Genomic DNA, 57671 nt, shown 5'->3' with positions numbered 1-57671 from the left:
GGCCATTAGGAGATGTTTTACCAATGCGCACAGGGTCATCGACCGCTTCCATGTTCAAAAACTTGCTTATGATGCTGTACAGGAATGCAGAATCAAATACCGTTGGGAAGCTCTGGATGCAGAAAATGAAGCGATTAAGCAAGCAAAGAGAGCTAAAACCATCTTCCGCGGGGAGGTGCTTTCCAACGGAGATACGCTAAAGCAATTGCTGGCCAGAAGCAGGTATTTGCTGTTCAAGCACCACAGCAAGTGGACTCAGGTTCAGAAAAATCGGGCTGAACTACTATTTGAGCGGTATCCCGAGTTAAAAAAGGCTTATAAACTATCCCTTAGATTAGGCGAAATCTTTAAGGTATGTAAAAGCAAGGAGCAGGCATTTAAAAGACTGGCATTGTGGTATAATGATGTGGAAGATTCCGCAATAGAATCATTCAGAACAGTATCCAGATCCATACAGGCTCATTATTTATCTATTCTGAATTTCTTTACTAATAGATCAACGAATGCTTCAGCTGAGTCATTCAATGCCAAGGTTAAAGCTTTCAGAGCAACTTCCAGAGGGGTAAGAGATGTCAAATTCTTTCTATTCAGACTTTCTAAAATATATGCTTAAAGTTTCATGCCCCCAAGAATTCCGCTCCTTGATCCTCCTTGAGTCTGTTTCTAAATTTGAATTTGCATCCGATTGAGGCAACGCCTGATTGTCGAATTCTTCTCTAGTCATATTGTATCAATGGCTTGTAGAACAAATTTATCAATTTAAGAAATGATTTCAATTTTAATAAAACCAGAAAAAAAACTAGAATTCGAATCCACATTTGTTCGAAATTTGAAAGAAACCCTGTAGCTGTCTATAGGATATTTAATCTTCATTCTTCAGAAATTTTTGAAAAACTGCTTGTTTTAATCAATTCGCCCATAAAATGGGTCGAATTAAGCACTGTCACTGACCACGTGCTGTGTAAAGCCTTTAAGCAACTCCACTACACTATTGTCTAGGAAGGCGATGTCAAGCTCTTTTGTCAGATTTTTCTAATTTATGGCAAGTTTATAGGGTTGACTGTTTGTTGCCCTATGATTAATTTCATTAATCGCTCTATTCCCGTTCTTATCGCATAGAAGGATTGATAGTAGTGCGCTTGATTTTTATAATTTTACTAATGGCCTCTAATCCGGTTGTGGGCAGTTCTGAAATAATTTCAGTCTGGCGGTTAATGATGTTGAATTTTTCACTTGTAGAGCGTTGCATAAGGATTAGTTATTAAACATATAATATAAATTTATTTCGAAGTATATTCGTAATTCTGTCTTTGACTCATTGTATTGTTGATATAACAAAGGATAAACGAATATTAATCGTTTATCTTGTTAATATTTTGCATATTTAAATGTTTTATGTAGTTTTGATATAAGATAAACGAAATTAAATCGTTTATCTTGTTGATATTTTACAATGGATATTCAAGCAGCACTAAGAGAGCTATCTAACCAACCGCTGACCCACCAGCTCCTGGCCGGCCTTTTAAAAGACTATAAACGACCAAATGATAAGATATTGTCTTTAAAAGCCGATGGCCTGATCGAACCGGTCAAAAAAGGACTTTATATAGCAGGTAGATCCCTTGGCACCGAACGACCTGAAAGCGCATTGCTTGCCAACCATATACTCGGACCAAGCTACCTTTCAATGGAAAGTGCGCTCGCCCATTACGGGCTAATTCCAGAAAAGGTTTTTGCGGTCACTTCAATGACTACAAAAGCCTCTAGGAAATTTCAGACCAACATTGGACTATATACCTATACGAACCTGCCATTGCCTTATTACGCATTCGGTCTTGCTACCGTGAGCCTATCTAAAGACCAACAGGCTATAATGGCAATCCAAGAAAAGGCACTATGCGATAAAATAGCTACAACAGCGGGCATAACCTTAAGAAGCCAGTCTTCTGCAAGAGACTATGTTTTTGGAAACCTGAGAATGGAGGAAGAAGATCTAGCTAAGTTTGATCTAAACGCGATGTTAAGCTGGCTGGAAAATGCACCCAAAAGGGAAAGCCTGGAAATGTTAATCAAAATGATCGAAAAAATATGATAAAGGAATGGCTTGAAGATTATCATCCCGCAAACAGGGAGGAAGCTAAAGATGCATTGAGGGAAATCATGCAGGAGATCACACTGGCAGGGCTTAACCGTGCCGGTTTTTTTGAAAAGGCGGCATTTTATGGTGGAACTGCGCTCAGGATATTCTACGGGCTGGACCGCTTTTCAGAGGACCTGGATTTTTCGTTGCTTGCCATTGATCAGGATTTTTCGCTGGAAAAATACCAAGATGCTATCATAAATGAGTTCGCCGCCCTAGGGATGCAGGTATCTATTTCGGAAAAACAGAAGATAGCGAAGAGCAACATCAACTCAGCCTTTCTAAAGTCGGAAACCATTTGGAAAGAACTTGTGTTGGAGGGTGTCATCCCACAGAACGGACTTAAGGAAGTAGCCAGCATCAAGATCAAGATAGAAGTGGATAAAGAGCCGCCCTTGGGGTTTTCTACTGAGGAAAAGTTATTGCTCAAGCCTTTTTCGTTTTACGTGAAGTGCCTGTCGCTTCCCGACCTTTTTGCCGGCAAGATGCATGCATTGCTTTTTCGCAAGTGGGGCACGAATGTAAAGGGGCGGGACTGGTATGATATGGAATGGTACATCAAAAAAGGATATCCTCTCAATCTCGATCATTTCTTGCTAAGGGCGATAGATAGCGGTGACTGGAAAAAAGAGACCATCAACGAAGAAGAGTTCAGGAAATTATTGAGCGAAAAGATCGAAAGTGTTAAAATGGACTTTGTCAAAGCAGACATCTCCAGATTTATAAAGGATCCAAAGGGACTTGAAATATGGTCCCCAAGTTATTTCCACGACCTGAGTGCAAAACTAAAAATCAATACATCAAGTTAAGCTCTAGACCTTGTGGCTTTGGAAAAATTAAAACCAGAAGCCATGTATTTAAAAGGACCTACTAAATTTGTTAATAATTAAAAGCCGTTACAAATATTTAACGGGATTTCTTTGATAGTTTGTAACCAATTGGTTAAGGTATAGTTAGAGTTGGGTATCCTCCGTCTGTTAATCAGAGGGTCGCTGGTTCGAGCCCAGCAGAGGGAATGTTTGTGAATTTCGATTTTTGGATTTTTTTGATTGTAGTTTTTTGTATTCTTTTGACTTTCAGTATTTTAATGTTCGTCCTGTTTTTTAGGTAAATTTACCTTTTGCAGAACATTAAGCGGAGACTCTTGAACTATTCTTGGCATTTTTATATCTGATTTTACAATTTCTGTTATAAGCTGAGTTATTGAATCAATAAACTATGCATCCTTACCAGCTTTGACTTCTATTTATTTTTGTGTTATTTTTCTTAATGCCCATCTCATTTTTCTATCTAATTAGTTCTTTTGTAATAATAAACATTGCTTAGTCTGGTAGCTTTACCGTTAACAGCTCGTTTAAACTCTTTTTTGAAGATTAAATAGAGGTAACTCGTTGATGTAGTATGGAGTAAATAGGTCTTGATTCTTGTTTTTTTAAAATAAATCTAATCATAAATCTGATTTTCCTTTAAATTGTAGTGTGTGTGCTTGTAAATTTAATACTAAATGGCTTTTAATGTCTGTAGAAGTGTTGTAAAATTATTTATTTGGCTATAAATATTGGAAAAATCCGATTATAAATTATAATTATTTGTTATTTATTGTTTTTTATCAAAAAAAAGTAATAAAATAGCCTATTGTTAAGAATAATTTAGGAGATAGGCGTATGATTAACCTTAAAAGCTATCAAAATGTATCGGATACATGGGATGAAATGTATATTTCGGATAACAATCTTAGAGGTCAGTATCAGGATATTATCAATTATCTGAAAAATGAATCAATTAATGACCTCAACAAAAAAGAAGAACTGGCAAAACGTTTATTCATGAGCCAGGGAATTACTTTCACTGTTTATGATAGTGGTGAGGGCATTGAGAAAATTTTTCCTTTTGACATTATTCCCCGCGTCATCACTTCTTCCGAATGGTCATTCATAGAGAAAGGGATTAAACAGCGGCTCAAGGCGCTAAATCTGTTCCTTAAAGATGTGTATAGCAATCAGTTTATCATCAAGGATAAAGTAATCCCATCGGCCCTGATTTATTCCTGTCCACATTTTCTGCGGGAAATGCATCAGCTTAACGTTCCACATGATATTTATATTCATATCGCTGGAATTGATCTGATCCGGGATAATGATGGGACGTTTTATGTGCTGGAGGACAACCTCAGAACTCCATCAGGGGTAAGTTATATGCTGGAAAACAGGGAAATTACCAAGCGCTTGTTTCCGGATCTGATCCCGCAATGTAAAGTTCGTAGCGTTACTGAGTACCCATCCATTTTATACAAAAACTTGCTTGCATTATCTCCGCGTGCAGTTTCCAATCCAACTATAGTATTGTTAAGTCCCGGCATGTATAACTCTGCCTATTATGAACACACTACCCTGGCAAGGTTAATGGGGGTGGAACTGGTCGAGGGCCGGGACCTGCTCGTCCGTGATCAGAAGGTTTTCATGAAAACTACCACTGGGCTGCAGCAGGTAGATGTCATTTACCGCAGAGTAGATGACGATTATATTGATCCGCTGGTTTTTAATCCAAATAGTGTTTTGGGTGTTGCAGGGTTAATGAGTGCTTATCGTAAGGGTAATGTAGCTATAATTAATGCCGTGGGAAATGGAGTTGCGGACGACAAGGCTGTTTACAGCTATGTCCCTGATATGATCAGGTACTATTTAAATGAGGAGCCGTTGTTGAAAAACGTTCCGACCTATAGCCTGGGTAATACTGATGAGAAGGAATATGTTTTTCAGAATATGCATAAAATGGTCATTAAAAAAACCAATGAAAGTGGCGGATATGGAATGTTAATGGGGCATGCTGCCTCTCAGCAGGAAATGGAGGCATATAAAAAGGAAATACTAAAAGATCCCAGGAATTTTATTGCGCAACCCACCATTAGCTTGTCAACTGCTCCATGCTATATGGATGGGGTTTTACAACCAAGGCGGGTAGATTTAAGGCCTTATGCGTTGTATGGTCCTGAAGGCATATCCATAGTTCCGGGAGGACTGACCAGGGTTGCCTTAAAAGAAGGCTCGCTGGTCGTGAACAGCTCACAAGGTGGTGGCAGTAAAGACACCTGGGTTTTATCATCTTAAATTATACGCGTTATGTTAAGCAGAGTAGCATCAAGTTTATATTGGCTAAGCAGGTATGTGGAGCGCAGTGATGGCATTTTAAGAATGCTTAAGATAAATTATGCCTCATCACAAGATACTATACACGAGTTCACATGGAACCCGGTAATACGGATTTCATCAGGTGGAAATGAAGAAGAAATTTCAACAATGAAAAACGACAGTCGTGCTGTGGTGGAATACCTGCTCTTTAATCGGGACAATCCAAATTCTATTATCAACATGATTACCTTGGCAAGGGAAAATGCAAGAAGTGTCCAGGAACATATTGCCAAAGATCTATGGCAATGTTTAAATGAATATTACCATACTGTCAAAGATCCAAAACTGTTGTGGTATGTACAGAAAGATGACCCCATAACGGCACTTGATATCCTGATAAAACAAGTTATGCTTTATTATGGCACTGCTGAAAGTACCTTAGAGCGCGGTGAAATCAGGAGTTTTATGAATATCGGGAAATACCTGGAACGAAGTATTCAGTCTATCGATATTCTGGATATCAAATTTATATCTATTTCCAATGATCCCGATCTGCTTACTGATGCATCTTACTGGAAGCACCTGTTGCTGTCGTTGGGAGGTTACGAACTTTATCTTAAGTCGTATAGGGAAGGTTTTGATGCTGAAAATGTGCTCGAACTGGTCATGTTAAACAAAGACTTTCCCAGGTCGGCTATTTATTCAGTAAACAATATACAGCGGTATTTTGAACGATTGAAAAGTGAAAAAAACCTGGAGCATTACAATAACCTTTCCTTTAATATAGGCAGGTTACACAGTAACATCACCTACAGTTCTGTTTACAGCATGAAAGAAGAAGACTTGCATACCTATCTTGTAAAGGTCAGAAATGAACTTTTTGGTATAGGAAGCCTATTAGATGAATATTATTTTGCCAGTTATTAACTTTTAAACAAAATTAAGATGCCAATTTTTAAAATAAAACACATCACCAATTATAAATATGAATCTGCTGTTCGTGACAGTGCTAATCAGATCATCCTGTTCCCAATTAAAGATGAATATCAAAAGGTAATCAAGCACGACCTCAACATTTCAGGAAGCCCGGATGTGGATATCTTTATAGATTATTACGGGAATGAGGTGGGTATTTTTACTCAAAGCGAACCACATAACCAACTGAAAATATTTTCTAAGATTTCTGTGGAGACTATTCCAAGACCGCTGCCCCAGGATGATATTTTTGCCAGTGAACAGTGGAATACCCTTGATATGATCAAATATGATGTTCCCTTCGTTGACTACCTTAAACAGGAATATTTTGAAAATGCGGATGTCCTTAAACAAACTGCAATGACGCTCAGGGATGAAAATGACACCCCTTATCAAATGGCAGTAAAATTCTGTAACTATGTATTTAAGCACTTTGAATATATTAAAGGTTTGACAACTGTTGATACCACGATTGACGAGATTTTAAGATTAAAGGCTGGTGTTTGCCAGGATTTTGCTCATATCCTAACTACAATGCTCCGATTTGTACAAGTTCCTGCACGTTATGTAAGTGGGTACATTTGTCCTAACAGAGATGGTATGCGGGGAGAGGGCGCAACCCATGCCTGGGCGGAGGCATATCTTCCTGGATATGGTTGGCTAGGACTGGACCCTACTAATAATTGTATTGCTAACGATAACCATGTCCGATTGGCAGTAGGAAGGAACTTCTGTGATTGTTCGCCTGTTAAAGGGGTTTTTAAAGGTACATCAGGACATGTTCTAGAAGTAACCGTTTCTGTGGGACATGATGATGATGAAAACATGGAAATTGAAGGGTACTTTCAACCAAAAGAAGTCAACTACAATAAATCGATTGCCAATCAACCTATAAAGAATAGTTATCAGCGCTATATGGATACGGTCATTCAACAACAGCAGCAACAGCAATAATAAAATTCTAACTCAAATGATTTATCCATGTTTTATTTTTTAAGCTTAGTAAATATAAGAATATCCATTTTTATCTGAGTACGAAAAAATGGTCTAAAGGCAACTCACATAAAAGACCGTTACGAATACGTGACGGAGCAAAATTTTGAATCGCAAAAAAAAGTGATTATACTGCTTCTGTAAGTCAGAAACGAAGATTTTTGTCCTTTTTAGCACGGGTAAAGTCGAAGACTCCGCACACCATTTGTATATACAAGAGAATTGGCCACTGAGTATGCTCCAAAGTGGCCAGTTTTCAAGCTTAAATCTATTCGCTTGACTGATTTACAAGGTTTTTAAAGAATTTGTGATGTTGGGGAAGTCCTGTGTCAAGACAGGGAGTGAACGCCGTATGCCGGTGCTTGTCGTGCCTTTTAAGAAAGAATGTTTTATAACTGCCATTTTACTTCAAATTGTTGTTAAAGAATGTTTCCAGCTTGGCGAAAGGAATAATATCAACCTTGTCGTATAAATCTACATGTACGGCATTAGGGATAATCATTAATTCCTTTGGCTTTACAGCTGCTTTGAAAGCAGCTTCACTGAAATACCCTTGTAGAAATCTGCACCTTTACTGTTTTTGAACATTTGCAGACGGTTATCCCGTCTGATAAATGCGCATTCTCCCGCCTTTATAATGGTCTTTTTATTTCTGTCAACAATAACGTGTTCGCCCGAATAGATATAAACCAAAACGTGTTCGGGTTTGGAGTGTATACAGTGTGTGCCATATTCGGAAAAACACGAAAGGAATATACCCGAATAGCTTAATGTGTCGTATTTATCTTCTTGCTTTAAATTCATATCCTGCTGATATTATGACGTGCAAATTTAGAAATTTTGTGCCTGCTTTACTTTTCTAATAGGGCCATTTTGTTTTTCTTTAAGGCTCAATATGTGATGGAAAAGTAGTCAATAACTATCAACAACTATAGGGCTGTATTAGGAATAATTTCTCATAGGGAATATTTTGTTTCTTGCTATGAATTTTTGACAGTTAAAAACTGAATATTTTTCAGTGATCTTGTAATTTTTTCAGTCTCATTAATCAAAAATTCATTTGGCATTTATGTTGTGTTATTATGGGCGAACGAAAGTTCAAAGAGTTTAATTAATTATAAGTTTTAATCATTAAATCAAATTAAGGAGGAAAAACCCATGACGTTGGTTAAATTTAATCCAGAAAACAAGAGAAATTCATTAATACCAGGCTTTAATGATGTTTTTGATTCCATCTTCAATGACACTTTCTTTGCGGATCGCATGGTAGCGCGTGTACCAGCCGCAAACATCAGTGAAAGTGCTGATTACTATCATGTTGAATTAGCGGCTCCGGGACTTAAAAAAGAAGATTTCAAGCTCAACCTTGAAATGAATGTATTGAGTATTTCTGTGGAGCAACGAACAGACGACAAACAAGAGGAAAGGAATTACGCCAAACGTGAGTACAGCTATAGTTCTTTTGTACGTTCTTTCACCTTACCTGAAAGTGCCGATGAAAACGGCATTCAGGCAACTTATAATGATGGTGTTTTAGCGATCAATATTCCAAAAAGAGAAGAAGCAAAAACAGTAAGCCGTCAAATAGAAATTAAATAATTTCTTCAAAGATGAATTTCGAGAGCTACCTAGATGGTAGCTCTTTTTTTAATCTATTGTTATGGAAACTTCATTTGAAATTTCATTAAATATGAAGACCATTAAGGGCTTGGAGACTTATGCAAGCTTCTATTTAGGGTCTAATGAAAAATTCGCCAGAGGGCTTTTTAATTTGATGCAGGGAGAAAGAGAAATAAAGGCAAATTCGGTAATTAGCATGGATTTGACCAAGAAGCAAAAAGGCATTTCCTATCCAATATCTATTTTACATTGTAATTGGGAGCACCTGGCTTTTAATACAAAAATAATTACCAAAGAAGTATTCAAGGAACTAAATTTGGAATATAGAGGGGCATAAATATCTAACTGTTCCTTGAAAAGGGAATATTTTTGATATTTTCAGTTTTAGCCTTATTATTTAATCTAATCTTGCTAAATTAAGTCATTAAAAGAAGAATAAATTGAACGGTAAACGTACTAAACACGTAGAATTAATTACAGCACTTGAACTTGCAGAAGCAAGAAGCGCAATGCTTGCCGCTATCGTTGATTCTTCTTATGATGCAATTATCAGTAAAGATTTGACAGGCATTGTGACCAGCTGGAACCACTCGGCGCAGCATATCTTTGGATATTCGCCAGATGAAATGATTGGTCAATCGATCATGAAATTAATTCCCGAAGAACGAAAGGAAGAAGAAACTCAAATTTTAGCTCACCTTAGGAATGGAAACCGTATTGAAAATTTTGAGACCAGGCGAGTAACTAAGTCTGGTCATCTGATCGACGTTTCCTTGACAATTTCTCCAGTTAGAGATTTGAATGGAAGAATAATAGGAGTTTCGAAAATTGCAAGAGATATTACCGATAAAAAACAGGAAGAAGAGCGGAAGAAAAATTTTGTTACCATTTTAAGCCATGAACTTAAAACCCCTATAACTTCAATGCATGCGTATATACAATTGGGATTGGCTCGTAGTTTGAAAATAGAAGATCAAACTCTTTCCAATTTATTGGAGCGGGCGAAGTCTCAGACAATTAAAATGACATCTATGATTAATGACTTTCTAGACCTTTCCAGGGTAGAAGAAAATCGGATGTTTATTGATATTAAGCCTTTTTCATTGAATGAATTACTGCTTGAATTAATTGATGAAAGTCAGACAGTTGCTCCAAAATTTTATATTGAAGTTAATTGTCCGCCACTTATAAATGTATTGGCGGACAAAGATAAAATAGGGTGTGTCCTGACAAATTTAGTAGGTAACGCAATTAAATATTCAAAAGACAGTACTACAATAAAAATTAATTGCAGTATTATTGGAAACACTGTTAAGATAGATGTTGTAGACCAAGGGATAGGAATAAGTCCAGAGAATCAAAAAAAACTATTTAAGCGTTTTTTTCGAGTTAATGATACTTCAGACAATAAAGTTAACGGTTTGGGCATAGGATTATATTTGGCCGCAGAAATAATCAAACTCCATGAAGGTGAGATAAAGGTAAATAGCCGACTAGGAAAGGGATCTGAATTTTCTTTTACCTTGCCATTAATTCCAAAATGAGACTTAGAAGCTGATTGTGACGATTTATAAATGGTAAAGCCAAATTTCCATTTTTCCAATACGAAACTTCCTAAATACTGATTACAATGGTTTATATGGTATGTAAATGCATGTTCAACTATTATTCACCTAGTTCAAGTCAGTAATAAATGCAATTTTTAATTCGGAATCCAAAGGTTTGGAAATTTGGTTTTTCAAAAAAATGTTTACGGATATTTCAAAGAGAGTTTTATGCTAGTACCGTGATGTAGTTTAGATGTTATCTTAATTTTAATGTCAAAATAATCAGCGATACTTTTTACGATTGACATCCCCAATCTGTGTCGCCCACTACCTTCATGGTGAGAAAAACGGTCAAATATTGTGTCGAGCGCTTCTTTAGGGATACCTTTTCCGGTATCAATTATCGAAATTTGATAAAGATTCTCTAAATATTCGTCCCTTATTTCAATGCTTCCTCCTGCTTTATTGTAACGTATGGCATTGTTGATGAGGTTGTAAAATAAGTGAAAGATTAATTCCTGGTTCATATATCAGCCAATTTAGCTAATGAAGCTATTATTTGGTTCGAGAATTGCCCAGCAGAGGGAGCAGAATTGAAGGGGGTTCTTCACATTGGGACACCCCCTTTTCGTTTTTAAAGTATTCGCCTTACCTTTGATATTGATCCTTTTAATTATTTGAGAGTAAGTTGTTTAAGCGATCGAACATGCTAAACCAGCTTTGGTATGCGCCAGTTTTTTTCGCTTCTGATTCTGCAACAGTTTGATGCAAGGTAAGTTTTGTTTGTTCACCAATTGTTTCAAAAGTGATTGTGGTAATGATTGCTGGCGGCCAATCTTTAGATTTTCCAGCTTCAGTAGCACTTACCGGTATTCCGGCTTCATTAGTAAGCTCCATTGTAAAAACTAGCTTTTCAGGGATATTTACTTCCTGATATACGCCCATAATCCAGCAATCTCCATTTATAGGATCGTGAATCACAGAATGGAACCTTCCGCCAACTTTAACATCTATAGATTTAAAGTCTATAGTACATCCGTCTGGAGCATACCAGTGTTTCAAATGTTCAGGATTTGTCCATGCGTTAAAAACCATTTCACGCGGTGCATCAAATAGATGCTTGATCAATAGATCATCTTTATTAGTTCTCATTTTTCCTTGGATTTTTGATGTTGTAAGTATTTGTCTAATTTTTCAAAACGTTGATTCCATAATTTTCTGGATTGATCAATCCAGGTTACTACTTCATCCAGGCGTTCCAATTGGACTTCGCAGAATCTTTCCCTCCCGCTTTGCTTAATCACTAATAAGCCGCATTCCTCAAGAATTTTCACATGTAGTGAGATCGCCTGCCTGGTCGTGTCAAATTTTTCGGCAATGGAGTTAACATTGTACGATTGACCCGCTATCAGATTAATAATTTCTCTTCTGGTTGGATCAGCTATGGCTTGATATACATCTCTTCTGATTTTCATAAGCGCAAGTATTTGCTTGCAAATATACTGGCAAGCATTTGCTTGCGCAAATAAAATTTAAAAAAGTTAGCCGCTTATTCACAGTTGCAAGAAAATAAAAGGTTAAAGTAAAATTAAATTGTGCTTCTAATATTGTAGGATATAATTAAAATCCCTAATATTGCATTCCCAAAATAAACGAGGCATAAGATATACCACCGGTATTTTTGGAAGACCAGACTCCTTCTTAGCTCAGCTGGTTAGAGCATCTGACTGTTAATCAGAGGGTCGCTGGTTCGAGCCCAGCAGAGGGAGCCAACTAAATCGCATGCCCGCGATTATTTAAAAGGCCATTTCTGCAAAGGAATGGCCTTTTTTATTGCATGTGGAAGTATTCCTCCCCCAAAAACAAGTATATATCAATATAGGTAGTGAAACAGTTCAACAGCAGTTATTGCTGAACTTCACATAAAAACCGTCACTGAAACCGTCACTGAGAATTTTACTTTGATCAAAAGTCAGAGGGTCGTACGTAGGACTTCCGGTAATCCATTAACCGTTAAAAGACCAATAGAAATGGCAACAGTAGAAGCAAAAATTTTTGCTCACCACGTCAGAAATGACGGAACCTATAGTGTAAAGATCAGGGTGTATCACAAAAGTGTTAAGAAATTTATAGAGACAACACACTACCTGACCGGTCGTCAGATAAAAAAGCACCCCAAATCTGAAAATGAATTTTTGATCAAAGACCCATTTATTAATAGGAAGGTCAATGCCATTCTTGACGATTATCGCATTAAGATCATTAACTGGGGATTATTCCGTATGTGGCCACCTCTTTCGCGGAACGTGGTTCTCCGTCACTTTTGGTGAATTATGCTGATTTTGCAAGTACCATTTTCCTTAGCAGCTGAAACCCTGCCTTGCCGTACATCTTTCTTTTAATTGTTTTAATACGATTGACCTGCCCTTCAACCTGCCCATTACTTATATTGGTTATCACTGCGTTATTTACTGCATCATAGTCTTTTAAAAGGTTTTTTGCAAAATTGTTCAAACCGCAATCAGATTCAAACACCTCTTCAATCCAGGTTTTCAGCGTGCCATCCTTTTTAGTCTTAAATAGGTTTTTAAAGCCTTTAACTAACTTTTCCATTTTCTTCATTTGTGGGTATTTTTCAAATAGAAGCTTTAGAAAATCTTTGTCATCAGCTCTTTTTAGTTCGCAGGGCTCCCTGTATAGCATAAGTGATAATCTGGTGGGAGACCAAGTTTTTACCAGTATTGGACCTGTGGATTTCGGTCTAAGAGCTGGTTGCGTATTCTTAAGCTCATTCATTTTATTGCAAAACTGGGTGTACTTCCCATTAAAACCCATCTCAACAATCGTTTTATGCAATTCCCGGTAAGTTTTTACTCTATTTTCTTCCTGCATCAAAAAATCAATAAAGGCGTCCAGATTAGTCGTGGTATGTGCCTGTCTTTTAACCAGCTGTTCCATCATCGTGTATTTTCTCACGGTTGTACGGGTTAATTTTACAGTCTTGGCAATCTGTCTTATACTGTTACCCTTACTATAAAGATCTTTGACTTTTTCGAACTTGTGTAGCTTGTCAATACTGATATTGGCAGTTGTTAAAGTATCTTCTGTAATCTGTAGCATATTTTGAACTGCTGATTCGGTCTCAATGGCCTTAGCAGGCTGATTTTTCGGCTGATTATGCTGATTATAAAGTGTAAATGCCTCCCTGAGTTCTTTTCCCTTCGATTGAAATATCCTTTTAGTCGCATCCCCGAGATTCATAAGCAGGTGAAAGCGGTCTGCAACCTGACTGGCATCAGGCGCTCCTGTCTTTATACCTAATGCATATGGGCCGTATCTATCTCTTGAAACCGTTTTTATCTCGGGATGTTGTTTCAGCCATTCGGATAAAGTAGCCGACTCCCGGTCCGGCAACAGATCTACAACTTCTTTTTTCGCTAAATCAACGATGACCGTTCCGTAAGTTTTTCCTTTTTTAAATGCCCAGTCATCTACGCCAATAACGCCTGATGTTAGTTTTTTAGGTTGGATATCCAAACGCTTTACCACTCTTAATATTGTGGACGGGCTTACAGGCACAGCGGCGTACCGGCTAATAGCTGCTCCTGTATTCCCGCCAAGCTCAAGGGCCATTCTGGTGAGAAGATCATTCGATCGGATCATCCTTCTGTAGTATGGTTTGATTTCACAATCAAACCGTTCGGTAAAGACTTTCCTGGGGCATTCAGGGTTATCACAGAAATATTTTCTAGCTTTAAGTTGAACTTTTGACAAATGGCCGGAAATAGGTAAATCCAAAAGAGTCCTGGAATACCGACTATGAATTTTACTGCTCTTTTTATTACAAACAGGGCAGATTGAACAGGTTTGACATACAGAGGTATCAATATATAGTATTCCTGGTTCCGAATGGATTGAGTCAGCTCGAAGCTGCACATTTGTAGGAAGTATAAATTGCGATATCATAATAAAAAGTATATTATAAAATTACACATACTTACACTTATATTTGTTGGTCTTAAAAAAAGCCACCGTGGGAAAATCAGTATTGAAGATTCAGCGTGCAGAAGCTGATGAAATAAAGAAAATCTTAAACAGGAATGAAGCTTACACAGTTGGAGCAAGGCTTAATATTGTTTACCTGGTTGCATTGGGACATTCCAGCAGAAAGCTGTCTGAACTTCATAATATAAGTTTTAAACAGATAACCAACTGGGTGCATCGTTTTGAGAATGAAGGCATAGAAGGACTAAAGGACAAGAAAGGAAGAGGACGGCATAGCGCATTGTCGAATGAACAGCTTGAAAGAATAAAAACAGTTGTTCTAAAACAGATCCCCTCAGACTATGGGCTTGAATCAAACAGGTGGACTGGACCAACCTTGGTCAAATGGATTAAACAGGAATACGGTTTAGCGTATCAGAAAGCACAGGTATACAACTTGCTAGAAAAAGTTGGCGTAACCTTTAAAAAGAAGCAGGGGTTAACAAATAACGTGTAGTTTTTTAATATACTTTCACCAAAAGTGACGGAGAACCACTATCTGCGAAATATACAATAGTATTCTGAAAATTGGTTTGCAGCGTTGCGCAGCATACTTTCAAAAAGATTTAAAGTGCGGATATAGCAGGTTTTGATCTGGGGCGCCTGCGCGTGGGTTGCCCAGGTTTTGTATTCCCTGTGCAGGTAATGGTTGACCTGGTTGCTCATGATCAGCAGCAGTTGCTGAAAGCTTTTCAGGTACTGGTGCTTGATTTTTGCTTCGGTGCCGCCGAGCAGGATTTCCGATAGGTTCAGCTGGAGTTCGCATTTCTGCTGGTTCAGGAATTGCTGCCATTTCTGAAAATCATGGTCATGGAGTGTGGATTGGAGTAGATTGAATGGGGTTATGGTTTCGTTGATGAATAGTTGTAGGTTTCTTGATATTTTCATAGGTATCGCCAGGGGAAGATTTTTTGGTTATAATAAGTGCGCAAAAATTAGCTTAATTAATTTTTGTCAATATCCAGTTCTGGAGTTTGAATTATAAAATTTTCGATGATAATTTTATTGCCTAAATCAAATCGCTGGACAATGCCTATTGTATATCAGCCGTACTGACCTTATTGATCAGTTATGACGATGGAAATATATCAGCTGAAAGATTGTGCTAAAGTTCTGAGCGTAATGATCATTTTAGTTTTCAATAGTTTACCGTAACGGTTTTGGATTGATTAACTTTGAGATAATAAATTACTTTTTATGCTACAATCAGGAAATCCAAATCAGACACTTGCTGAAAAAATTACTACTGAGTTATCAGCCGGTGAATTGATTCTTGATGCAAATATTTCGCAAATTCAGCAGTTATTGACAGATGGTAAAATGTCTGAGAAATTCTGGATTGCAGCATTAGAGAAAAAAATTAAAGCCCTCGATTCGCCAAATGAAACTGAAAACGCTTGAAATTAACAAATTCCGGGGAGCCTCGCAGCCTTTAAAACTGGAGTTCAATCCATCCAAGAGCATCACCATGATCTTTGGTGAAAACGGGAATGGTAAATCAAGCATCGCAGATGCGATGATCGCACTCTGCACTGACAATCTGGGTTCCATCAGAGATAAATCCTCTACCGACAAGGGCTTCATTAAGTCTTTAGGCTGCGCGATAAATGAGGTGTCTTTAAAGCTCAGTACAGATAAAGGAATTTTCACAGCTAAATTAAATCCATCAGGAGCAACATTCATAAAGAGTCCTGAAACCGGCGCGCCAAGTGTGCGGCATCTCAGAAGAAGTCATATTATTCACCTCATTGATTCCGAACCAGGAAAAAGATATGAGGTGCTTAAAGATTATATCGATGTAGCCGAAATCATGAAATGCGAAGAAGAACTACGTAAAGCTAAAAAAACTACAGCCGAAGCATTTCAAAAACTAAAGGCAACAATAATTGCAGCCACATCGGTCCTTGAGAATACCTGGAAGGCGGAAGGCAGCCCGATGACAACCTGGGAAGCGTGGGCGAAAAGTGAATCAGACAAAGATATTTCAAAGCTTATTGAGCGTCAGAATAAAATCCTTCAGCTTTTAAAGGACTGGAATACTGTAGTATCAAAGCGGGAAGAAGTAAAGAAAACACTGGTTAAATACAATGCAGATCTGGCAAAAGAGAAGGCTGCGGCCGCTAAAATTGACGAACTTAATAAAGCGAACCCATTAGCAGATTTTAGCATTTTACAGGTATTAACGGAAGCTGACGCATACATTTCGGGGAAAGAGCAATTAAACCTGTGCCCGGTGTGTGATCAGGGAATCGTGAAAGAAAAGCTCCTGGTAGCTCTTGGTGATAAGATTGCAAAAATGAAAGAATTTCAGACTGCTCAAAAATCACTTGCGGACTTAAAAAAGGCCAGGGAGCAAACTGAAGCAACGCTGAAAACACAGATAGAATCATTTATTGAGGATCTTGATCTGTTTATTCCGTCCATTAAAGCCTTATTAGAGCCTGGGGATGAACTTTTATCTGTCTTGTCTGATATAGAAGCGCTGTTGACGAACAATGAAAAATACAAGTCATTAAATACTAAAGGTTCTGAAATCAATCTCAAGATGCTCGACCTTAAAAGTGAGAGCGATAAAATTGAAAAATCCAAGAACCAGCATAACCTCATCAAACAGCAGTTTAATGCGCTGGTAAGCAGCAGAAAAGAAAGCGGACGAGCTGATAAACTGGCCACGGCCGCTGAAAGTGCACTGAATATTGTAGAGAAATGCAGAAAGGATTTTATTGACGGGGAACTGGCGTCTATTTCTTCTGATGTGGAAACTTTATATCAGAAAATGCATCCCGGGGAAAGCTTAGGAGGTATCAAACTTTTCCTGAAGGCCAATGTAAAAAACTCGATAGAGCTGAATGCTGACTTCCATACAGAGGAATCCATTACCCCTCAGTCCGTTTACAGTGAATCTCATCTGGACACGTTGGGAATCTGTATTTTTCTGGCGCTCGCCAAGAAGTATAATGACGAAAACACAATCCTGATTCTTGATGATGTAGTCATGTCAGTTGATGAAACACATCTGGACAGGTTTATTACCTTACTGCACGAACAGGTCAGCTTTTTTTCACACATCCTGATTACTACCCACTATCGTCCCTGGAAAGACAGATACAGATTTAGCAGGGCACCATCACACGATGTCCATTTTGTAGAACTCAGGAACTGGAATATCAATACCGGGATCAGGATGCAAAATGGAAAGATCGATTTGGAGGAGCTCAGGAAAGCACTTGATGATCATGATTTTGACAGGCAGAGGATCTCGAACCTCGCCGGCACTGTGCTGGAAAACGTACTTGATTTTATTTCCATAAAATATCACTGCAAGGTTCCCAGAAAACCCAGAAATGAGTATGTGCTCAGGGAACTGCTGGATTGCATTTCCGGCAAACTCCAGAAGGTTCTTAAAGTACAGCGGTTTGAAAAAAACGCATTGGGAGCTTATGATTATTCCGTAGTGAGCCGTGAACAGGAACTTAAGCCCTTACTTGACGGCATGAAGAAGCTTGCCGCCATTAGAAATCAGGTTGGTGCGCATTTTAATTTTGACGGTTCTATGGTTTCTGATACTGATGTCCAGGAATTCGGTACGTTGGTTTATGAATTCACAGAAAACCTGGTATGCCCAGAAAAGGGAAATTTCCCGGAAAAGGATAAGTCAGGGTCCTATTTTGAAACAAGCTCAGGTTCTATTCGCCTCTTTCCTTTGTCTGAACCTGCTGTTTAACAGGTGAAAATTTTTTTAAAATCGCTAGTATGGAAAGAGGATATATCTACTTAGAGGAGAAACTGGCTGAAACACTATAAAATATACTCGTTTGATCACACATACAGATCGTGTTGAATATATACATTGCACCATGGAAAATGGTTAAATATCATTTTTATTCTAAGAGTCCAGCCGATGTATTCTATTTAATAACAATCTTTTTACACGAGAGCTAAGACTGAAAACAGCTCTATTAATTCAATATTAATCTTTTATTTGTTTTACAGGTGTACTTTGGCGGTATAACCACTAATGTAAATAAACCCGTTATTGATGATATATCTTAATCGCAAAAGCTCCATTATCCAAAAAATAGCTTTAAACCTGGAAAGATTGGCCATAACTGCCATGATGTGCCTGTTTTTGACAAATAACAGTCATGCGCAAATAGCCGCTGACAAAAAGGTAGGCACAAGCATAAAAACCATTTATCCAACAAAAGATTGGGTTGTATCGGATTTTGTAGTAACTAACCCCAAATTTGGGGCAAAGGCCAAGCCAGGGTTTGACAACAGAGCCGCTTTCCAGGCCGCTATTAATGCCGCTTATCAGAACGGTGGTGGCGTAGTGTACATACCGGCGGGCAATTACGAGTTCCGCAGTACACAAACCGCTGCCAAAAAGGTGAGAGTACGTAAGGGCACTGAGGAAATCATGAAAGACTTTGATTACCAGTATGTGCTGAATATACCCCCGAGTGTGCAGATCCGGGGCGACTGGGCGGATCCGGAATTAAGCAAAGGTAAAGTTCTGGGAACCATTCTTGAAGTCCGCGTTGGTAAAAATGCACCCAATTATAACGGAACTGTTGAAAGCTGGTGGAACGACTCTCAGGCCGGCGGCGCACTCCGCACGACCTATACCAGTATAGCCGACAGATTTATAGACGTGAACTCGGGAACCGGTGTGACGAACCTGTCAATCTGGTATCCTGAACAGGATATCAATGATATTAAACCATACCCGTGGACATTGTTTCAGCCAAACGGAGACTGCGCAACGATTGAGAACGTTACGCTTGTAAACTCCTACAACGGTTTTTATTCTGCTCCCAGCGAACTGCATTATGTTTTAAACAGCTATATGACCGCACTCAGTACAGGGATCGAGATCCATGTCTGCACCGATATCGGGCGTATCGAGAATGTCAAAATAGATCCGAAGTACTGGGCGAATTCAGGGCTTCCAGGGTCACCCTCGCTTGCCAGGGCCACCGCTTACACAAAGGCGAACGGAACCGGGTTCAATATGCACCGCTCAGATTGGGAATACGTGTCTAATCTTTATGTGACCGATTATAAGACAGGTATGTGGGTTGGAAGGGAACCGGGTTTCTCCGATGCGCCGAATGCACAGTTTTACGAAATTCACATCAAGAATTGCGAAACCGGCATATATGTTCAGGCCGTCAATCCATACGGCTTGCTGATTTCCAACTCTACTTTTGGCGCTGAAAAAGATGGCAAGGCCGTGTATTTCGATAAGGATTTCAAAACTTCCGTCCAGTTCAACGGGGTGGATTTCACTGGCCCTGTTGTCAGCGATGGCAGCGACGGGGCGATATCCTTTGAAAGCTGCACGTTTAGCAACTACAGCCAGTACGCACTTAAAATTAATAATGGTAATGTACTGCTCACCCAGAGCGAGTTTAAAAAAACTACCGGTCATGTGTTTCTGGGTGCAGATGTGAATGCCCTAAAATCGGTGAATTCCGGCTATAACGGTAGATTGGAAATCAAAAATGAAAGTAAATCCGCCAAAGTTGAGATCAATAATGGCAAGGAATATTCGTTTGATCCGATTCCTAAAAATATAATAACGAACATTAAAGTACACCCGAAACCGGCATCAAACAATGTCTTGAAAGCAGATCTGCCAAGGGCAACGGGCTTTAACAATGAACAGCCGACAGAAGATGTATCTGCCCAATTACAAAAAGCATTGAACGAAGTTAAGGCTGCCGGTGGTGGAACACTGTATCTTCCGGGCGGAAGGTATTTGGTAAACAATCCCATTAAGATTCCTTCAGGCGTTGAATTGCGGGGAACATGGGACGTACAGCACCATACGCAAAATGGTGGTGTTGGTATATTTACAAATTATGACGGTGGTGCAGCAGGAGAAAAGGGTGCTTCATTGATACAGCTGGCAGAAGGTGCAGGTATAAGAGGATTAACCATCGCACAACTTAATATAGCTACGGATGGTTATAGCACTAATAATCCCAGAAAGACACCGTTCCTGATCCAGGGGCAAGGTCCGGACGTGTATATCGTGAATGTGACTATAGGGGCCGGAGATAAAGGAATTGACCTGGCTTCCTACAACACCAGCGGACACTATGTCGATTATTTTGCCGGAGTACTGGCAAGGGCGGGCATTTGGGTTGGCGGCGGTGCCCAGGGCGGATTTATCCGGAATATGCAGCTCAATCCCCATTACGGATCGCGGCTTCCCCAGTCAGGGCAAGGATACCCAAGAGTAGCTTTGACCCGTTTTGTACAGTCAAACTGCAGCGCGCTTAAATTCGCCGATATTAAAAACCAGACGATTTTCAACAATTTCGTTTACGGATCATTCTACGGTATGCATTTCCTGAAAGATGCCATAACGGGTAAGGACCCTGGAAAGATGACGGTGATAGGTCACGGTTCTGATGGATGTTCCTTTTCTTTATTTGTAGAAGATGCTGACCAGAACACCAAAATAATTGCGATCAACTCTGAGTTGGTCGTTACAAAAACAGCAGAGCCTGTCAGGTCATATGTGCTTATGGGAGGGGAAGCCAATACCAGTAAAGTTCACCCGGATGCTCAATTGATCTTATACAATAGTGCTTTTTGGGGTAGTCCTACCATAGGGGCTATCATAAATAGCGGCACCATGCGTTTTCAACAGGCAAACTTCACGCGCTCTGGTGCTCCCAGCATAGATAACAGGGGCGGAAAGGCTTATGTGTACTCTTCTTACTTCGCACAAAGAATGCCAGGGCAGGCTACCGGTGATGATGTATATGTGAAGCTACATGAGACTGGCGTCTCAACAGAGCTAACCAATAACTATTATGCTTCTCCGGTTAAAGAAAATAATGCCAAACCCGGCAAGATATTCGGATCTGACATTGCTCCTGATAAGAAGTAAAAGGCTCATGAACTTATTTCTGGTCTATTTGTAATTAGAGCGGTTAACGAGTTTGATGATGTCCTGAACCCATATTTTTCGGCCTTCTGTCCTGATGATCTGCTCAGATTTAAATTCTTTGAGCAGGCGGATGACATTTTCTTTGGCAATACCTGCCATGCCTGCAAGATCGTTCCTGGAGATGTTGATCACCGGCTCTTCACCTGGCAAGGTTTCAGCCTTGGATTTTTCACGGATCAGGATGAGTGCGATAGCCAGCCGTTCTGCTGAAGTGCTCTGGGAGACAACTGAAATGCTATTGGCCAGGACACTGTATTCATGGCTAAGCGAGGTGAGCAGTTTTCGGGCAAATGCCGGGGAATCCTGAAGTACCCGGAGAAAGTCCTCTTTAGGGATAAAGGTGAGTGTGCTTTCTTCCAGCGTTGCCGCCGAATCAGGATAACGTTCCTCGGACAGGATCGCATGGTAACCAATGAGTTCACCTTTGTTGGCCACATAGATGATCTGTTCTTTTGCTGCCGACCCTTTCTTGTATTTTTTTACCTTGCCCTGGTGAATGAAATAGATACCTGAAGGAACCATGCCTTCTTTGAAGATAATTTCTCCTTTCTGGTATTTCTGGGCGCCTTGCCTGGTGATCAGGTAATGGTATTGGTCCTCTGTGAGTGTAGTTAAAATGGATTGGGTATTAAAACTCCATTTGTCAATCGGAAAAATGCCGGATAAACTCATAGGGCTAAAGATACCATTATGTTACTGTATTTTGCGATTTGAGTATAGATGCACACTTTTTCAGATGTACCCCGGATCGCCATGATGTTCTTTGGATATACTCCGAAGGCAGATCAGTGCATAGCGGAAACAGCTCCATTGGGTGCTGTTTAACAGCAGTGGCGACAGATTTTCAATTTTTGCTTCCAGGCCTTTAATGCACTTGTTCGATGGAAATGCACGCTGAAGGCCGGGATCTGCCAGTCGTGAGATCAACGCCTCAACCTGGCTGTAGTTATCCATTTCACTGAGCTGTTTGAGGAGGCTGCTGAGGTATTGATCCAGGAGCATGTTTAGCGGCTGATCCACAGTTTAAGGTTGTTTTTAAAGTCGGTTGCAATGAGCTCGTAACAAATGGGAATATCATTTTCACTCACATGGTAACTGGCGAGCCTGGTGCCGCTGGGTTTTTCTTCAAGTATATTGTATAAGTAACTGGTGTAATAGTTATACAAACTGGCCGAGTGCTGTATCGTGTTGTCAATCCTGTCAAAGGTGTACAGGTTTTCCGCGAAGGAATTGAAAAAGTAAATACCGGTATAAGGATTCAGGTTCAGCTCGGTAAAATCACCATGCATAAAATGTACATTATCCAGACCTGAAAGTACTTTTGAACGCAGCGCGGTCAGGTAGAGGCTTTCACGTTGTTCAATTCCGTGGAATTCTGATTCCGGGCAATGCTGGGCGGCTGCGATACAGAATTTTCCGGCACCGCTGCCGATGTCTATGATCCTGCTGCCCGGAGATGGCGCCAGAAATTCCGCTGCCTTTTTTACGACTGCCATAGGGCTCCAGTGCAGTTTGGACAATTTCTTGATTCTGGGAGAAAAATGCCTGTCAAAAGCATCATCATCCTGATAATCTAATAAGTTTAAGGCCCCGGTTGTCATAGTTTATTGTACAGGTATTAATAACGGGATCAAAACTAACTCCTTTTGGAAACAAATGTAGTGGCGACAGATCAGCACTAAAGGTGATAATTATCATCTTTTTCACCATGGGTATTGCCAAAGGAAACCATTAATTTTGAGTATGTTAAGGCATCTGGGTACAAAAAGGACTTACCGGCACAATGTGAAACTGGCCGCATTGCTATGCGTGACGGCAGGTTTTGTAAACGCCGCCGGATTCCTGGGTTTTTCCGTACTAACGACTAATGTGACCGGGCACGCCGCATTGTTCGCCGAGCGGATCGCCATGCAGGACTGGCAGACGGCGCGGGTGGTGGCATTGTGGATGTTCCTTTTTCTGGCCGGGGCTTTCATCTCCAGCCTGACCGTTTCGCTGATCGGCCGCAACCAGCAGTTTTCCTATGTCATTCCCATCCTGATGGAATTGCTTGTTTTACTTATCGTAGGACTGGCGGGTTACCGGTATGATGGCAGCCTGGTTGCCAGGGAACTCTTTGCGGGAAGTTTACTATTTGTGATGGGCTTGCAAAATGCGCTGGTCTCGATGATATCCGGTTCTGTGGTAAGGACGACGCACCTTACCGGCACATTTACAGATCTGGGAATTGAACTTGCCCAGATCATTCAAAAGGGAAACCGGAAGAATGCGGTATTGCGTTCCAGGATTAAAATGCGGGCAGCCATTATCTCATTTTTCCTGTTTGGTGCGCTTCTGGGTGCTTACCTGTTTAACGTGTTTCAGTTCCATGCCTTTTTGTTTCCTGTAGCCGTCTTATTGTATACGTTATTTTACGATATTTTCAGGATCAGCATCAAACGTTTTTACCGTAACCTTCAGCTTCCCTGGAAAAATCATTAGCTGAGGGAAATGTTATTTCACAAGCTTGTCAGTCAAGCAATGACCCCAGTCCCGGTTCATACCAGGATCCAAAAAGGCATTGCAATAGAAGATAGCCTATAAATAAAACCTGTTTATGGTGGATTTTTATGCGGCCAGAAAGCTAGCAGTAGCTGGCTTTTGTACCTGATTAATGCCTGCCCAGAAAACTTTTGGATGAAAGCAACAACACACAATTACAGGATCTTACCTGGTGGGAATATAGTTATCTTAGTATGCTAAACCAAACGTTAATGGCCACATACCACAACAGGCAAATTGTCAAATATTCAACCGTTTTCGGGAAGAAACCTGGCGATGCCATGGAATTGTTGCGGAGGATGAACAAATCCACCGCTGTGAAAATTATCGCAAGGATGAACCATCTGGCCCGTACAAAAGTGGTCAGTACGGTTGACGAGGTATTGAACATGTGGTTTGGCAATTCCAATGTCCGGTTCCGGACCATTGTCAGACGCCATATCTTTGCGGGTTATTCAAGCCTTGGCGTACCGGGCAGTCAGTTGACAATTATTAGCATGTGGAGCAACCTGAAGATACTAGATCTGCTTTTGTCTGAACCGGAGAATGATTATCCTGAAACATCCGGGGACGAAACCGAAAGGGATTTTTTTATGGTCTACCTGGCCATCAATGAAATTTTTGGCGATGGTTCCAATGCAATCGTTGAAACAGTAGGGCCTGACAAGGAGAACCTAGGCTATTGGTATGCGAAATGCATGATGGTCACCCTGATCAGATACCAGGATTTTGCTAACGTAAGTCCGAGGGAAGTACTCGCCGCGCAGATCATTCGCGCCTATTATTGTTTGAAGTTCCTGGAGCAGAACGGACATCAACAGCTGGTCGAGCTTTTTCTGCAACAGTATGGTGTGAGTAACTGGCAGGAATATTTCCGATTGATCCTCCCGATCTGTTCTGGACCGCTGACTAAAGGCGATGGTTCAGGACTCTACTACTTTCTGTTGCAGGACAATCCCGATTATGAGCGGCGAAGCCAGTTCATTAGACGGCTGGCCTTAAGCGGTACGGAAGGATATCCTGTAATACCAGATTTTTTACATGTCCGATCCAGGCCACTCTACGAAACTGAGCCAAACCGCTTTTTGGTCTGCGATACTATATTGACCATTAACCGGGTGCACAGTTCTATGTTTTTTGAATTAAAAGATATTGCGGCAAGTAACCAGCACCTGCATTCGCGTTATGACAATTTCTTTAGCTTTTACACCAGTGAATTTATTGAAAAATACCTGTCCTATACACTGCTGAGTGAAATTTTCGCAGACAGCGGCTATTACCAGTTGAGCGGGGAAGAGATTAAAAACAGGTTTAAGATCAACCAGGAACCAGACTATTACATCAGAAACAACAATAAGGTTTTCCTTTTTGAAATAAAAGGAAGCATACTGCCTGGGGAGATCAAACAAAGCTTCGATTATCAGGTCATTGAAGATGAGCTGAAGAAAAAATTCTACCAAAAGCCTGGAAATAAGAAGAACATTGGCATCCTGCAACTGGTAGACCGTATTGAGATTCTGCTCAATGAAAGCAAAAAGATTCCCTTTGACGACCTTGCCGATCAAAGGAAACTTGAGATCTATCCTATTCTGCTGACCACTGAAAGGGCACTCAATACACCAGGAATGAACCACATTTTCAATGAATGGTTTCAGGAAGCATTGAATGAACGCAGCGGACTTTCTGGAAGGCTGTATCAGATTAAACCACTCAGCATACTGGATATGGACACGCTGATCAATTTCAGTGACATGTTTAAAGGCAAAAAAGTTTTTCTCGAGGAAAGTCTCCGGGCTTATCATCAATTTATCAAAGTAAAAATGCCGGTAAAAGGAGTTGCACAGTCACTTGATAAAGCGAAAGAGAATATGAACCAGGCAATGATATCTTATGCGGATTTTCTCATTAGTAACTATAAACCTGATCTTCCCGAACTTTTTACGCATATCGGTAAACAAGTGAGTGAGGACAAGAACCCTCGACAGGCCGACCCTTTAGCCTGATAATTTTTATCCAAAAAAAATCACAAATTGAATACACCTAAATTGAAAATGAAGAAATTAAGAAATTTTGAATATCCCGGGCGATGCTTTACAGAATCAATCACAGACGAGGAGTGGTATTTCAAGGCCAGTCCAAGTATAAAAGATTCTGTGACGATGGATTTTTTGTAACAGCGCCGCTCCGTCCTTCGCCTTCAGTTACAATTGCATATCACTGAGGGATCTGGCTAAGGGACTAAGCCCAAAGTTGGAGCTTACACCGCTCATGACCTCCTCAATCTAATGGAAGATTTTTGAATTTTATTGCATATTGTGTATATTAGTATTAGAAATTAAAACCGCAACTCATTCGTCACTCAAATTTTTGATGTGGTTGTAAGTTGTTGATATATATGTTTTTAAGGCTCGAAAGCCTCCGTCTGTTAATCAGAGGGTCGCTGGTTCGAGCCCAGCAGAAGGAGCAGAATTTTAAAAGCCTATTTCTTAATTGAAATGGGCTTTTTTGTACAGCATTATTTATCTTGCTTTAGATGGGGAGCACAATTGGAACATTTTTTAATGATGAGTTGTTTGCTTTTTACGCCCAAATGCCCCTGTAAGTCTACTCCTTCCATAATCATTGTGTAAGCGCCAGGATTATCAGCAGCATAGAAATTAATTGTTGCTTTTCCTTCTTTGTCAGTGATTATGTTTGGTGCCCAATAAATAGTTGAACGTATATCAGACATATCAGCAACACTACCTGCTGTATACTTTGGGCTATAAAATTCCTTTGGAGTGATGAAAGGCATTGGTTTATATAGGTAGGTGCCAATACTTTTTTTTAAGAAAGGGCCTTTTCCTCCTCGTGTCGTTACCTCAATAAAAGCATGGTCCCAGGGTACGGCCAGTGGGTCTAGAAAGGCACTTGTATATCTCATTTGGTATTTTCCACTAACCATTACCTCAATCCCCTTAATTTCTTCTGCATCATAATAGTCAAAAATATCTTTTAGGTACTGATAGGCAGATGTTTCCTCAGAAATGAAGAAATCAGTATTTACTCCATCGATGATAAGATGAACAGACATAGTGTACACGCTATAATAAATTTGTCCGGTTTTACTAAATTTTGTACCGAAGCCTTTAACATTCTTACTCAGGAGATCGCCAAGAGTGGTTTTACCAGCTTTTCTTAATTGTTCCTCATCAATAATAACATCTGCACCACCAGGACCATTTAAATTTTTAGAGCCCTTAATGATCTTTTTTGCATTAATAACTACCTCTTTAAGTAAATTACCTCCGGTAACTCGCAATTGCTCTTTCTTTAAAGCTACCCTGTTATTTACTGTTTGGTAGGTATTGGTGTCTATGTTTACAAACCATGGTATAATACGGTTGTTAGCCGTTGAGAAAACAGGAGGTTTAAACTCTTCCATTTCAATGCCTACATTAAAGCTTTTCCCTCTTTTATTTTTAGCACTGATAAAAAAGGAAGGAGTATCAATTGGTGAAATTCCTTTAAAAATGAAATCTCCACCTTCGTTAGTCATGCTTTCCAGCACAAGCAAAGGCTTTTTTGAAAATAATGTAATTGCGGACTTTGCAACCGGTTTGTTGAAGGCATTGGTAACTTTCCCTTTTATTAAAAACTCTTCTTCATTGGTATATGTAAGTTGTTTGGCAGGTTTAAAAGCCTCAGTCCAGTCGTAACCTGCCCATCCCTGTGCCAATAATAACTGATTAAGGTGCTGCCATTTCTGAGGGTGTGTTGCAGCGTCATCATAATACCCTGGAATTTCTATATTGCCTTTTAGGTCTGAGGTTAAAAGCATGTGGCTTACAATTGAATATGCTCTATTGCTGTCTATTTTAACTTGCCCGTTATCTGTAACAGCTAACGAGAAGCTACCTTGTACAGGCTTGCCGGCATAGTCACTTACTTTAACATTTAGAGAAATACTGTCCCTTTGTTGGTAATCGGTTTTATTTGATTCCAATTGGATATTTAAATTGTCTCCACGGTCATTATAAAACATACGCTCGTTAAGTGCTGTTTTGTTTTCGTTCATTAAAATAAGACGGACTATACCACTTGGAAAATTCTGTTTACTTAAAACAAACTGGAGCTGGCCTTTACTAAATTTAACCAATGCACCCCAGCAAACTAAATTTCTGGCCATGCCTATTAGGTAATAAGTTTTATCGGCTGTTACTATATCTGCTGTAGGTGTAAGTGTTATTCTGCAGGAATCACTTTTAAATTGGTTGGTAACATTTAAGGTGATGCCAGTGCTTTCAACAGATTGAAGTTGATAGGTTTGATATTTTCCACCTGGCAATGGTATTCTGGCAGTATAAACTTCTGCACTTTCGGGTACCAAGCTAAAGGTTCCTATCCCGGCATGGACGGTGGTAAAAGAAGTAATTTCCTGTTGCTTGCTGTTATAAATTTTGCCAGATACATTGGCGCCATAACCATCTTCGTTTAAAGCCTTAAATGCAATGTTAGTTGGTTGACCTGAAACCAGTTTCCCGCCCTCTGGCATAAATTGTAAATCGATTTTTTCTGGTCGGTTAAGTACAATGGGAATTAAAAACTTACGATTACCCTGGCTTTTTCGTAGATCCTCTATACCGAGCGAGATATTTTTTGCAGATGTTTTCTCTGGCAGGCCAAAATTTAATTTTAAAAGGCCTTCTAAATTTGTTTCCACTTTATTTTTAAACCAGGTTTTTTTGCCATCAGTTACACTTATCTGCATTTCTCTTAACCCAACAGGAGCTTTGTCAAAATGATTAATCTTTAGGCCAATTTCAATTTTGTCTCTGTCGCTATCTTTTATTAATTGTGTATTATAATTGACCAGCCATTCTGATCCTGCATCAGCACCAACATAAAAATGTTTTTTGAACAGGTAGCTCTCTCCAAAATTTCTCATCCAATTAGTATAGCCAGTTAATGTATATCCCCCTGGCATCAAATCCTGATCTAATGCCACATAGCCTGATGCCAGGCCACTGTATACAGATACCATGATTCGTTGAATAAGACGGCTGCTGTCGTTTGAAAGCTCCACATAAAGTATCCCGCTTTTATCCGAATAGGTTAGAAATGATGCGTTCAGTAAATAACCTTTGAACCAAAGCGTATCTCCGGCCAAATACGAAGGTTTATCGGTTTGGAGATAAAGTTTCTCGATTGAAAGGCTATCGTTTTGCGTATTAAGCTTTGTAATGATTTGATTCAGATTTTGTCTGGAGGATTCCTGGGAGAAGCTTAATGAAATGTTGAAAATGTTGAGCAGAACACAAATAAAAATACTTGTTATAATATGAACGGCTTTGGTTTTCATAAGTTTCAGTATCTGGTTAAGATGAGTTAATTTCTTATAAAGATACTGATACACAATATTTTTTAAAAGAGGTGAATACGACTTGAGAAGAAAAAGCAAGGGCCTTTGAGAATTCAAAGGCCCTTGCTTTTAAACAAACTTATTGGCTGGTATTTAAAGCTTAACTGTTGCTGGTAAGTATTTTGCAATCAGATCTTCGTAATATGGCTTTAGCTCTGATACAACCGGCGGTTTAGGACTTTTTGAGTATAAATCATAAGGATTAAACTTATCTACCCATTTAAACATTTCCTGATCATGGGCATTTAGTAAATGATCATAAGCATGCTCACGATGTTGCGAGTAAAATGAGTGGTAACGAATCATGTACAAAGCTTGTTCAGGCAGGTAATCTTTTGTGATGTGATATAGGTATTCATCGTGCCCCCATGACATGTGTACATTATCTAATCCGCACTGATGTGTATATACCCCATACTTTGTGTTATACCGTTCATCAGTATTGTCCGGGTTGTCTGAAAAGAAATCGGGATATACAATTTTGTCCGAAAACTTACAGCCTACAGGAAATGAATCGCCAACAACATTCCACTGAGGTTCTCCAAAAAGGCAAAGCACCTTGCCCAGGTCATGTATAAAACCGGTTAGAACAAACCAATCCGGATGTCCATCGGCCCTAATGGCCTCGGCAGTTTGTAACAAATGCTGCAGCTGATCTAAAGATGTGTCAGGATCTGAGTCGTCAACCAGAGTATTCAGATATTCCATTGCAGCCCACCAGGGCATTTCTTTTTTATCAAACTGTAAAAAGTTGGCTTTTTTTGCAAGCACATTCCCATAGGTTTGGTACTTGTGGTTTAAACGATAGAACTCGCGAACAGAATCGTTTTCAGGACTATCATAGTTTCTGAACTCTTCTTTCTTTTTTTCAGGTACACCGGGTTCCGGGTATCTTTTTAGTACATCGTCCTCCCACACATCGAGACTAGACAATGGAGATAGTTCCTCTTTTCTTGACTCTTTCATAATGCTTATTTTTTATAGTTAATTAATTATTTATTTGTTACCAAAACACAGTATATAAAGCAGTAAGTATGCCCATAATAAGAATAGAACCTATGGCAAAACTAGTGCTGATTTTAAACATAGAGGTGTCCACTTCAATTTCATCTTCAGTAGCTACTTTTTGAGGTTTACTCAAACTAATTACAACCATCAGGATCACAATAACTACAAAATCAATAGCCATTCTGTCAAGAAAAGGATAGTCGGGGAATGCCCCATTTGTCCAGACTGGCAAAAACTTTAACACAGTTGAAAGCGGAATTGTGATCAATGCTCCTGTCATCGCTGCCGCAGTTGTTGTGCGTTTCCAATAAAAACCCAGCAAGAATATGGCCAGTACTCCTGGTGAAATAAAGCCTACATATTCCTGGATAAATTGGTAAGCCTGATCAAGTGATTTTAAGGATGGTGTTACAATAGCCGCAATAAGCATAGAAATCACTACGGCCCATCGGCCAACATTAACCATCTTCTTATCAGAGGCTGTTTTGTTGAAGTATTTTTTATAAATGTCAAGTGAAAAAATTGTGGATATACTATTTGCTTTACCCGCCAATGAAGCAACAATAGCAGCCGTAAGGGCGGCGAATGCGACACCTTTTAAACCTGCCGGTAATAGGTTCATTAAGGTTGGATAGGCATGATCGGGTTTCAATACGCCAGCATCGGACATTTCTTTAATAAATAAACCTTTATTATGAAGTACATACATTACAATTCCCGGAAGTACAGCAATTATGGGCACTAAAAGTTTTAAAAACGCTGCAAACAAAATGCCCTTACGTGCCGTATTTAAATCAGCACCTAGTGCGCGCTGTACGATGTACTGGTTACAGCCCCAGTATGCCAGATTGTTGATTAACATACCGCCAATTAATACAGACAAACCCGGCAGTTCCTTATAGTATTTATCAGAGGGGCTAAATATCATATGAAAATGATCTGGCGCCTCCTTTCTTAGGATAGAGAGGCCCTTAAAAATATCCTCACCAAATCCATATTCCCTAGAAAGTAAAGAAAGGGCAAGATAAGTGGTAATCAGGCCGCCAAAAATCAGCACCAGTACCTGGATTACATCTGTATAGCCAATAACTTTCATGCCCCCTAAAGTAACCACCATGGAAAAGATGCTTAGTCCTACTATACTCCACTCGAAACTGATAGGTGATATGGATGAGATGGCTAAGGCACCCAGGTAAATGATAGAAGTAAGATTCACAAAAACATAAACCAATAACCAGAATACAGCCATAATGGTGCTTACTTGATCATTATACCGCTTAGACAAGAATTGTGGCATGGTAAAGATCTTGTTCTTCAGGTATACCGGGATGATAAAAATGGCCACAATGATCAATGTTGCAGCTGCCATCCATTCATACGAAGCAATGGCAAGGCCTAGTGCAAAACCGGATCCTGACATCCCAATGAAATGCTCTGCAGAAATATTTGAGGCAATCAGTGATGCTCCGATAGCCCACCAGGTTAGGGAACCCTCTGCCAGGAAAAAATCCTTCGCACTATTGGAGGTAGTTTTTTTCTTATGATAAATGTAATAGCCATAGCCGGCTATAGCAATAAAATAAACAAAGAAAACTACATAATCGGCGATGTCAAGATGATTCATATTTGGTTTGCGCTAAATCAGTTTCCCTCATATAAATGAGTTAAATTAATTATATTACATTTGGTTAAAAGCAAAACCTAGGGTGGTCTCACTTATCAAAGCTGTATATAAAAATATTAAATCGGGAGTTTAACGGATATTTTTTTTACGAATACGTTTAAGTGAAATAGCTTACCTTTTGCTTATTCATCATCCAAATTGCTGTATAAATGAAGGAAACTGTAACTGTAAAAACGCTAGCTAGGGAGTTAAATATTTCTATTGCCACTGTCTCAAAAGCATTAAATGACAGTTATGAGATTAGTTTAGAAACCAAGCAAAAGGTTTGGGATCTTGCCAAGAAATTAAAATACGAACGTAATCCCTCAGCAAGTAACCTTCGCAGCCATAAAACAAAAACTATAGCTGTTATTATTCCTGAGATAGCAAATAATTTCTTTTCATTAGCCATAAATGGAATTGAAGAAATAGCAAGAAAGCGAGATTATCATGTCCTGATTTATCAAACTCATGAAAACAGTGAGATTGAAATTGCTTTTACTGACAGCCTGTTAAGTGGTAGGGTAGATGGAATATTGATCTCTGTTTCGAGCAACACAAATAATAATGAGCACTTTAAGGAACTGGTTAAAAGAATACCTGTTGTTTTCTTTGATAGGATTTTTGAAGATATAGATGCTGTGAAAATAACTACCGATGATTATGAGAGTGCTTACAATGCAACGTGCCATTTAGTAGAATGTGGTTGTAAAAAGATCGCTTACCTGTTCGCCCTTAATAATCTCGTTACCGGTAAAAATAGGTTTGCAGGATATAAGAAAGCCTTAGAGAAATATAATATGGTTTGTACCGAGGAGATGATTGTTAGTTATGATAAAGACAGTAATAAGAACTATGAAAATATAAAAACATTGATGTTAACCCAGAAACCAGACGCTATTATCTCTTCAATTGAGGACCTTGCTTTGCCTTGCTATTATGTTGCCAGAGAATTAAATTTAAATATTCCGAAGGACCTAAAAATAATTAGCTTTTCTAATCTTAATACTGCTCCACTTTTGAGCCCGTCTCTTACCACAATTGAACAGCCGGCGTTTGAAATCGGAAAAGAAGCGGCAGGTATCTTATTCAAAATACTAGATAAAAAGCATTTTGAGCCAAATGAAAATCACATCTTAAAATCCAGTTTGATTAAGCGCGAATCAACGTCGTGCATCTAGTTTGTTCTTTTTTTAATTTCCACATATTTTCTTAACATTGTCTCAATCTAAATTAACCAAATGGAGAATAAGCTCTTGCATCATTTATTATGGGAACGTATAAGGGGAGGTGATAATGGTGCATTTTTTGATCTTTATAAAGCACTTTATTATGATCTGGTAAATTTTGGTATCCGCGTTTGTGGTGATGCTGAAACATCCGGAGAAGCAACCGATCAGGTGTTTATTACTATTTGGGAGAAACACCAACAACTAAACAGAGTTGACAATGTGCCAGCTTACCTGCGAACATTTCTAAAACGAAAAATTTTAAGGCTGTTAGAACGTAAGCGCAAAATTAATGATGCATTGCAAAATGCAGGTGCCGAGGGCGATTGGATGGAAATGTCGTACGAAGAGTTTATAGTAAAAGTCCAAACCGATGAACTGGTGCGTTTCAAGCTAAAAAATGCGCTTGAAAAATTAACCTTCAGGCAAAAGCAATTAATTCATCTCAAATTCTTTGATGGTTTAAGCTATGAGCAAATAGCAGATCAAACTCAGCAAACAATTAAGACTGCTTACAATACTATTTATGATGCTCTTAAGATATTACGTAAGGAGTTGAAAGACTAGTTATGTATGCCAAAATACCCTATAGGGTAATGTTATTCCGGTAAAATAAAAAAAAGTAAAATTTTCTTAGGAAAATCATAAGATTTTGGACACTGGTATTATAAAAGCCAAATATTATGATAGATCGTAGTCTTTTCAATGTTGAAGACTTTTTAGTAGATAATACTTTTCAGCTATACTGTGCCGGAACAGATAAGCTTTGTGTTAGCTACTGGGAAAACTATATTAAAACTCACCCTGAACAAGAGGTTGTGATTGCGGAGGCAAAACGCTTGTATGTGATATTAAGTGGAAATAAAAAACCATTAAATAAACAGGTTGATCTCTTGAAAGATTATATTGAAGTTCAAAAAGAAGCCAGCGTTATTCCTGTTCGTAAAAACTACATGTGGCTAAAAATTGCTGCGGCCATTCTGGTAATAGTTGGTATTACGGTTATCTATAAAAATAATACTAAAGAAGAGATCCCAAAAATTAGTTTGGTTACTCATTTCAGTACAAGTGGTGGCGAAAAGAAAAAAATTACATTGCCAGATGGCTCTGTGGTTTTGCTTAATGCAAAAAGTGTCTTGACAGTTGATAAGCATTTCAATGATAAAAACAGGGAAGTTAATTTAGTGGGAGAGGCCTTTTTTGATGTTACTCATAATAAGAATAAGCCCTTTAAGGTTCATACCGAGGATTTTGATATCAATGTGCTTGGTACTTCATTTAATGTTAAAATATATCCCGGAGAAGCAACATCTGAAACGGTATTGGTTAAAGGTTTGATTGTAATGGAGGGAAAAGGAACCAAAGGAAGCTCTATAACTTTAAGACCAAGTCAGAAAGTAACTTTTTACAAGAAAGTGGAAGAGGCTTCTGGTAAAATTAAATTGCCAAAACCGTCGGTGGTGCATCCTCAAATTGCTATAAATCAATATACCAAGGTTAACGATAGTACAATTATGGAAATGGCCTGGACGCAAAACAGGCTTGAGATTATGGATCAGACTTTTGCTGAAGTTAAAGGTGATCTGGAAAGATGGTACAATGTAGAGATCATATTTAATGATCGTGAAGTCGAAAAGTATCGCTTTACAGCCACGTTTAAACATGAAAATATAGAGCAGGCATTAAAAGCATTTCAAGATGCAGAACATTTTAAATATAAAATAAGGGGGAATCAAATTATCATATCTAAATAAATTAGAAAGGGACGGTGTTGACGCACCGCCCCAATAATTTTTTTGATATAAGCACTGGCAGTTTATGCGCAAACAGATTGCTGCCAAATACTAAAGCAACCAAAAAAACAAAAATATGATTAATTATTACTTACTGCAAGTGCGTCCCGATGTAAGGACGTTCTTAAAATTCATTATTTTAATGAAACTAATCTGTATTATAATTTTCATTACATGTCTCAATGTTTCGGCATCTGTCTTTTCTCAGCAAAAGATATCGCTAGATGTAACGAAGACAAAACTGGGAAAAGTTTTGAAGATTATTGAGGAGCAAAGTGATTATCATTTTGTATACAGTTCGGCAAATGTTCCGGTTAATAAGGATATTACATTGTCGGTAAAAAATACACTGGTTACAGATGTCTTAGCTGTAATATTTAACAATACCAATTTAAATTATTCTGTTTCTGGAGCGGGTTTAATCGTAATCAGCAGAAAAAAAGATATTAAAGTTGGCGGTATAGTCAAGGATGCTAATGGTGGGCCTTTACCGGGAGCCACCGTCAGAATCAAAGGAACAGGTGTGGGAACATCAACCGATATCAATGGCAGATTCGCGATATCTGCGCCTCCGAATGCTGTTTTAGTAGTCTCTTTTGCGGGTTTTCAAACTAGGGAAGTACCAATTGATGGCAAAGCCGACCTCCAGATTATTTTAACTGAAGATACTAAGCTGTTAAACGAGGTTGTAGTAACAGCGCTTGGAATTAAAAAGGAGCGCAGGGCATTGGGTTATTCTGTTTCTCAGGTGCAGGGCGAATCCTTAACCCAGGCCAGAGAAAACAATGTTGCCAATGCTTTAGTGGGTAAAGTTGCTGGTTTGGACATTAGTTCTACTTCTGGTGGTGCTGGTGCAGCAACAAGTGTTACTATCCGTGGTGTATCCAGCCTTAGTCAAAGTAATCAGCCGTTATATGTAATTAATGGCGTGCCAATGGAAAATAAGCCAACTGGTTTAAATAACATTAACCCAAATGGAAACTCAGGAAGTCAGTGGGATAATGCACCTGATCTTGGAGATGCTGTGGGTAATTTAAATCCAGACGATATTGAAAGTATTTCTGTATTGAAGGGCGCTGCAGCCTCGGCGCTTTACGGTTCCAGAGCTAAAGCAGGTGTTATTCTTATTACAACTAAAAGCGGCAAAGGAAACAGTGTTGACTTTAACAGTAATTATGTAGTCGAACAGATTATGGACAGAACTGACTGGCAGTATGTATACGGGCAGGGAGCTAATGGAACCAAACCATTAGACAAAGCCGGGGCTGCGCAGGTAGGTGGCTCAAGCTGGGGCGCAAAACTGGATGGAACCAGTGTGGTTCAGTTTGATGGGGCTTCAAGGCCATACTCGGCTCAGCGTAACAATATAAAGGATTTTTACAGTAGTGGTGGAACATGGTCTAATACTCTGGCTTTAAACAAGACATTTGAGGGAGGGGCGATCCGTTTTTCTGCAAATGATGTTCATAATAACTCTGTTGTGCCAAACTCTGGTTTAAACAGACAGTCGTTTAATCTGGTGGGTACGTTTGAACCAGTTAAACGCCTAAATATTGATGCAAGGTCTAATTATATTCTAGAGCAGGCTAAGAACAGGCCAATGGTGTCAGACGGAGCAGGTAATGCCAACTATAATGTTGTGTTTTTACCAACAAGTGTTAACGTAAATGATTTAAAGCCGGGTAAAGATGCCAATGGATATGAATTAAAATACAATACCGGGAATGCATTTGCCACTAATCCATGGTTTGCTGCAAATGAGTTTGTTAATGACACCAAACGTGAAAGGTTAATCAGTTCTTTCAACGCACGCTATACTTTTGACAATGGCTTGTTTATTCAAGGCCGTGCAGGTCGCGATGCTTATGCCGATACCTATAAAAATGTGGTTCCATCGGGAACAGCATACTATGAACCAGGTAAAATTGCTGAGCAGCAAACAAAATTTGCTGATGTAAATGCCGATATGTTGTTAGGGAAATCATTTAATGTAGGTGAAGAGATTACTGTAACTCCAAATGTTGGTGCAAGTTTTAGAAATACCAGGATTAATCAAACAACAAATAATGGGACTAATTTTGCCGTATTTGGTGTTTATAATATTCTAAATGCTAAAAATAAGTCGGTTGGGTATGTTCAGACTGAGTCAGAAACCCACTCTTTATACGGCACTTTAGAGCTTTCTTATCGGGATGTACTTTATTTAACAGGTAGCGGAAGATCAGACTGGTTTTCTACCCTCGCCACTCCAGGAAGGGATAATAAACTAAGTGTTTTTTATCCGTCTGTAAGTAGTTCATTTGTTTTCTCTGAACTTTGGAAGCCATCATTTCTTAGCTTCGGTAAGTTAAGAGCTGGATATGCGATTGTTGGACAAGCAACAGATCCTTATCAAACATTACTTACTTATGGTTTTAGAAGTGAAACATTAAACGGACATCCTTTAGGCATAATAAACAATTTGAGTATACCTAATGCCGGATTGAAGGCTTCTAAAGCTACCGAATTGGAAATTGGAACTGAATTAAGGTTCTTTGGTGATCGTTTGAGCCTGGATATGACCTGGTATAAAAAACGTTCAAAAGACGAGATCTCTGTTGTTACCACATCAAGTACAACTGGTTATTCAGGAGCGGTATTAAATTCCGGTGAAATTGAAAATAAAGGTGTCGAAGCTTTAATCAGTGGAGTTGTTGTTAAAAATGAGGACTTTACATGGACCTCGTCATTGAATGGAACTTACAATAACAATACTGTTCTTTCTTTAGCTGAAGGATTACCTTCTCAATTATTGGCAACTTCCAGATCTGGGGTTGGTTTTTTGCAGAACATACCAGGCTTGGCCGCAGCGCAGGTAATGGCATACGATTATAAGTATGATGCTAATGGGGAAATTTTAAAAGATGCACTTGGAGAGCCATCAAGAGGTGACCTGAAAGCGTATGGTTCAGCATATAATAAGTGGTTTGCTGGCTGGAATAATGAGTTTAACTATAAGGGAGCAACTCTTTCATTCTTAATTGATGGTAAGTGGGGAGGTAAGGTGTTTTCGGCTACTGACTACTATGGATATATTTTTGGGCTGCATAAAAATACACTCATAGATCGTGAAACTCTTGGTAATAATGCAGCTAAGTTCTACGAAAATACAGCGAATAATGTTTCCAATAAATTTGTACAGGATGCGAGTTTTATCAAATTCAGGCAGCTAACGTTGGGGTATAATTTCCCGGCAAAAATGTTTAATAACAAAGTGAAAAGCTTAAATGTAAGTCTGGTAGGCAGGAATTTATTTATTCTGATGAAAAAAACAGACAACATCGATCCCGAATCGAGCTACAATGCTACGTTCCCAGGAATGGAACTAGGGGGAGTGCCACCAGTAAGAACTTTTGGCGTAAACCTAAGTGTTAAGTTTTAATTATTTAAAGACAAAGAGAAATGAAAACGAATATATTAAACAAATATAGCCTGGTATTACTTGTTACTGTTCTATTGGGTACAGGTTGTACAAAAGATTTTAAGGACATTAATACTAACCCTGTTGCATACGGGCCAAGTAGTTTTGATCCGAATTACACATTAACATCAGCACAGCTTACTTATACCGGAAGTATCGATTTTGCGTATGATACCTGGCGTGGAAATTTAATTTATTCTGCTACAATGATGCAGGGTTTTTCAACAGTGATCAGCTATTGGGCTGGCGATAAATATCTTTTAAATGAAGGATATACCGCCGCATATTGGGGAAATGGGAGTGTTGGAGCTTACATAGAGCAGGTGCGCCCGATTGTTGATGTGGTTGAGTATGCAAAGGGTAAACCAAAATTTAATAATGTATATCAGATAGGACGCATCTGGAAAGCTGTGATTTTTGAACGAATTACAGATTTATATGGAGATGTCCCTTATTCAGAAGCTGGGCAAGGGTTTTACACGGGCAACTTCACGCCTAAGTATGATAAGCAGCAGGCTATTTACATGGACCTGCTAAAAGAAGTAGAGGAAGCCTCAAATGGGCTGAATGAAAATGGGGATGCTGTAACTGGAGATGTTATTTATAACGGTAATATTGCACAATGGAAACGCTTTGCCAATACTTTGATTTTACGCTTGGCTATGAGACTAACCAAGGTTGATGAAAACACTGCAAAAACATATGTTCAGAAAGTTGTTGGTAAAACAATGACGGAGAATAAAGACAATGCATTTGTTGCTCACGATGTAGCCGGATCAAGGGTAACCCAAAACAGAAACAGTCAGGTGTTGCTTGGTGATGGGGGACAGGAAAATTATTATGTTAAATGGTCTAAAACATTTATCGACTTCCTGAAAAATAGTAATGACCCGCGTTTAGAGAAAGTTGCTGTAACACAGTTGTATTTAACAGAGGGAGGGAAAGCACAAAATCCATCTTATGTTACAACTGCTGCGGCCCAAAAAGGTATGCCCAATGGGAAAGATTTGAGTGGTTTGGCTGGCAGAGATGTTAGGCAGGACGCATCATTTACAAGTTTTTCTGATTACTCTTCTCCAAACCCTGCAATGATAAAACAAAATGGGCTAACATTCATTCTTACTTATGCACAGAGTGAATTCTTGCTGGCAGAGGCTGCGCAAAGGTGGGGTATAGGAGGAGTTGCGGCCGATCATTATAAAAACGGTGTTGCAGCTTCAATTACTTTTCTTGGACAATATGATGCATCATTGGCAATTTCTGAAAATGTTGCTCAAAATTATGCTACGGCACATCCTTACAACGCAGCAAATGGTTTGGAAATGATCAATAATCAATACTGGGCGCATACCAACACCATGCTTGATTTTTATGAAACCTGGTCTAACTGGCGCAGAAGTGGATTTCCCGCTTTAACGCCTATTGTATATCCTGGAAATGCAACTAATGGCACTATTCCACGTCGTTTTCCATATCCTGTAGAAGAAGGAGCAAAGAATGGTATTAACTATAAAGAAGCATCGGCGGCAGTTCCGGGTGGAGATAAGTTAACCGGCAGGGTTTGGTGGGACAAGCAATAACGCTTTAAAAATTACTTGTAGATTCTCCGGAAGGCCCAATAATTTGAATTGTTGGGCCTTCTGATTTTATTAAAAATGCTTGTAATACTAAGCTAATTCATGTAAATTCACCAAGCATTACATCAAATCTATCTGTTAATCCGAACAGTTAAAATCATATAATAGTATGTCAAATATTAACTTGATAATCGAAGAAAGACCAAGTAACATTGGCAATTTTATGGTTGGCCGGCTTTTGCCCTTTCGCGAAAAAAGAATGGTTGGACCCTTTGCATTTATAGATCACATGGGCCCTACGTGTTTAAGTGACTATGAAAATTTAGACGTTCCACCACACCCACATATTGGCCTTTCTACCTTAACGTATCTTTTTGAAGGAGCTATAATGCATAAAGATGGTTTGGGGAATGAGACTGAAATTAAACCTGGTCAGGTAAACTGGATGACCGCCGGAAGTGGAATTGTTCATTCGGAAAGGACTCCAGGTTACTTAAGAACGTCTAATAAGATGCTTCATGGCCTTCAAATATGGGTTGCCTTACCTAAAGCTCTTGAGGAAATGGACCCGGAGTTTTTTCATTTTAATGAAGATGAAATTCCCAGATGGTCCGAAAATGGTATTGATTTTAAACTTATTGCAGGCGATGTATTTGGTCATTTCTCGCCCGTACCAGTATATAGCCCTCTTTATTTTCTTGAACTAAGAACAACTAAGCAACAAACTGTTAAAATAGGTAAAGATTTGTTCGGCGAAAGTGCCCTTTATATTCTTGAAGGAGGAATTGAAAGCGAAGGTCATACCTTTGAACCTAAGCAACTCTTAGTAGCAAAGGATAGTAAGCTATGTGAATTTGTAATGCAGGAAAATTCAATAATATACATTTTTGGAGGAGAACCTTTTGCCGAAGAACGTTTTATTTACTGGAATTTTGTAGCTTCTACCCGCGAAAGGATAGAAGAAGCAAAGGAACAATGGCTTCAGCAGTCTTTTGCTCCTGTACCAGGTGAAACGGATTTTGTCCCCCTACCAGAACAAAGTAGAAATATTAAAAACTAAATACATCAAATGAAGATTTTAGCATTAGCTGGAAGCAATAGTCAACAATCAATTAACCGGAAATTAGTTATTCATACCACATCCTTTTTTAAAGAACACGATATTACATTGCTAGATCTAAATGATTTTGAGATGCCATTATTTTCTGTAGACAGGGAGGCAAATGATGGATATCCTGAAAGAGCTTATAAATTAATTGATCATATATCAGAGGCAGATCTTATTATTCTTTCTCTTGCAGAACATAATGGCAGCTATACTGTGGCTTTTAAAAACGTAATGGATTGGTGTTCGCGAACCAATAGTAAGTTTCTTCAAAACAAACCGATGTTGTTAATGAGCACCTCACCTGGTGGTTTTGGAGGTGGCAATGTAATGAATGCCGCAGTGGTTAGGCTTCCAAAGTTAGGTGCAGATGTATTAACTACTTTTTCCCTACCCTCTTTTTTATGAAAATTTTGATCAGGAAACCGGAATAACACATCCGGAGCTTCTCGAAGCCTATCTTTCAAAAATTAATGAAGTAAAAGCTAGAGTGACTCCTTAATTATAGCATCTATTTCATTAATTATCCTGTGATCGATAATGATTTTAGCATGTGTGGTATCCTCATATTTTGAAACCGTTACTGAAGGGTATTGCAGTATAAATGTTTCAATAAAATTTGCAGGAGAGATGTAGTCATTAGCTTCATAAATAAGAAGGTGCTTTACTTTATCAGGAAAAGTGTACATATCATTTAGTAAAAAGTGATCTGTACTCATCTGATATCGTTCTTCAAATTCTGAAAAAAACTGGTTCTGTGAACTTTCAGAAATTCCTACAGCGGTCATAGAAGATTTAAAGTTCTCTGTTAAATTTACCAGAGGGGCAATGCTGATTAAAAGTTTAGGGAATTGTAAAGTTTCCTTTATAACTAAAGTATTTGCCATTCCACCAAGCGAGTGCCCTATCATTACATCCGGAACACCATAATTTCTTTTGAATTCCTTAATGGCCTCTGCAAAAAGAATCAGGTTGCTAAGTTCACCTTCCGAACTGCCATTTCCAGGAGCATCAAAAGCCCATACCTCAATATTCTTGTTAAGCAATAAAACATCAATTAGTTCACTAAAGTCAATAGCCTTAGAGCCCCAGCCATGTGTTAGTAAAACCTTAGTCGAGCCATTTCCCCACCTAAAGCAATTAAAATTCAAGTCAGATTTGCTAAAATATTCATCGTAAACCTTTAATGTAGAAGTTTGAGCAGCATTTAAAAGATTTTGCTGATGCAGACGAATTGGCATTTTGGGAGAATAACAAATTAATTTCCAAAGCATGGCTTGTAAAAGTTCAGGATTGTCGCCCTGAACTTTTATGTCTTCAATTATTTGTTTTAAGTGTTTCACTTTACAGTTGTCTTTGCATTACCCGCGCTGTTTGTGTGCTGCCATCGTGGCTCCATCCAGGAGGATAAAAAATGTACTTTAATTTATCTTTAAATGTAGGAGCTTTTTTAACATCATCATATAATGCTATAAATTCATGAAAAATTATATTAACCGGTCCTGAGTCTTTTGGCTGCGTTGTTAATCCGTATTTAATTTCTTCTTCCGGTACCTCTGCCTGGAATGTTCCGAATATGCGGTCCCACAGAATTAAAACCATGCCCATGTTTTTATCAAGGTAACGTACATTACTTGCATGATGAACACGATGGTGGGAAGGTGTAACAAAAAGATATTCAATTATTGGATGTAGTTTTCCAACAGATTGAGTATGTACTATGTTCCCATATATTTGAGTAACCAGGTAGGCAAAAAGAATATCAAAAGCATTAAACCCCATTAATGCAAGCGGCAGGTAGAAAAACACTCTGTATAACGGTTCAAATACTGTAGACCTGAAACCCGTGGTAAGGTTAAAATGCTCAGATGAGTGGTGGGTAACATGCATTGCCCAAAAGAAACGCACATAATGGCCCGTGTAATGTAAAAACCAATATAAAAAGTCCTGAGCCAAAATTAACACAATCCAGTAAATCAATGAATTTGAAATTTGGAACAGGCGATAATGAACATAGCAATATTGAAGCAACATGAAGGTTCCTGCCTTTGTAAGAAGGTTAATTACAAAGGCGCTTGCCATCAGGTATACATTGGTAAGGGTATCACGTTTTTGATAATGTTTTTTATTGTGTACATAACTAAAGTACATTTCAAACAAGGTAAGTAGTATAACGAAGCTAAATAGCACTCCAACTGTAATACTTTTATCCAAATCTGTCATTTTCGAGCTCTTTCTATAAATTTAAACAAATCAAAATTCTTGATTTTTATAGAAATAGCTGTCCTTAGAGTGTCATAATCAATACTTTTGCTCTAAAATGCTGACTTTTATTACCTTCCGGTCAGGTCAATTGTAAACCTATCAAATAAGGTAGCTTCCTCATTAGTAGTTAAGTTAGGGACAGTATAGTACTCACCTTGTATGCTGAAACTAAAAGGCGTTTTTTCGATGCTTATTTTTAAGAACCCATGTCTGTTATCGCAATAACTGTTCAGTTGAACCTGATTGAATAAGTCATTTTTACCACAGTACTTGCTATCATCAGGATCTGCAAGCTGATGTAATTCGTCAAAACCACCGGCTCCTGCAACAATAAATGGAACAATTTTTCCATCTTCATATTGTTTGCTAAACCGCTGGTAATTATGTACATGTCCGCTAAAAACAATATCAGGTTTTACACGGGCTTCCTCAAATGCAGCTTCAAGAAACTCTATCATTGGTTTGCTTGAACCATGATTTGTGTCAGCAGAATAAGGAGCATGGTGCATACAGACAATTATAGCCTTGTCAGAACGAAGGCTGGCCGCATTTTGCAACTCCTTAATAAACCAGTTCTTTTGTTCTTTGGTAATGTGACCATATTTCGGAACATTAGTATGAAGGCCAATTATTGTGGCCAAGGGCGATTCCATAGTCCAAAACACATGGGGCTGAACCTGACTTTTCCTACTACTATCTGTGCCAAAATACATTGTCTTAGGCGAGGTGCTGCAAAATGCCGCATAAAATGCATCAAGACTATCATAATTTAAATTGCAATCCGGATTTATATCAGTGTCATGATTCCCTGCAATCGCATAAATTGGACCCGGGTAGGTTTCAAACGGTTTTAAAAACTGCTCACTATATTGCTCAGCTTCTCCGTAATGATATACAATATCTCCGAGATGGTATAAGAATGCAGGTCTGTCATGTTCGCCAGTTGCAGAAAGGTACTGATCAGTCATTTTCCCGGCTACCTGTTTCTGAGCATCGGCAGATTTTACTCCACCGGTGTCACCAACCATATGAAAAACCATTTTACCTGGTGCTGTTTCATTTAAACGATTTCCGAGATTTAATCTGTAAGGATAACTTCCGGTGGGTTCAGGCAGCGTTTTGAATTTATCCAGGTCATCTACCTGCTCTGTTTTGAAAACAGCATTGTACAGAATCTTTGTGCTGATCATAATCTTAACGTTTGGTGACTACTATAAAATTAAGGCACTAATATTAAGTCAGCATTAAAAATTGATTATTATCAAAAATGTTAATATAGCCTTACCAGAGGCAATTGTAATAAAACTATTGTTAAGAGCCTGTTTGATGTTAACATAATGATAATTGCGTATTAAAATGGAGTTAAATTATCTTTGCGCCGTGACAACACCTCTATACGTACTTTACGAATTACTGATCAGACTTACGGAGTTAGATCCTATGATTGGCGATTTTTACTCCCATAAATACACAGATCAAGGTGCAATCATAAGAACAAACAATGGATCATTGAATGTTCATCAGCATATACTTGAAAAGCAATTCTCCAATCCCACCAAGATAACCGACGCAGATTTACAGCAGCTAGTAAATGAATTTAAATGGAACACCTGATAGCATTAGAAATTTAAGCGAGGATAACGTAACTAAGATATTATAGGTTATATAGAAGTTAGGTAGTAATCTTTTGTTAAATTTGGTTTAACACTTATTTCTTATTCATAAATTCTTAGTTAAATGAAAATTAAAAAAGCTTTCAGTATCCCTGTCGCGGCTTGCTCTTTGCTGCTGATGGCATCCTGTAATAATTCAGAACCGAAGCATGAGCTACATTCAGGTATTATCCTTAAAAATATGGATACGACTGTAGTGCCAGGGAATAATTTTACGGCATATGTTAATGGCACCTGGGCTAAAAATACTAAAATCCCTTCTGATAAGGCATCATATGGAGTAGGTTCTATGGTGAACGATAAGGCGCAGGAAGATGTTAAAGCTATAATAGAGAATGCGGCAAAAGGAAATCCTGCTGAGGGCTCTGATGAGCAAAAAATAGGCGATTTTTACGAGTCATATATGAACACAAAAGTTCGTGATTCTATCGGATTGGCACCTTTAAATGCTGAATTCAAAAGAATTGATGCCATAGCCTCAGGAAAAGATTTGGCAGCTTATTTTGCTTATGCCAATAAGATTGGTAACATGATACCTTTCAATTTAAGCGTAGCTGAGGATTTAAAAGATCCAAGAAAGTACATGCTTTATACATGGCAGGGAGGTCTTGGTTTACCGGATCGTGAGTATTATTTATTAAAGGATGCAAAATCTGCAGATATCCGAACCAAATATGTGGCGCATATTGAAAAGATGTTAACTCTTGCGGGCATCCCTGATGCAAAAGCTAAATCTGTTCAGATAATGGCACTCGAAACCCTGATTGCCTCAAAGCAGATGAAGAAGGAAGAAACCAGAAATATGGCTGGCCTTTATAATAGTTTTCCCATTAAAAATCTGAGCACAGTAACGCCTGATTTTGACTGGAATACACTGCTTACGGAAGCGGGAGTTAAGAATCATGACACCTTAATTATTTCTCAGGTAGCATATACAAAAGATCTAAATACCATTTTAAAAAATACTCCTCTTGATACCTGGAAAAATTATTTGAAATGGAGTGCTGTTACAGGTTCCGCAACATCTTTAAACACCGTGCTTGATCAGGAGAATTTTAACTTCTATGCTAAAACTTTATTTGGTATTAAGGAGCAAAAGCCTCAATGGCGCAGGGCTGTTGGTGTGGTTAATGGAAACCTTGGTGAGGTAGTTGGTAAATTATATGTTGAAAAACATTTTCCGCCTGCAGCCAAAGAACGTATGCTTAAACTGGTTGGTAATTTGTTAAAAGCCTACGAGGCCAGTATTAAAGAGCTTGACTGGATGGGTGCTGAAACTAAAAAACAGGCACTTGAAAAAATAAGTAAGTTCACGCCAAAAATTGGATACCCTGATAAATGGAGAGATTATAGTAAACTTAAAATCGTAAAGAACGATCTATTTGGCAATGAAAAACGATCTAAAGAGTTTGAATATAACCGCATCTTTAATAAACTGGGTAAGCCTGTTGACCGTACGGAATGGGGTATGACACCACAAACCGTTAATGCTTATTACAATCCAAGCATGAATGAGATTGTATTTCCTGCTGCTATCTTGCAGCCTCCATTTTTTGATATGACAGCAGATGATGCTGTGAATTATGGCGGTATTGGTGCAGTAATTGGCCATGAAATTGGTCATGGCTTTGATGATCAGGGAAGTACATTTGATGGTACGGGCGCAATGCGTAACTGGTGGACTGCCAAAGATCAAAGTGAGTTTAAAAAGAGAACAAATGCCTTAAAAGCTCAGTATAGTGAGTTTAAAGTTTTTCCAGATCTTAATGTAAATGGGGATTTTACCCTTGGAGAGAATATTGGTGACCTTGGTGGATTAAGCATTGCGCTTAAGGCCTATAACGCAAGTTTAAATGGTAAGCCAGCACCAGTTATGGATGGTTTTACCGGCGAACAGAGGGTATTCCTTGGCTGGGCTCAGGTATGGTTAAATAAATCTACAGATGAAGCATTAAGGAATCAGGTAGGTACTGATCCACATTCTCCGGCCAAGTTCAGGGTTAACGGTGTTGTAAGAAATATACCTGAGTTTTATACCGCATTTAATGTAAAACCAACTGATTCTCTATATCTGGCTCCAGAGAAAAGAGTTAAAATCTGGTAGGGGATTTACCAATAATTGATAATAAAAGGTCGCATCAAGTTTAATGATACGACCTTTTTTAACTTAATTGAGAGAATAGTTAAAATAGACTGATAAAGTTCTCTTTAGCTACTGATGTAGCTTTCCAGCTGAGATATAGTTTGTTTCTGATCCTCAATGATGAATTTCACAACATCACCTATTGAAATCATTCCCAGTAATTTATTCTCATGCATTACCGGTAAATGTCTGATATGCTTATCCGTCATGAGTTGCATGCACATGTCTATACTATCCGTTGGTAAAATAGTAATAGGATTTGCTGTCATTACCTCTTTTATTGGTGTTTCTGCAGACGACTTTCCATACAGAATAATCTTTCGGGCATAATCTCTTTCTGTAAATATGCCTTGTAGCTTATCGTTTTCCACAATAAGCAGGGCGCTTACATTCTTTTCCATCATCATTTGAAGCGCCTCTAAAACAGATGAGTTTTCTGTAACTGAGAAAATCTGTACAGATTTGGTACTAAGTATTTGTTGTACTGTTTTCATAAGCGATTAAGAATTAGCTATTTAAATTTAACTAAAAAAAATTAAATCACCTTATCTAATACAAAAAAAAATTAACGAAAATAACCAGTGTTATTACTTCATCAGAGGGAGTATTTCTTCAACGTATTTCCTATCGTTCGCTAATCTTGGAACCTTATGTTGTCCTCCAAGTTTACCTTTTGATTTTAACCAGTTGTAGAACGTATTGTTGGGTGCGTTATGTACTTTAGGGCGGCGCAAAGCCAGATCTTTAAATCTTTTCGCATCGTAATCAGAATTTACCTCTCTTAAGGTCTGATCTAAAACATCAACAAAACGTTCAAAGTCATTAGGCTGATGATCAAATTCAATTATCCATTCATGGCCACCAACCTCTTCGCCTTTAAAATAGATAGGGCAGGCAGTATAATCTTTAAATACGGCACCTGTGGCATCACATGCCTTGCAGATTGCCTGTTCAGCATTGTCTATAATAACCTCTTCTCCAAAAGCATTTATAAAATGTTTTGTTCTGCCGGTTATTTTTATGCGATACGGAGATAGACTTGTAAACTGAACGGTATCTCCAATCATATACCGCCAAAGTCCTCCATTTGTCGAGATAATAATGGCGTAGTTTTTATTAAGCTCTACCTGCTCCAGACTAAGGGTATCAGGGTTATCATCATCAAGCTTTTCAATCGGTAAAAACTCGTAGTATATGCCATAGTCAAGCATTAGTAAAAGCTCATCTGAATCCACCTCATCCTGAATTCCAAAGAAACCTTCAGATGCATTATAGGTTTCCAGATAGTACATATGGCTGCAAGGGATCAATTCTTTAAATTGTTCCCTGTAGGGCTTAAAGTTTACAGCGCCATGAATATAAAGCTCAAGGTTTGGCCACACTTCCAGTAAATTGGCTTTACCAGTTATTTCCAGTACTTTTTTAGCCAACACAATAGTCCAGGTGGGTACCCCGGCTATATTGGTTACATTCTCTTTGATGGTGGCTTCAGCCATTTTTTCCATCTTTTCCTCATAGTTCTCCATTAATGCAATGGAGATATTTGGTGTGCGGTAATATTCGGCCCACATCGGCAGATTTTTGATCAATACAGCAGAAAGGTCACCATAAAAGGAGTCCTCATTAAGCTGATTAATTTGGTGACTGCCACCAAGAACAAGTCCCTTTCCTGTAAAAATCTCATTGGTAGGTCTGTTGTTGCAAAAAATCGACAACATGTCCTTTCCACCTTTAAAGTGACATTCCTGTAAAGATTCTTCTGATACCGGAATAAACTTACTCCTGTCGCTTGTTGTGCCAGATGATTTGGCAAACCATTTAATTTCCGATGGCCATAAAATGTTTTGTTCTCCTTTAAGCATTCTTTCAATGAATGGCTTTAGGGTATCATAGTTTTGTAAGGGAACACGTTCCTTAAATTGTTTAGGAGTTTCAATGGAACGGTAATCGTATTTTTCACCCCATTCAGTATCCTCAGCGCTTGAAATTAGTTTTTGAAACCATTCTTCCTGCACATCATGCGGGTACTTTATAAAAAGCTCTATCTGGTGGACGCGCTTTTTCATATACCAGGTAAAAATTGAATTTACAATTGCCATGCTTTTGTTTAAGTAGTGAATTATAAGTTTTTACTTCGTAATACGAAATTAGAGCCTAAATATACTCTTCTTACCATTTCATTGGCAGCAAGTACTTCCGGGGTTCCAGATTCCAGAATCTTGCCCTCAAATAATAAATAAGCCCTGTCGGTAATAGATAAAGTTTCCTGTACGTTATGGTCGGTAATCAGAATACCTATGTTTTTTTGTTTTAGTTTAGCAACTATAGTCTGAATTTCTTCAACAGCAATGGGGTCTACCCCGGCAAACGGTTCATCCAGTAAGATAAAATTAGGACTAGCAGCCAATGCCCTGGCAATCTCTGTCCTTCTGCGTTCCCCTCCCGAAAGTAGGTCGCCACGGTTTTTACGAACTTTATGTAAACTAAACTCACTAATCAGCTCTTCCAGTTGTTCATGTCGTTCTTCCTTGCTCATTTTAGTCATTTCTAAAATGGCCATTATATTGTCTTCAACAGAAAGTTTTCTGAAAACTGAAGCCTCCTGCGCTAAGTATCCAATACCTTTTTGTGCTCTTCGGTACATTGGGTCACTGGTAATGTCCTGGTCATCCAAATATATCGTACCCTCATTTGGTTTAATCAACCCCACAATCATATAAAAAGAGGTTGTTTTTCCGGCTCCATTGGGTCCTAGTAAACCAACAATTTCACCCTGACTAACACTAAACGAAACGTCATTAACAACAGTACGTTGTTTATATTTTTTTATCAGATTTTCAGCTCTTAATATCATCTAATTATATTGGTTGTCAATTTCTATGGCTTTAATATTTAATTGTAAACGCCGTTGATCTTTCCATATATTTTCTTCTACTGTATAACAAACAGAGAAAGGTTGGTTTGGCTGTAATAATGATTCGTATTCTGCCAATCCAAAACCAATGCTTTCAAAAATAGTAGAATTTTGTTGTTTTAAATTTAATTTTAAATGTTTTGTGCCCACAACATAAGGTTTTCCGGTAATAAATACATTATGAGAAACAAAAATTGGTGCCATATTTAAGGGGCCAAATGGCTCCATTTGCGCTATAATGCGCTGAAATTTACCATCTATTTGCCTAAATTCAATTTCTGAATCTATATTTATTTCCGGCTTTAATAAGTCATCAGTAATGGTTGATGCAACTATATTTTCAAAACGATCCGAAAATAATTGAATGTTTTCGGGCTTTATTGTTAATCCAGCAGCAAACTTATGTCCACCAAACTGAACCAAAAGATCTTCGCAACCTAGTAATGCTTCATACAAATCGAACCCGGCAACGGATCGCGCAGAGCCTGTAAGCAGTCCGTTCGATGCGGTAAGTACAACTGTAGGTCTATAATATTTCTCTATCAGTCTGGAAGCCACAATGCCTATGACACCTTTATTCCAGCTTTCATGATATACAACCGTTGTTTTTTTACTAACAAGAATTTCACAATCTTCAATTAATGCAAGGGCTTCGGCCGTAATGCTTTGGTCAGATGTTTTGCGTTCTGTATTTTGTAGGTTTATAAGTAAACTTTGCTCCTGAGCTATGGTACTTTCTGTACAAAGCAACATTTTAACTGCTTCGGATGCATGGTTCATTCTTCCGGCAGCATTGATACGGGGAGCTAAGGTAAAAACTACATCGGTAAGTGTGTAATCTTTATGCTTTCCAGAAATTTCCATCAGCGCCTTTAATCCAATAGAAGGCTGTGTGTTTAATTTGATGAGGCCATGATATGCAAGAATTCTATTTTCATCAATAACAGGTACAATGTCAGCAGCAATACTTACCATTACCAAATCAATATATTGCTCGTATTTATCGGAAGTTAACTGATGAGTATGGCAATAGGCCTGGGCAAGTTTAAAGCCAATGCCGCAACCAGCAAGTTCTTTAAAAGGGTAAGGACAATCGTTACGTTTCGGATCAAGTAGAGCAATTGCAGCCGGAAGTTCATCTCCAGGCAAATGATGATCGCAAACAATAAAATCAATATTCAAAGTGTTTGCATAGGCAATTTTATCGTTGGCTTTTATTCCGCAATCAAGAGAAATGATCAGCGTGAAACCATTTTCTGCGGCATAATCAATTCCAGCTGTCGAAATACCGTATCCTTCCTTATGTCTGTCTGGGATATAATATTCAATGTTTGACGTAAACTGGCTAAAAAAACTGAATGCAAGGGCAACTGAAGTGGTTCCATCTACATCATAATCTCCGTAGATTAATATCTTTTCATTTTTTGTAAGGGCAAGGTCAATTCTTTCGATGGCTTTATCCATATCCTTCATCAGGAAAGGATCGTGCAGATGCGACATCTGCGGCCTAAAATAATCACGCGCACTATCGAAACAAGAAATGCCTCTTTGTACTAATATCTCCGCTAAACTGCTATTTATATTTAATTGTTGTGCAAGCAAATCTGTCGTTTCTATATTGCCCTTTGCGGCCCGCACCCATCTTTTTTTCATCTAATATCTGTCTTCTTTTTCCCTGCGAAGCTTGCATAAACTTCTGATTATTTTATTGCCAGCGTGTTAACTTCATAGAGGTTCCCTATCTTTGCAATGATATTGTTGTAAATATATCATTTAATTTTCTTACTAATAACTACGCCATTGCAAGTTTTCACTTTATACGAAGGATCATATTCTGTAGACGCAACTAAAAAATTTATACCATTTAATGCCGAAAAGGATAACCCCAAGGATCGTCCGGCTTCTCTTTTTATCCATGTACAGCCTTTTTTAATTAAGCTAAAAAATAGCCTGGTTTTATTTGATACAGGTTTGGGCTACAGTGATGAAAAAGGACAGTTGATTTTGCATAATAACATTAGAAAGGCTGGTTTTGATCCTGAAGATGTAGATATGGTTTTGATGTCTCATCTTCATTTTGACCATTCAGGTGGCATGATCCATAACAAAATTGATGGCAGTGTAGAGTTAAGCTTTCCGCACGCAACATATGTAATTCAAACAGGAGAGTGGGAGACTGCTTTTACAAACCCTTCTTCGTCTTACAAAACTGAAATATTTGAATTTTTGCAACGCAATGCGCAGCTAAAATTTATTGAAAACTCCGGGCAACTAACCGATGAAATCAGTTATGAGCTTACCGGAGCACATTGTCCGTTTCATCAGGTGTTTTTACTAGATGATGGTGTAGATAAAGTGTTTTTTGGAGGCGATGTTTTGCCGGAACCGGAAGAACTACTAAGAAAGTTTATTGCGAAGTATGATTTTGATGGTAGGAAGGCTATGGAGCTTAGAGAAGAATTTGGAAAGAAGGCTGCTGAGGAGAATTGGAATTGCCTTTTTTATCATGCAAAAAGTAAGGCTACTGGATATGTTACCTATACAGATGGGCAATTTAGAATAAGCTAAAGAACAACTAACTGTAAAAGTTCTTTGAGTCTTTCGATGGTTAAGGGTTTAGAAATGAATCCGTTTACGGATTTAAAACCCTTGGCTTTCTCAATGTCATACTCATAAACAGAAGAAGAGAGCATATACAGGTAAACTTTTGGGCGTACTATATTCAGTTTTTCGTAGGCCTCCAGAAATTCCCAGCCGTTAAGAATTGGCATATTAATGTCTACCAGGATAATGTGCGGGAATATTTCTACATTACTGGTGATGCTTGTCAGGTAATCTATAGCTAGCTGGCCATTGCTTTTTGAAGTCATATCTACCTCATAACCAGTTTTTTCTATCACTTTTTTTATGATAAAAATATTGATGTCATCATCATCAATAACAAGCATATTGATTCTAGAGTTGGTCATAAAGTTTTGTAAAGCGCAGAAAAGTTAAGTACAAAATTATAATATATTTAACTCTTTTAATAGGGGTGTAAATAAAAGCAAAAAAAAAGAGCCATTATTTATATAATGGCTCTTTTTTTTGTGTTTTTTTATTTTTTGGCTACAAGCTTAATAGCAAGCTCAAAATCGTCATAAATCATTTTGTCACCAACATCAGGAAATATACCTTTTGATCTAAATTTGATTCCAAACTTAGTCCTGTCAACAACAACTTTTTCAGCAGTTGCAGTTACTGATCCATCAGCATTCCAGGTAATAGTTGCAGGGAAAGTGATAGAATTTGTAATGCCTTTAATGGTAAGATTACCAGTTACATTGGCAGTATTGGCACCTGTATTTGCAATTTTTTTAATAACAAAAGCAGAAGTCGCAAATTTGTCAACTCCAAAAAAGTCATCAGCTTTTAAGTGACCTTCCAGTTTTTCACTTTTATCAGCATCTTTAATAGTTGCCATATTAATTGTGAAATTACCACCTGAAAGTTTTTTATCATTGAAAATTAAACTTCCTGACTGAAGGTCTATAGTTCCATTGTGGCTACCAGTGAGTTTTTTACCAACCCAGGTTAATGATGATTTCTCAACATCCACTTTATAGGTAGTTGGCTTAAATACAGGAGCAATAAATGCTGATGAGAAAAATACGATTAGTAGTAATGCCAGCGAAGTGATTTTTAATTTCATTGTACTATAATTTGAGTTTTTAATACTAAAGCTTTTTTTAGCCTTTTGATACATTTTAGAAGACAAATGTATCAAAAGGTTTAAAGACCTAAATTGACTTATGATAAGTTTTTAGGCTAAATCTTCAGCATAGCTTTCAATTGGCGGACAAGCACAAACTAATGATCTGTCTCCAAATGAATCATTTACTCTTCCAACCGATGGCCAGAATTTATAAGCAGCTACATAAGGTAAAGGGAAGGCGGCAGTTTGTCTGCTATAACCATGGTTCCACTCATTTCCAGTAACTACAGCTGCAGTATGCGGGGCATTTTTTAGTGGGTTATCAGTTTTATCCAGTTCACCTGTTTCAACTGCAGTGATTTCATTTCTGATGGCAATTAAAGCATCACAGAAACGATCTAACTCATGTTTAGGTTCGCTTTCAGTTGGCTCAACCATTAGTGTTCCGGCAACAGGGAAAGATACAGTAGGGGCATGAAATCCGTAATCCATCAAACGTTTTGCAATGTCAACAACCTCAATCCCGAAGTTTTTAAATCCTCTGCAATCTAAGATCATTTCATGTGCGCAACGGCCATTAGCTCCCGAATACAATACAGGATAATGCTGCTCAAAACGGCCTTTCATATAGTTGGCATTTAGTATTGCATATTTTGTAGCGTTGGTTAATCCTTCACCACCCATCATTGCAATATAAGCATGAGATATGATCAGAATTGAAGCTGAACCCCATGGTGCCGAAGAAACTGCATGAATGGATTTTTCATTATTTATATCTACCACAGCATGTCCGGGTAAATAAGGAACAAGATGTTTTGCAACACCAATAGGACCCATACCAGGACCACCACCACCGTGAGGAATACAGAATGTTTTGTGCAGGTTAAGGTGACAAACGTCGGCGCCAATATTTGCAGGGCTGGTTAAACCAACCTGAGCATTCATATTGGCTCCATCCATATAAACCTGTCCGCCATTTTCATGGATAACATTACAAATGTCTACTATACTCTCTTCAAACACGCCATGTGTAGAAGGATAGGTAACCATTAAGCATGAAAGATTTGCCGCATGCTCAACAGCCTTAGCTTTTAAATCTTCAACATCAATGTTCCCGTTTTCCAGTGATTTTACAACCACAATCTTCATTCCGGCCATTGCCGCAGAAGCTGGATTAGTTCCATGGGCTGAAGAAGGAATTAAAGCGATGTTACGATGAGCATCTCCACGATCCTGGTGATAGGCTCTGATTACCATTAGGCCTGCATATTCACCCTGTGCACCAGCATTTGGTTGTAAGCTCATGGCAGCAAAACCGGTAATTTCGCTCAACCATCTGTCAAGCTCATTAAATACAGTATAATAACCAGCTACCTGATCAGCAGGGGCAAAAGGATGCACTTTACCAAATTCAGGCCATGTAACCGGGATCATCTCGGTTGTTGCATTAAGTTTCATTGTACATGAACCTAAAGCAATCATTGAATGACAAAGAGAAAGATCTTTAGTCTCTAATGATTTGATATAACGCAACATTTCATGTTCAGAATGGTGCGCATTAAATACCGGATGAGTTAAGTATGCAGATGTACGTTGTAAATTTGCAGGAATTACAGTCTCAATATTTTTATCAGCTAATTCAACAGCATCAGCAGCAATTGCTTTTACCTTCGAGAATATTTTAGTTAAAAGCTTTACATCTTCAACTGAGGTAGTTTCATCCAGAGCTATGGTAACCACACTACCATTATAGTTAAGGTTGATTTCATTGTCGATGCATTCTCTGTGAATAGAATCAACTAAATCGCCAAGATCTAACTGAATGGTATCGAAATAAACTTTATTTAACTGTTTGTATCCTATTTTCTCTAATGATTTAGCTAAAGTAATAGCTAATCCATGCGTACGCTCTGCAATAAGTTTTAATCCTTTAGGGCCATGGTAAACAGCATAAAACCCAGCCATAATAGCCAATAGTGCCTGTGCAGTACAAATGTTAGAAGTAGCTTTATCTCTGCGGATATGCTGTTCTCTTGTTTGCAAAGCCATGCGCAAAGCATAGTTGTTATTGCTGTCGATAGTTACACCAATAATACGTCCCGGAATTGAGCGTTTGTACTCATCCTTAGTTGCAAAGAAAGCAGCATGTGGACCACCAAATCCCATTGGGATACCGAAACGCTGGGTAGTACCAACTACAACATCTGCACCCCATTCTCCCGGAGGAGTTAACAGGGTTAAACTTAGCAAGTCGGCAACAACTGTAACTTTTACATTTTTTTCATGTGCTTTTTGAGCAAAGCCGGTGTAATCAAATACTTCTCCGTTTCCTGCAGGATATTGAATAATTGCTCCAAAAAACTCTTCATTTAATTCAAATGATTCATGATCTCCAATCACCAATTCAATTCCAAAAGGATTTGCACGGGTTTTTAAAATATCAATGGTTTGAGGGAACAATAAAGCAGAAACAAAGAATTTGGTAGCCTGCTGATTTTTGCGAAGGCTATATTGCATAAACATGGCTTCGGCAGCTGCAGTACCTTCATCAAGAAGCGATGCATTTGCTATTTCCATACCAGTTAAGTCAATAACCATAGTCTGGAAATTTAACAAAGCCTGTAAACGGCCCTGAGCAATTTCAGCCTGATAAGGAGTATATTGCGTATACCATCCCGGGTTTTCCATTACATTACGTAAAATTACACCAGGAGTTAAGGTGTCATAATATCCCTGACCGATATATGATTTAAAAACTTTGTTTAAAGAAGCCGTTTGTCTTAAGCTGTTTAGGTAATCTGTTTCAGATTTTGCTTTTGGCAAATTTAAAGGTTGTTTTAACCTGATTTTTTGCGGAACAGTTTGTTCTATTAATTCGTCAATAGAGCCCACGCCAAGCGTGGTTAGCATTGCGTTTGTGTCATCAATATTAGGCGCAATGTGGCGGTCTTTAAAGTCTTCTTGGTAATGAATGTTTAAGCTCATGTATTCTTTGAATAAAAAGTTGCGCAAAGGTAATAAAAAAATAGCCTTTTAACCACCAACTAATATCCAGCCAACTTCTTTCTTAAGCTTTAACTTATAAGTTTTAGTAATGAAGTTGCTGCCAACGTTTTTGTCTTTAAAAAATATCGAGAAATCAGTCAGTTCTTTCTTCAGTGAAACGGTAACCCGAGCTATTTTTGAGTCGCCTTTTATAAGCGTAATTGGCTTCTCCTCATCAAGCACATAATTAATAGCCCTTACAGTTGCATTATGGGCATCATGTTTAAGAATGTAAGGCTTTGCTTTGTCTGTTAGGATAATTAAATAGAAATATACGCTGTCTTTAGACAAGAATTTCTTTTTTTGATTTTGAAGCTCCATATCAACAAGTCCCTTTTCCTCAAGCGCCTTATATTTTTGTAACTCCAGTTTGTCCTTTTTGCTCCTGAATTTAATTTCTCCAATATTTATTTTAGTGCTCTCATATTCAGGGTTTGCTTTAAGATGCGCCGATATTACATCTTCGGCAGTACCCTCATCTAAATTGCCACCACTTTTACACGATGAAATAAATAATAATAGTGAAATAGCAATAGTTAATAATTTGAAATTTTTCATAGTGCGAGCATTTTAGGTTAATGTTTCAATTGCTTCAGGTATAATTGAATGGTGTTTTCCAGTCCTAAATAAAGTGCATCACTTATTAGTGCATGGCCAATACTAACTTCCAGTAATCCGGGGATACTTTCGGCAAAATATTTTAGGTTATGTAAATCTAAATCATGACCAGCGTTTATGCCTAGCCC

The 57671-nt window shown here is 38.5% G+C and carries 51 protein-coding genes and 1 tRNA gene (2 of these 52 running past the window's edge); 27 read left to right on the top strand and 25 right to left on the bottom strand.

The window, feature by feature from the left end:
- Window positions 1-613: the 3' portion of a transposase gene (locus tag CPT03_RS15695; RefSeq protein ID WP_099439718.1), read on the top strand. The gene continues 371 nt to the left of window position 1, outside the view; the window shows 613 of its 984 coding nt (coding positions 372-984); its start codon lies off the left edge, out of view; it ends in the stop codon at window positions 611-613.
- A gap of 495 nt (window positions 614-1108) precedes the next feature.
- Here CPT03_RS15695 and CPT03_RS22830 read toward each other — a convergent pair whose 3' ends face one another.
- Window positions 1109-1249 carry a hypothetical protein gene (locus tag CPT03_RS22830; RefSeq protein WP_157766471.1) on the bottom strand — a complete coding sequence of 47 codons (141 nt, stop codon included), beginning with the start codon at window positions 1247-1249 and terminating at the stop codon, window positions 1109-1111.
- A gap of 204 nt (window positions 1250-1453) precedes the next feature.
- Here CPT03_RS22830 and CPT03_RS15690 point away from each other — a divergent pair, with 204 nt between their 5' ends.
- The 5 genes from CPT03_RS15690 (at window position 1454) to CPT03_RS15670 (ending at window position 7197) form a co-directional block, all read left to right on the top strand.
- Window positions 1454-2092, top strand: a complete 639-nt coding sequence (locus CPT03_RS15690) for a hypothetical protein (RefSeq protein WP_099439717.1) — start codon at window positions 1454-1456, stop codon at window positions 2090-2092.
- Complete coding sequence (locus CPT03_RS15685) at window positions 2089-2949, top strand: nucleotidyl transferase AbiEii/AbiGii toxin family protein (protein WP_099439716.1); 861 nt, start codon at window positions 2089-2091, stop codon at window positions 2947-2949. The genes CPT03_RS15690 and CPT03_RS15685 overlap by 4 nt, the downstream gene beginning before the upstream one ends.
- A gap of 855 nt (window positions 2950-3804) precedes the next feature.
- A complete protein-coding gene (locus CPT03_RS15680; protein WP_099439715.1) occupies window positions 3805-5247 on the top strand; it encodes a circularly permuted type 2 ATP-grasp protein in 1443 nt (480 codons plus the stop codon).
- Between the two features lie 12 nt (window positions 5248-5259).
- Complete coding sequence (locus CPT03_RS15675) at window positions 5260-6195, top strand: alpha-E domain-containing protein (RefSeq protein WP_099439714.1); 936 nt, start codon at window positions 5260-5262, stop codon at window positions 6193-6195.
- A gap of 18 nt (window positions 6196-6213) precedes the next feature.
- Window positions 6214-7197, top strand: coding sequence for a transglutaminase domain-containing protein (locus tag CPT03_RS15670; RefSeq protein ID WP_099439713.1), 984 nt, complete (start codon window positions 6214-6216; stop codon window positions 7195-7197).
- A gap of 555 nt (window positions 7198-7752) precedes the next feature.
- On the opposite strand, the gene CPT03_RS15660 is transcribed toward CPT03_RS15670, so the two are convergent.
- Window positions 7753-8040 carry a hypothetical protein gene (locus CPT03_RS15660; protein WP_245869861.1) on the bottom strand — a complete coding sequence of 96 codons (288 nt, stop codon included), beginning with the start codon at window positions 8038-8040 and terminating at the stop codon, window positions 7753-7755.
- A 354-nt stretch (window positions 8041-8394) separates the two neighbouring features.
- On the opposite strand from CPT03_RS15660, the gene CPT03_RS15655 reads away from it, so the two are divergent.
- From CPT03_RS15655 to CPT03_RS15645, 3 genes are all read left to right on the top strand, one after another.
- Entirely contained in the window at window positions 8395-8835 is a 441-nt protein-coding gene (locus tag CPT03_RS15655) for an Hsp20/alpha crystallin family protein (RefSeq protein ID WP_099439712.1), read from the top strand.
- Window positions 8836-8896: 61 nt separating this feature from the next.
- The gene (locus CPT03_RS15650; RefSeq protein ID WP_099439711.1) at window positions 8897-9193 is read left to right on the top strand and encodes a hypothetical protein; all 297 of its coding nucleotides are present in this window, start codon (window positions 8897-8899) and stop codon (window positions 9191-9193) included.
- Between the two features lie 103 nt (window positions 9194-9296).
- Window positions 9297-10400, top strand: a complete 1104-nt coding sequence (locus CPT03_RS15645) for a sensor histidine kinase (RefSeq protein ID WP_099439710.1) — start codon at window positions 9297-9299, stop codon at window positions 10398-10400.
- A 206-nt stretch (window positions 10401-10606) separates the two neighbouring features.
- Here CPT03_RS15645 and CPT03_RS15640 read toward each other — a convergent pair whose 3' ends face one another.
- From CPT03_RS15640 to CPT03_RS15630, 3 genes are all read right to left on the bottom strand, one after another.
- Window positions 10607-10930, bottom strand: a complete 324-nt coding sequence (locus CPT03_RS15640; protein WP_099439709.1) for an ATP-binding protein — start codon at window positions 10928-10930, stop codon at window positions 10607-10609.
- 142 nt (window positions 10931-11072) lie between these two features.
- A complete protein-coding gene (locus CPT03_RS15635) occupies window positions 11073-11555 on the bottom strand; it encodes an SRPBCC domain-containing protein (RefSeq protein WP_099439708.1) in 483 nt (160 codons plus the stop codon).
- On the bottom strand, window positions 11552-11878 hold the full coding sequence (locus CPT03_RS15630; protein WP_099439707.1) for an ArsR/SmtB family transcription factor: 327 nt from the start codon (window positions 11876-11878) through the stop codon (window positions 11552-11554). Before CPT03_RS15630 ends, CPT03_RS15635 begins: the two co-directional genes overlap by 4 nt.
- A gap of 220 nt (window positions 11879-12098) precedes the next feature.
- Here CPT03_RS15630 and CPT03_RS15625 point away from each other — a divergent pair.
- Window positions 12099-12175 (top strand) — tRNA-Asn (locus CPT03_RS15625).
- Between the two features lie 189 nt (window positions 12176-12364).
- The gene (locus CPT03_RS15620) at window positions 12365-12733 is read left to right on the top strand and encodes a hypothetical protein (protein WP_157766470.1); all 369 of its coding nucleotides are present in this window, start codon (window positions 12365-12367) and stop codon (window positions 12731-12733) included.
- Window position 12734: 1 nt separating this feature from the next.
- Here the strand turns inward: CPT03_RS15620 and CPT03_RS15615 are convergent, their stop codons facing one another.
- Window positions 12735-14369, bottom strand: a complete 1635-nt coding sequence (locus CPT03_RS15615; RefSeq protein WP_099439705.1) for an ISL3 family transposase — start codon at window positions 14367-14369, stop codon at window positions 12735-12737.
- Window positions 14370-14436: 67 nt separating this feature from the next.
- On the opposite strand from CPT03_RS15615, the gene CPT03_RS15610 reads away from it, so the two are divergent.
- On the top strand, window positions 14437-14904 hold the full coding sequence (locus CPT03_RS15610) for a helix-turn-helix domain-containing protein (protein WP_157766446.1): 468 nt from the start codon (window positions 14437-14439) through the stop codon (window positions 14902-14904).
- A 38-nt stretch (window positions 14905-14942) separates the two neighbouring features.
- Here CPT03_RS15610 and CPT03_RS22825 read toward each other — a convergent pair whose 3' ends face one another.
- Window positions 14943-15335: a hypothetical protein gene (locus CPT03_RS22825; RefSeq protein WP_157766469.1), complete on the bottom strand. Its 393-nt coding sequence runs from the start codon at window positions 15333-15335 to the stop codon at window positions 14943-14945.
- Between the two features lie 309 nt (window positions 15336-15644).
- Between CPT03_RS22825 and CPT03_RS15600 the strand changes: the two genes are divergently transcribed.
- The 3 genes from CPT03_RS15600 (at window position 15645) to CPT03_RS15590 (ending at window position 21354) form a co-directional block, all read left to right on the top strand.
- Window positions 15645-15848 (top strand): hypothetical protein, encoded by a 204-nt coding sequence (locus CPT03_RS15600; protein ID WP_099439703.1) that lies wholly within the window; start codon window positions 15645-15647, stop codon window positions 15846-15848.
- On the top strand, window positions 15829-18171 hold the full coding sequence (locus tag CPT03_RS15595) for an AAA family ATPase (protein WP_099439702.1): 2343 nt from the start codon (window positions 15829-15831) through the stop codon (window positions 18169-18171). The genes CPT03_RS15600 and CPT03_RS15595 overlap by 20 nt, the downstream gene beginning before the upstream one ends.
- Window positions 18172-18486: 315 nt before the next feature.
- Window positions 18487-21354, top strand: a complete 2868-nt coding sequence (locus tag CPT03_RS15590; protein WP_216641557.1) for a glycoside hydrolase family 55 protein — start codon at window positions 18487-18489, stop codon at window positions 21352-21354.
- 24 nt (window positions 21355-21378) lie between these two features.
- Here CPT03_RS15590 and CPT03_RS15585 read toward each other — a convergent pair whose 3' ends face one another.
- From CPT03_RS15585 to CPT03_RS15575, 3 genes are read right to left on the bottom strand one after another with little or no spacing between them, the layout of a single operon-like run.
- A complete protein-coding gene (locus tag CPT03_RS15585; protein WP_099439701.1) occupies window positions 21379-22086 on the bottom strand; it encodes a Crp/Fnr family transcriptional regulator in 708 nt (235 codons plus the stop codon).
- Window positions 22087-22146: 60 nt separating this feature from the next.
- Window positions 22147-22368, bottom strand: coding sequence for a hypothetical protein (locus CPT03_RS15580; RefSeq protein ID WP_157766468.1), 222 nt, complete (start codon window positions 22366-22368; stop codon window positions 22147-22149).
- A 50-nt stretch (window positions 22369-22418) separates the two neighbouring features.
- Entirely contained in the window at window positions 22419-23015 is a 597-nt protein-coding gene (locus CPT03_RS15575) for a methyltransferase domain-containing protein (protein ID WP_099439699.1), read from the bottom strand.
- A 184-nt stretch (window positions 23016-23199) separates the two neighbouring features.
- On the opposite strand from CPT03_RS15575, the gene CPT03_RS15570 reads away from it, so the two are divergent.
- Together CPT03_RS15570 and CPT03_RS15565 are read left to right on the top strand one after the other, a co-directional pair.
- Window positions 23200-23895 carry a YoaK family protein gene (locus CPT03_RS15570; protein ID WP_245869860.1) on the top strand — a complete coding sequence of 232 codons (696 nt, stop codon included), beginning with the start codon at window positions 23200-23202 and terminating at the stop codon, window positions 23893-23895.
- Window positions 23896-24167: 272 nt separating this feature from the next.
- The gene (locus CPT03_RS15565) at window positions 24168-25958 is read left to right on the top strand and encodes a hypothetical protein (RefSeq protein WP_157766467.1); all 1791 of its coding nucleotides are present in this window, start codon (window positions 24168-24170) and stop codon (window positions 25956-25958) included.
- Between the two features lie 512 nt (window positions 25959-26470).
- On the opposite strand, the gene CPT03_RS15560 is transcribed toward CPT03_RS15565, so the two are convergent.
- From CPT03_RS15560 to CPT03_RS15550, 3 genes are all read right to left on the bottom strand, one after another.
- A complete protein-coding gene (locus CPT03_RS15560; protein WP_099439696.1) occupies window positions 26471-29296 on the bottom strand; it encodes a hypothetical protein in 2826 nt (941 codons plus the stop codon).
- A gap of 153 nt (window positions 29297-29449) precedes the next feature.
- Window positions 29450-30322, bottom strand: a complete 873-nt coding sequence (locus tag CPT03_RS15555) for an inositol oxygenase family protein (RefSeq protein ID WP_099439695.1) — start codon at window positions 30320-30322, stop codon at window positions 29450-29452.
- Between the two features lie 37 nt (window positions 30323-30359).
- Complete coding sequence (locus CPT03_RS15550; RefSeq protein WP_099439694.1) at window positions 30360-31988, bottom strand: sodium/sugar symporter; 1629 nt, start codon at window positions 31986-31988, stop codon at window positions 30360-30362.
- 209 nt (window positions 31989-32197) lie between these two features.
- On the opposite strand from CPT03_RS15550, the gene CPT03_RS15545 reads away from it, so the two are divergent.
- The 7 genes from CPT03_RS15545 to CPT03_RS15515 all read left to right on the top strand — a co-directional run bounded on the left by CPT03_RS15545 (window position 32198) and on the right by CPT03_RS15515 (window position 41599).
- Window positions 32198-33208, top strand: a complete 1011-nt coding sequence (locus CPT03_RS15545) for a LacI family DNA-binding transcriptional regulator (protein ID WP_099439693.1) — start codon at window positions 32198-32200, stop codon at window positions 33206-33208.
- 60 nt (window positions 33209-33268) lie between these two features.
- Window positions 33269-33823: an RNA polymerase sigma factor gene (locus tag CPT03_RS15540; protein WP_099439692.1), complete on the top strand. Its 555-nt coding sequence runs from the start codon at window positions 33269-33271 to the stop codon at window positions 33821-33823.
- A gap of 116 nt (window positions 33824-33939) precedes the next feature.
- Complete coding sequence (locus tag CPT03_RS15535) at window positions 33940-35010, top strand: FecR family protein (RefSeq protein ID WP_099439691.1); 1071 nt, start codon at window positions 33940-33942, stop codon at window positions 35008-35010.
- A gap of 292 nt (window positions 35011-35302) precedes the next feature.
- Window positions 35303-38470, top strand: coding sequence for a SusC/RagA family TonB-linked outer membrane protein (locus tag CPT03_RS15530; RefSeq protein WP_245869859.1), 3168 nt, complete (start codon window positions 35303-35305; stop codon window positions 38468-38470).
- Window positions 38471-38490: 20 nt separating this feature from the next.
- Complete coding sequence (locus CPT03_RS15525) at window positions 38491-40089, top strand: SusD/RagB family nutrient-binding outer membrane lipoprotein (RefSeq protein WP_099439689.1); 1599 nt, start codon at window positions 38491-38493, stop codon at window positions 40087-40089.
- A 166-nt stretch (window positions 40090-40255) separates the two neighbouring features.
- Window positions 40256-41146 (top strand): pirin family protein, encoded by an 891-nt coding sequence (locus CPT03_RS15520; RefSeq protein WP_099439688.1) that lies wholly within the window; start codon window positions 40256-40258, stop codon window positions 41144-41146.
- Between the two features lie 9 nt (window positions 41147-41155).
- On the top strand, window positions 41156-41599 hold the full coding sequence (locus tag CPT03_RS15515) for an NADPH-dependent FMN reductase (RefSeq protein ID WP_216641556.1): 444 nt from the start codon (window positions 41156-41158) through the stop codon (window positions 41597-41599).
- 77 nt (window positions 41600-41676) lie between these two features.
- Here the strand turns inward: CPT03_RS15515 and CPT03_RS15510 are convergent, their stop codons facing one another.
- The 3 genes from CPT03_RS15510 to CPT03_RS15500 form a co-directional block, all read right to left on the bottom strand.
- Window positions 41677-42534 carry an alpha/beta hydrolase gene (locus CPT03_RS15510; RefSeq protein ID WP_099439687.1) on the bottom strand — a complete coding sequence of 286 codons (858 nt, stop codon included), beginning with the start codon at window positions 42532-42534 and terminating at the stop codon, window positions 41677-41679.
- Between the two features lies 1 nt (window position 42535).
- Complete coding sequence (locus CPT03_RS15505; RefSeq protein ID WP_099439686.1) at window positions 42536-43414, bottom strand: sterol desaturase family protein; 879 nt, start codon at window positions 43412-43414, stop codon at window positions 42536-42538.
- A 110-nt stretch (window positions 43415-43524) separates the two neighbouring features.
- On the bottom strand, window positions 43525-44646 hold the full coding sequence (locus CPT03_RS15500; protein WP_099439685.1) for a metallophosphoesterase family protein: 1122 nt from the start codon (window positions 44644-44646) through the stop codon (window positions 43525-43527).
- Window positions 44647-44836: 190 nt separating this feature from the next.
- Here CPT03_RS15500 and CPT03_RS22820 point away from each other — a divergent pair, with 190 nt between their 5' ends.
- Entirely contained in the window at window positions 44837-45070 is a 234-nt protein-coding gene (locus CPT03_RS22820) for a hypothetical protein (protein WP_157766466.1), read from the top strand.
- Window positions 45071-45193: 123 nt separating this feature from the next.
- Window positions 45194-47233: a M13 family metallopeptidase gene (locus CPT03_RS15495; protein ID WP_099439684.1), complete on the top strand. Its 2040-nt coding sequence runs from the start codon at window positions 45194-45196 to the stop codon at window positions 47231-47233.
- 104 nt (window positions 47234-47337) lie between these two features.
- On the opposite strand, the gene CPT03_RS15490 is transcribed toward CPT03_RS15495, so the two are convergent.
- The 4 genes from CPT03_RS15490 to recJ all read right to left on the bottom strand — a co-directional run bounded on the left by CPT03_RS15490 (window position 47338) and on the right by recJ (window position 51839).
- The gene (locus CPT03_RS15490) at window positions 47338-47766 is read right to left on the bottom strand and encodes a CBS domain-containing protein (protein WP_099439683.1); all 429 of its coding nucleotides are present in this window, start codon (window positions 47764-47766) and stop codon (window positions 47338-47340) included.
- A gap of 93 nt (window positions 47767-47859) precedes the next feature.
- Window positions 47860-49371 (bottom strand): GH3 auxin-responsive promoter family protein, encoded by a 1512-nt coding sequence (locus CPT03_RS15485; RefSeq protein WP_099439682.1) that lies wholly within the window; start codon window positions 49369-49371, stop codon window positions 47860-47862.
- A gap of 20 nt (window positions 49372-49391) precedes the next feature.
- The gene (gene lptB / locus CPT03_RS15480) at window positions 49392-50126 is read right to left on the bottom strand and encodes an LPS export ABC transporter ATP-binding protein (RefSeq protein ID WP_099439681.1); all 735 of its coding nucleotides are present in this window, start codon (window positions 50124-50126) and stop codon (window positions 49392-49394) included.
- Window positions 50127-51839 carry a single-stranded-DNA-specific exonuclease RecJ gene (gene recJ, locus CPT03_RS15475; RefSeq protein WP_099439680.1) on the bottom strand — a complete coding sequence of 571 codons (1713 nt, stop codon included), beginning with the start codon at window positions 51837-51839 and terminating at the stop codon, window positions 50127-50129.
- Window positions 51840-51986: 147 nt separating this feature from the next.
- Here recJ and CPT03_RS15470 point away from each other — a divergent pair, with 147 nt between their 5' ends.
- Entirely contained in the window at window positions 51987-52754 is a 768-nt protein-coding gene (locus tag CPT03_RS15470; protein WP_099439679.1) for an MBL fold metallo-hydrolase, read from the top strand.
- Here the strand turns inward: CPT03_RS15470 and CPT03_RS15465 are convergent.
- The 5 genes from CPT03_RS15465 to CPT03_RS15445 all read right to left on the bottom strand — a co-directional run.
- Window positions 52751-53155, bottom strand: coding sequence for a response regulator (locus CPT03_RS15465; protein ID WP_099439678.1), 405 nt, complete (start codon window positions 53153-53155; stop codon window positions 52751-52753). The two genes, CPT03_RS15470 and CPT03_RS15465, sit on opposite strands and share 4 nt — an antisense overlap.
- Window positions 53156-53283: 128 nt before the next feature.
- Window positions 53284-53877, bottom strand: coding sequence for a YceI family protein (locus tag CPT03_RS15460; protein ID WP_099441142.1), 594 nt, complete (start codon window positions 53875-53877; stop codon window positions 53284-53286).
- 111 nt (window positions 53878-53988) lie between these two features.
- On the bottom strand, window positions 53989-56865 hold the full coding sequence (gene gcvP / locus CPT03_RS15455; protein WP_099439677.1) for an aminomethyl-transferring glycine dehydrogenase: 2877 nt from the start codon (window positions 56863-56865) through the stop codon (window positions 53989-53991).
- Between the two features lie 48 nt (window positions 56866-56913).
- The gene (locus CPT03_RS15450) at window positions 56914-57483 is read right to left on the bottom strand and encodes a hypothetical protein (RefSeq protein WP_099439676.1); all 570 of its coding nucleotides are present in this window, start codon (window positions 57481-57483) and stop codon (window positions 56914-56916) included.
- Window positions 57484-57500: 17 nt separating this feature from the next.
- Window positions 57501-57671 carry the end of a pyridoxine 5'-phosphate synthase gene (locus CPT03_RS15445; RefSeq protein WP_099439675.1) on the bottom strand. Its footprint extends 549 nt past the window's final position, so the window shows 171 of its 720 coding nt (coding positions 550-720); the start codon falls outside the window, past its right edge — the gene reads right to left on this strand; its stop codon occupies window positions 57501-57503.

Origin of the sequence: Pedobacter ginsengisoli, assembly GCF_002736205.1 — a bacterium.
GTDB classification, from domain to species: Bacteria; Bacteroidota; Bacteroidia; order Sphingobacteriales; family Sphingobacteriaceae; genus Pedobacter; species Pedobacter ginsengisoli_A.
The sequence above is the reverse complement of the archived record's forward strand: the minus strand, read 5'-3'. Positions and strand labels throughout refer to the sequence as shown.

Excerpts from the sequence above, each read along its gene's own strand:
- CPT03_RS22830 (WP_157766471.1), bottom strand. The coding sequence starts at position 1,249 with ATGCAACGCTCTACAAGTGAAAAATTCAACATCATTAACCGCCAGACT.
- CPT03_RS15690 (WP_099439717.1), top strand. The coding sequence starts at position 1,454 with ATGGATATTCAAGCAGCACTAAGAGAGCTATCTAACCAACCGCTGACC.
- CPT03_RS15685 (WP_099439716.1), top strand. The coding sequence starts at position 2,089 with ATGATAAAGGAATGGCTTGAAGATTATCATCCCGCAAACAGGGAGGAA.
- CPT03_RS15680 (WP_099439715.1), top strand. The coding sequence starts at position 3,805 with ATGATTAACCTTAAAAGCTATCAAAATGTATCGGATACATGGGATGAA.
- CPT03_RS15675 (WP_099439714.1), top strand. The coding sequence starts at position 5,260 with ATGTTAAGCAGAGTAGCATCAAGTTTATATTGGCTAAGCAGGTATGTG.
- CPT03_RS15670 (WP_099439713.1), top strand. The coding sequence starts at position 6,214 with ATGCCAATTTTTAAAATAAAACACATCACCAATTATAAATATGAATCT.
- CPT03_RS15660 (WP_245869861.1), bottom strand. The coding sequence starts at position 8,040 with ATGAATTTAAAGCAAGAAGATAAATACGACACATTAAGCTATTCGGGT.
- CPT03_RS15655 (WP_099439712.1), top strand. The coding sequence starts at position 8,395 with ATGACGTTGGTTAAATTTAATCCAGAAAACAAGAGAAATTCATTAATA.
- CPT03_RS15650 (WP_099439711.1), top strand. The coding sequence starts at position 8,897 with ATGGAAACTTCATTTGAAATTTCATTAAATATGAAGACCATTAAGGGC.
- CPT03_RS15640 (WP_099439709.1), bottom strand. The coding sequence starts at position 10,930 with ATGAACCAGGAATTAATCTTTCACTTATTTTACAACCTCATCAACAAT.
- CPT03_RS15635 (WP_099439708.1), bottom strand. The coding sequence starts at position 11,555 with ATGAGAACTAATAAAGATGATCTATTGATCAAGCATCTATTTGATGCA.
- CPT03_RS15630 (WP_099439707.1), bottom strand. The coding sequence starts at position 11,878 with ATGAAAATCAGAAGAGATGTATATCAAGCCATAGCTGATCCAACCAGA.
- CPT03_RS15615 (WP_099439705.1), bottom strand. The coding sequence starts at position 14,369 with ATGATATCGCAATTTATACTTCCTACAAATGTGCAGCTTCGAGCTGAC.
- CPT03_RS22825 (WP_157766469.1), bottom strand. The coding sequence starts at position 15,335 with ATGAAAATATCAAGAAACCTACAACTATTCATCAACGAAACCATAACC.
- CPT03_RS15600 (WP_099439703.1), top strand. The coding sequence starts at position 15,645 with ATGCTACAATCAGGAAATCCAAATCAGACACTTGCTGAAAAAATTACT.
- CPT03_RS15595 (WP_099439702.1), top strand. The coding sequence starts at position 15,829 with ATGAAACTGAAAACGCTTGAAATTAACAAATTCCGGGGAGCCTCGCAG.
- CPT03_RS15590 (WP_216641557.1), top strand. The coding sequence starts at position 18,487 with ATGATATATCTTAATCGCAAAAGCTCCATTATCCAAAAAATAGCTTTA.
- CPT03_RS15585 (WP_099439701.1), bottom strand. The coding sequence starts at position 22,086 with ATGAGTTTATCCGGCATTTTTCCGATTGACAAATGGAGTTTTAATACC.
- CPT03_RS15580 (WP_157766468.1), bottom strand. The coding sequence starts at position 22,368 with ATGGATAACTACAGCCAGGTTGAGGCGTTGATCTCACGACTGGCAGAT.
- CPT03_RS15575 (WP_099439699.1), bottom strand. The coding sequence starts at position 23,015 with ATGACAACCGGGGCCTTAAACTTATTAGATTATCAGGATGATGATGCT.
- CPT03_RS15565 (WP_157766467.1), top strand. The coding sequence starts at position 24,168 with ATGGCCACATACCACAACAGGCAAATTGTCAAATATTCAACCGTTTTC.
- CPT03_RS15560 (WP_099439696.1), bottom strand. The coding sequence starts at position 29,296 with ATGAAAACCAAAGCCGTTCATATTATAACAAGTATTTTTATTTGTGTT.
- CPT03_RS15555 (WP_099439695.1), bottom strand. The coding sequence starts at position 30,322 with ATGAAAGAGTCAAGAAAAGAGGAACTATCTCCATTGTCTAGTCTCGAT.
- CPT03_RS15550 (WP_099439694.1), bottom strand. The coding sequence starts at position 31,988 with ATGAATCATCTTGACATCGCCGATTATGTAGTTTTCTTTGTTTATTTT.
- CPT03_RS15545 (WP_099439693.1), top strand. The coding sequence starts at position 32,198 with ATGAAGGAAACTGTAACTGTAAAAACGCTAGCTAGGGAGTTAAATATT.
- CPT03_RS15540 (WP_099439692.1), top strand. The coding sequence starts at position 33,269 with ATGGAGAATAAGCTCTTGCATCATTTATTATGGGAACGTATAAGGGGA.
- CPT03_RS15535 (WP_099439691.1), top strand. The coding sequence starts at position 33,940 with ATGATAGATCGTAGTCTTTTCAATGTTGAAGACTTTTTAGTAGATAAT.
- CPT03_RS15525 (WP_099439689.1), top strand. The coding sequence starts at position 38,491 with ATGAAAACGAATATATTAAACAAATATAGCCTGGTATTACTTGTTACT.
- CPT03_RS15520 (WP_099439688.1), top strand. The coding sequence starts at position 40,256 with ATGTCAAATATTAACTTGATAATCGAAGAAAGACCAAGTAACATTGGC.
- CPT03_RS15515 (WP_216641556.1), top strand. The coding sequence starts at position 41,156 with ATGAAGATTTTAGCATTAGCTGGAAGCAATAGTCAACAATCAATTAAC.
- CPT03_RS15505 (WP_099439686.1), bottom strand. The coding sequence starts at position 43,414 with ATGACAGATTTGGATAAAAGTATTACAGTTGGAGTGCTATTTAGCTTC.
- CPT03_RS15500 (WP_099439685.1), bottom strand. The coding sequence starts at position 44,646 with ATGATCAGCACAAAGATTCTGTACAATGCTGTTTTCAAAACAGAGCAG.
- CPT03_RS15495 (WP_099439684.1), top strand. The coding sequence starts at position 45,194 with ATGAAAATTAAAAAAGCTTTCAGTATCCCTGTCGCGGCTTGCTCTTTG.
- CPT03_RS15490 (WP_099439683.1), bottom strand. The coding sequence starts at position 47,766 with ATGAAAACAGTACAACAAATACTTAGTACCAAATCTGTACAGATTTTC.
- CPT03_RS15485 (WP_099439682.1), bottom strand. The coding sequence starts at position 49,371 with ATGGCAATTGTAAATTCAATTTTTACCTGGTATATGAAAAAGCGCGTC.
- lptB (WP_099439681.1), bottom strand. The coding sequence starts at position 50,126 with ATGATATTAAGAGCTGAAAATCTGATAAAAAAATATAAACAACGTACT.
- recJ (WP_099439680.1), bottom strand. The coding sequence starts at position 51,839 with ATGAAAAAAAGATGGGTGCGGGCCGCAAAGGGCAATATAGAAACGACA.
- CPT03_RS15465 (WP_099439678.1), bottom strand. The coding sequence starts at position 53,155 with ATGACCAACTCTAGAATCAATATGCTTGTTATTGATGATGATGACATC.
- CPT03_RS15460 (WP_099441142.1), bottom strand. The coding sequence starts at position 53,877 with ATGAAATTAAAAATCACTTCGCTGGCATTACTACTAATCGTATTTTTC.
- gcvP (WP_099439677.1), bottom strand. The coding sequence starts at position 56,865 with ATGAGCTTAAACATTCATTACCAAGAAGACTTTAAAGACCGCCACATT.
- CPT03_RS15450 (WP_099439676.1), bottom strand. The coding sequence starts at position 57,483 with ATGAAAAATTTCAAATTATTAACTATTGCTATTTCACTATTATTATTT.